Annotated in this window: 42 protein-coding genes (2 of these 42 only partly in view); 38 read left to right on the forward strand and 4 right to left on the reverse strand. The window is 23.7% G+C overall.

The genetic code is table 4. The features are described from left to right. From AAHM84_RS01235 to AAHM84_RS01255, 5 genes are all read left to right on the forward strand, one after another. A protein-coding gene (locus AAHM84_RS01235) for an aldo/keto reductase (protein WP_342259098.1) crosses the window boundary here: on the forward strand, window positions 1–373 show its final stretch. Its footprint begins 452 nt before the window's first position; 373 of the gene's 825 nt are visible here — the last part of the coding sequence; its start codon lies off the left edge, out of view; it ends in the stop codon at window positions 371–373. A 189-nt stretch (window positions 374–562) separates the two neighbouring features. Further along, on the forward strand, window positions 563–1,105 hold the full coding sequence (locus tag AAHM84_RS01240) for a hypothetical protein (protein ID WP_342259099.1): 543 nt from the start codon (window positions 563–565) through the stop codon (window positions 1,103–1,105). 287 nt (window positions 1,106–1,392) lie between these two features. Beyond that, window positions 1,393–3,225 (forward strand): lipoprotein, encoded by a 1,833-nt coding sequence (locus tag AAHM84_RS01245; RefSeq protein ID WP_342259100.1) that lies wholly within the window; start codon window positions 1,393–1,395, stop codon window positions 3,223–3,225. 426 nt (window positions 3,226–3,651) lie between these two features. After that, complete coding sequence (locus tag AAHM84_RS01250) at window positions 3,652–5,496, forward strand: lipoprotein (protein ID WP_342259101.1); 1,845 nt, start codon at window positions 3,652–3,654, stop codon at window positions 5,494–5,496. Window positions 5,497–5,922: 426 nt separating this feature from the next. Beyond that, window positions 5,923–7,761: a lipoprotein gene (locus AAHM84_RS01255; protein ID WP_342259102.1), complete on the forward strand. Its 1,839-nt coding sequence runs from the start codon at window positions 5,923–5,925 to the stop codon at window positions 7,759–7,761. A 282-nt stretch (window positions 7,762–8,043) separates the two neighbouring features. Here AAHM84_RS01255 and AAHM84_RS01260 read toward each other — a convergent pair whose 3' ends face one another. Continuing rightward, window positions 8,044–9,414: a hypothetical protein gene (locus AAHM84_RS01260; RefSeq protein ID WP_342259103.1), complete on the reverse strand. Its 1,371-nt coding sequence runs from the start codon at window positions 9,412–9,414 to the stop codon at window positions 8,044–8,046. Window positions 9,415–9,871: 457 nt separating this feature from the next. On the opposite strand from AAHM84_RS01260, the gene AAHM84_RS01265 reads away from it, so the two are divergent. The 10 genes from AAHM84_RS01265 to AAHM84_RS01310 all read left to right on the forward strand — a co-directional run bounded on the left by AAHM84_RS01265 (window position 9,872) and on the right by AAHM84_RS01310 (window position 28,190). Continuing rightward, a complete protein-coding gene (locus tag AAHM84_RS01265) occupies window positions 9,872–10,777 on the forward strand; it encodes an IS3 family transposase (RefSeq protein ID WP_342259360.1) in 906 nt (301 codons plus the stop codon). Window positions 10,778–12,700: 1,923 nt separating this feature from the next. Next, a complete protein-coding gene (locus AAHM84_RS01270) occupies window positions 12,701–14,533 on the forward strand; it encodes a lipoprotein (RefSeq protein ID WP_342259104.1) in 1,833 nt (610 codons plus the stop codon). Window positions 14,534–16,445: 1,912 nt separating this feature from the next. Then, complete coding sequence (locus AAHM84_RS01275) at window positions 16,446–18,149, forward strand: lipoprotein (RefSeq protein ID WP_342259105.1); 1,704 nt, start codon at window positions 16,446–16,448, stop codon at window positions 18,147–18,149. A gap of 96 nt (window positions 18,150–18,245) precedes the next feature. Then, window positions 18,246–20,084, forward strand: a complete 1,839-nt coding sequence (locus AAHM84_RS01280) for a hypothetical protein (RefSeq protein ID WP_342259106.1) — start codon at window positions 18,246–18,248, stop codon at window positions 20,082–20,084. A 15-nt stretch (window positions 20,085–20,099) separates the two neighbouring features. Beyond that, window positions 20,100–21,035 carry an ABC transporter ATP-binding protein gene (locus tag AAHM84_RS01285; protein WP_342259107.1) on the forward strand — a complete coding sequence of 312 codons (936 nt, stop codon included), beginning with the start codon at window positions 20,100–20,102 and terminating at the stop codon, window positions 21,033–21,035. Between the two features lie 819 nt (window positions 21,036–21,854). Further along, window positions 21,855–22,841, forward strand: coding sequence for a hypothetical protein (locus tag AAHM84_RS01290; RefSeq protein WP_342259108.1), 987 nt, complete (start codon window positions 21,855–21,857; stop codon window positions 22,839–22,841). A gap of 303 nt (window positions 22,842–23,144) precedes the next feature. Next, window positions 23,145–23,867, forward strand: coding sequence for a hypothetical protein (locus tag AAHM84_RS01295; protein ID WP_342259109.1), 723 nt, complete (start codon window positions 23,145–23,147; stop codon window positions 23,865–23,867). Between the two features lie 80 nt (window positions 23,868–23,947). Further along, window positions 23,948–26,437 carry a glucose PTS transporter subunit IIA gene (locus AAHM84_RS01300; protein WP_342259110.1) on the forward strand — a complete coding sequence of 830 codons (2,490 nt, stop codon included), beginning with the start codon at window positions 23,948–23,950 and terminating at the stop codon, window positions 26,435–26,437. Window positions 26,438–26,439: 2 nt separating this feature from the next. Continuing rightward, entirely contained in the window at window positions 26,440–27,846 is a 1,407-nt protein-coding gene (locus tag AAHM84_RS01305; RefSeq protein WP_342259111.1) for a glycoside hydrolase family 1 protein, read from the forward strand. 107 nt (window positions 27,847–27,953) lie between these two features. After that, entirely contained in the window at window positions 27,954–28,190 is a 237-nt protein-coding gene (locus tag AAHM84_RS01310) for a S1 RNA-binding domain-containing protein (protein WP_053946295.1), read from the forward strand. Between the two features lie 190 nt (window positions 28,191–28,380). Here AAHM84_RS01310 and AAHM84_RS01315 read toward each other — a convergent pair whose 3' ends face one another. Then, on the reverse strand, window positions 28,381–29,376 hold the full coding sequence (locus AAHM84_RS01315; RefSeq protein WP_342259112.1) for an alpha/beta hydrolase: 996 nt from the start codon (window positions 29,374–29,376) through the stop codon (window positions 28,381–28,383). A 459-nt stretch (window positions 29,377–29,835) separates the two neighbouring features. On the opposite strand from AAHM84_RS01315, the gene AAHM84_RS01320 reads away from it, so the two are divergent. From AAHM84_RS01320 to AAHM84_RS01375, 12 genes are all read left to right on the forward strand, one after another. Further along, window positions 29,836–30,327, forward strand: coding sequence for a hypothetical protein (locus AAHM84_RS01320; RefSeq protein ID WP_342259113.1), 492 nt, complete (start codon window positions 29,836–29,838; stop codon window positions 30,325–30,327). A gap of 15 nt (window positions 30,328–30,342) precedes the next feature. Continuing rightward, window positions 30,343–30,789 (forward strand): dual specificity protein phosphatase, encoded by a 447-nt coding sequence (locus tag AAHM84_RS01325; protein WP_342259114.1) that lies wholly within the window; start codon window positions 30,343–30,345, stop codon window positions 30,787–30,789. A gap of 185 nt (window positions 30,790–30,974) precedes the next feature. Further along, entirely contained in the window at window positions 30,975–32,153 is a 1,179-nt protein-coding gene (locus tag AAHM84_RS01330) for an AEC family transporter (RefSeq protein WP_342259115.1), read from the forward strand. An 11-nt stretch (window positions 32,154–32,164) separates the two neighbouring features. After that, window positions 32,165–33,163, forward strand: coding sequence for an NAD(P)-dependent oxidoreductase (locus tag AAHM84_RS01335; RefSeq protein ID WP_342259116.1), 999 nt, complete (start codon window positions 32,165–32,167; stop codon window positions 33,161–33,163). Between the two features lie 1,515 nt (window positions 33,164–34,678). Further along, window positions 34,679–35,215, forward strand: coding sequence for a hypothetical protein (locus AAHM84_RS01340; RefSeq protein ID WP_342259117.1), 537 nt, complete (start codon window positions 34,679–34,681; stop codon window positions 35,213–35,215). Between the two features lie 203 nt (window positions 35,216–35,418). Next, window positions 35,419–35,766 carry a hypothetical protein gene (locus AAHM84_RS01345; protein WP_342259118.1) on the forward strand — a complete coding sequence of 116 codons (348 nt, stop codon included), beginning with the start codon at window positions 35,419–35,421 and terminating at the stop codon, window positions 35,764–35,766. A gap of 62 nt (window positions 35,767–35,828) precedes the next feature. Further along, window positions 35,829–36,185 (forward strand): hypothetical protein, encoded by a 357-nt coding sequence (locus AAHM84_RS01350; RefSeq protein ID WP_342259119.1) that lies wholly within the window; start codon window positions 35,829–35,831, stop codon window positions 36,183–36,185. Window positions 36,186–36,209: 24 nt separating this feature from the next. Next, on the forward strand, window positions 36,210–36,800 hold the full coding sequence (yihA, locus tag AAHM84_RS01355) for a ribosome biogenesis GTP-binding protein YihA/YsxC (RefSeq protein ID WP_342259120.1): 591 nt from the start codon (window positions 36,210–36,212) through the stop codon (window positions 36,798–36,800). Window positions 36,801–37,208: 408 nt separating this feature from the next. Beyond that, window positions 37,209–38,972: a lipoprotein gene (locus AAHM84_RS01360; protein ID WP_342259121.1), complete on the forward strand. Its 1,764-nt coding sequence runs from the start codon at window positions 37,209–37,211 to the stop codon at window positions 38,970–38,972. 576 nt (window positions 38,973–39,548) lie between these two features. After that, on the forward strand, window positions 39,549–41,405 hold the full coding sequence (locus AAHM84_RS01365) for a hypothetical protein (RefSeq protein WP_342259122.1): 1,857 nt from the start codon (window positions 39,549–39,551) through the stop codon (window positions 41,403–41,405). Window positions 41,406–41,428: 23 nt separating this feature from the next. Next, window positions 41,429–41,974, forward strand: coding sequence for an ABC transporter ATP-binding protein (locus AAHM84_RS01370; RefSeq protein ID WP_342259123.1), 546 nt, complete (start codon window positions 41,429–41,431; stop codon window positions 41,972–41,974). A gap of 75 nt (window positions 41,975–42,049) precedes the next feature. Beyond that, the gene (locus tag AAHM84_RS01375) at window positions 42,050–42,358 is read left to right on the forward strand and encodes a hypothetical protein (RefSeq protein WP_342259124.1); all 309 of its coding nucleotides are present in this window, start codon (window positions 42,050–42,052) and stop codon (window positions 42,356–42,358) included. A 313-nt stretch (window positions 42,359–42,671) separates the two neighbouring features. On the opposite strand, the gene AAHM84_RS01380 is transcribed toward AAHM84_RS01375, so the two are convergent. Further along, window positions 42,672–44,000: a hypothetical protein gene (locus AAHM84_RS01380; protein WP_342259125.1), complete on the reverse strand. Its 1,329-nt coding sequence runs from the start codon at window positions 43,998–44,000 to the stop codon at window positions 42,672–42,674. A 196-nt stretch (window positions 44,001–44,196) separates the two neighbouring features. Between AAHM84_RS01380 and AAHM84_RS01385 the strand changes: the two genes are divergently transcribed. Genes AAHM84_RS01385 through pnuC form a run of 3 tightly spaced genes read left to right on the forward strand, consistent with a single transcriptional unit; the run spans window position 44,197 to window position 46,980 of the window. After that, window positions 44,197–45,198 (forward strand): ADP-ribosylglycohydrolase family protein, encoded by a 1,002-nt coding sequence (locus AAHM84_RS01385; RefSeq protein ID WP_342259126.1) that lies wholly within the window; start codon window positions 44,197–44,199, stop codon window positions 45,196–45,198. A 2-nt stretch (window positions 45,199–45,200) separates the two neighbouring features. Further along, window positions 45,201–46,115: a PfkB family carbohydrate kinase gene (locus tag AAHM84_RS01390; protein ID WP_342259127.1), complete on the forward strand. Its 915-nt coding sequence runs from the start codon at window positions 45,201–45,203 to the stop codon at window positions 46,113–46,115. Further along, entirely contained in the window at window positions 46,102–46,980 is an 879-nt protein-coding gene (pnuC, locus tag AAHM84_RS01395) for a nicotinamide riboside transporter PnuC (RefSeq protein ID WP_342259128.1), read from the forward strand. Before AAHM84_RS01390 ends, pnuC begins: the two co-directional genes overlap by 14 nt. A gap of 49 nt (window positions 46,981–47,029) precedes the next feature. Here the strand turns inward: pnuC and AAHM84_RS01400 are convergent, their stop codons facing one another. Further along, window positions 47,030–47,677 (reverse strand): nitroreductase family protein, encoded by a 648-nt coding sequence (locus AAHM84_RS01400; protein ID WP_342259129.1) that lies wholly within the window; start codon window positions 47,675–47,677, stop codon window positions 47,030–47,032. A gap of 236 nt (window positions 47,678–47,913) precedes the next feature. Between AAHM84_RS01400 and AAHM84_RS01405 the strand changes: the two genes are divergently transcribed. The 8 genes from AAHM84_RS01405 to AAHM84_RS01440 all read left to right on the forward strand — a co-directional run. Further along, window positions 47,914–48,777, forward strand: coding sequence for an HAD family hydrolase (locus AAHM84_RS01405; protein WP_342259130.1), 864 nt, complete (start codon window positions 47,914–47,916; stop codon window positions 48,775–48,777). 34 nt (window positions 48,778–48,811) lie between these two features. Then, the gene (locus AAHM84_RS01410) at window positions 48,812–49,723 is read left to right on the forward strand and encodes a type I phosphomannose isomerase catalytic subunit (protein ID WP_342259131.1); all 912 of its coding nucleotides are present in this window, start codon (window positions 48,812–48,814) and stop codon (window positions 49,721–49,723) included. A gap of 122 nt (window positions 49,724–49,845) precedes the next feature. Continuing rightward, window positions 49,846–52,332, forward strand: coding sequence for a fructose-specific PTS transporter subunit EIIC (locus AAHM84_RS01415; protein WP_342259132.1), 2,487 nt, complete (start codon window positions 49,846–49,848; stop codon window positions 52,330–52,332). 133 nt (window positions 52,333–52,465) lie between these two features. Continuing rightward, entirely contained in the window at window positions 52,466–53,251 is a 786-nt protein-coding gene (locus tag AAHM84_RS01420; RefSeq protein ID WP_342259133.1) for a hypothetical protein, read from the forward strand. A gap of 84 nt (window positions 53,252–53,335) precedes the next feature. After that, complete coding sequence (locus tag AAHM84_RS01425) at window positions 53,336–55,834, forward strand: glucose PTS transporter subunit IIA (protein WP_342259134.1); 2,499 nt, start codon at window positions 53,336–53,338, stop codon at window positions 55,832–55,834. Next, entirely contained in the window at window positions 55,812–57,212 is a 1,401-nt protein-coding gene (locus AAHM84_RS01430) for a glycoside hydrolase family 1 protein (protein WP_342259135.1), read from the forward strand. The genes AAHM84_RS01425 and AAHM84_RS01430 overlap by 23 nt, the downstream gene beginning before the upstream one ends. Window positions 57,213–57,353: 141 nt before the next feature. Continuing rightward, entirely contained in the window at window positions 57,354–57,653 is a 300-nt protein-coding gene (locus AAHM84_RS01435; RefSeq protein WP_339033383.1) for a hypothetical protein, read from the forward strand. Beyond that, window positions 57,653–57,671, forward strand: partial view of a PTS sugar transporter subunit IIC gene (locus AAHM84_RS01440; protein ID WP_342259136.1) — the 5' portion only. 1,376 nt of this gene lie beyond the right edge of the window; the window shows 19 of its 1,395 coding nt (coding positions 1–19); the start codon lies at window positions 57,653–57,655; its stop codon lies beyond the right edge, outside the window. The genes AAHM84_RS01435 and AAHM84_RS01440 overlap by 1 nt, the downstream gene beginning before the upstream one ends.

Consider the following 57,671-nt stretch of genomic DNA (forward strand, 5'->3'; position numbering starts at 1 on the left):
AGAAAATTGTAGAATTAAGCCAGTAATTAATCAAATTGAATTACATCCAGCTTTGCAAAATTTGGAAGTTGTTAAATTTTGTCAAGAAAATAATATTTTAGTTGAATCTTGAGGAACAATGATTAGAGGAAAATGTTTTGAAGTGGAAAAATTGAAAACTCTAGCTAAAAAATATAATAAGTCAGAAGCTCAAGTATGTTTAAGATGAGGATTACAATTAGGATATATAATAATACCAAAATCTTCAAAACCAAGTAGGGTAATTGATAATATTCAAATAGACGATTTTGAATTAACTAGTGAGGATATGAAATTAATAGCAACAATAAAAGAGGAAAGAGTGGGACCTAATCCAGATAATTTTGACTTTTAAAAATAGAGATTCTAAATTAAATTATTAAATAATATTTATATTAACTCTTTGCTTTTTTGTTTATGTTAAAGTCCAAAATAATTAGTTAGAATTATAAATTTGGACTTTTAAATTAAAAAAATATTATTATTTAATTTTTATTTAATTAAATGTTAAAATATTTTGCAAATAAAAGAGAGGAAATTATCTATGAGAATTATTCCCTATGAGCTTTACAAATATGCACCAGATATTGCATTATCAGCATTGAGAAAAGAATTTGGAATGCATGACTATTATTTGAATATTAATCCCAATAATAAGGCGATGCAGCCATTTTTAGACTTAGGAAGAAATTATTTCAATTTATTAATTTTTGAATGAAAGCAAGAAATGGATAAAAGAGGACTTTATGTTAATTCTTTTCACTCATTTTATTCTTATAAAAACTCATTTAAATCTTTAAAAACTGACTATTTTTTGATATTAGAATGCATTATTCAATGAGAGTTGAAGGGGTTTTCACCTTATAATACAAGTTTAAGTTGATATAAAATATCACAAATCTTATTAGAAAATAATTTATTAGAGATAGTTAAATTTAGTATAAAAGATTATGAAAATTTATTAAAATGATATAAGGATAGTTTCATGGTCTTAAATGAAGCAAATAGATGAAAACCTAAAAACTTAAATATGAATAAAGTTTTAGACTATTTTAGAAGTTATTTTAAAGAAAATTTGATAACCTAAGTTTCTCAGTATACCAGTTTGCAAATATTGCAAACTGGTATACTGAGGTTATCGTATTCTTCAGTATTTTTATAGTAATACAGTTAGTTATAAAATATAGGTGTCTGAAAAAATGGATGTATACCAAAAGAAATGATCCAAATTCTTAGGAAATAATGTTACTTAGCCCCCCAATACGACTTTAATTATGTAAGTATTGATTATATTTTTCAAAAAAACTCTTGAATTTTTTTATTTTTTTGTAAAATTAATTTTATATCGTAAAAATAATTTTAAAGGAAAAAAATATGAAAAAATTATTAAGCTTATTGGGAGCTGTTAGTTTAATTGCAACTTCAAGTGCAAGCGTTGTTGCATGTGGCGATAGTGAGACAGTAAAAGTAGAAAATTACGAATTAATTAAGGCTCTTGAAAAGGATGCTAATGAAATTTTTGTAAAGCATTTACAAAATAATATTTATGACAAAATGATTGGCTTAACTATTAATGAAAAGGAGAATAAGTTTTTAAATAAAAGCACTATTAAAATATTTAAGGGCAGATCTGCAAGTGAAATTGGAGAAAAAACCTTAGCTCTTTTAGTTGATGATATTAATAGAATATTAAATATTAGTCAATTAGAATCTGAATTAAATAAATTGAAACTTGTTAATGAGTATAGTATTCTTTTAAATGATGTAAATACTTTATACAAGGGGATTGTTTTTGATTGAAGTACTTTAGATATTAATACAAATGAAAGTGAATCATTATATTTAGGCAATGTTTTATTAGACTTTAAAATACAAGTTCAATACAAAGGTGAAAAAGATATTGAATTATTACAAATTAATGATTCTTTTAAATATACTCTAACAAATGATGCAACACTAAAAGACTCATCTGATAAATTTTATAAAAATATCACAAAGGATTATTTTTCATCACAAGATTCAGATGCTAAAAAATATTCAAATTTAGTTTGAAATGATATTAAGGGTCAAAAAAATAAAATAGATGGCTATGGAAATATTGATAAAGAAATTGACAATTACTGAAATAGAACTGCAAGAACAAATGGATTTAAAGACTCTATTGCTAAATTTATTAAAACTAATTATTTTAGTAAATTGCCAACATTGCCTTTATCTTTTGAAACAGATAATTTTTATAAGGGTTCAGAATTAAGTAAAACATCTTTATTTCATTCTATTAATACACCAAAAGCATTTAATAATAGCGAATCAATTAAGTTTGATTATAAAACTGAAGAAGGTCAATTAATGTTGGAAAGTATTTTTAGAAAAAATCCTGATATTAATCCAACAAGTTTTATATTGAAAAATAATTATTTTACTGAAAATAATCTTAATGTTTGAAAAAGTGATTATGAAATATCAAAAGAAAATTTCATTAAAAATCTAAATTTAAATTCAAATGATGAGTTTAAACAAACTGAGCAATATAAAAACTCATTTTCAATGAATTATGTTAACTTAACTGGACTTTCAATTAAATTTCCTGATCAAGAATATGTTCATAATTTACCTGACTTTAAAATAGCTACTAATTATATAATTGATTCAAATCAAAGTTCAGAAGCAATTTTAGATGATATGACTGAATTTTCTATAAATTCAATTAAAGCATTTCATGAAGTTTTTGGTGTTGATTATAGTTATAACTATTTGGAAAATAATAATTCCAAAGAAGATATTTTAATGGCAATTAAGAAATCTGATTTTACAAATGCAATTAAGTTTAATCAAGCTACTTCTGGCGGTTTAGAGTTAATGAGTCCAGCTCTCTCATTAACTGCAACTGGTTTATCTTCATATAGAGATAAACTATTACAATTGTCAAATTTACCATCAAATTCAACATATTTATTTGATTCTAGAGAACCGAGCACTAGTAGGGTTTCTGTAGCAGGTTATGGAGGATCTAAATATTATAGAAATTATAGCAGTCAAAATGGAATATATTCAACAATACATGACTTGAATTTTAAGCCTAGTATTAAAGATTATAATGAAAAAATATTTTATTGAAAGTTAGGTTACATAAATATTTACTTTGATTTAGATCAAATAATTGATGGAGGAAGATTTGGACTAAAATACTTTATTGTATTTTCATAAATAATATTTGTATGTTTAATTATAAATATAATCTCCAAATTTAACTAGAGAAAAAGGTACCCTAATTTTACCAGTAGTTTTACTACTGGTTTTTTTAATGAAAGGAGAAAATGATAAAACAAAATACAGTAAAGAATTAAAGGTAGAGGTTACAAAAAAGTTTAATCCAGCTCATACACCAAAAAATTAGTAGAAGAGTACAATTAGTTTATTTATGAAATGTAGATAATATTAGCCCTTTCATAAAATCTCAATTTATTGATTATAAAGGAGGAAAAAGTATCTTGTTAATATGTAGGTACATAATCGCTTATTACTCATATATTACAATACTTATATGTGTCAAAAATTTGAAAATTAGCTAGTTTTAAAGTATAATAAGTTTAGTTTTGAATTGTCAAAACATAGGTACATAAGGGGAAAAATATGAAAAAATTATTAAGCCTATTAGGTGCAGTTAGTTTAATTGCAACTTCAAGTGCAAGTGTTGTTGCTTGTGGAGGTCCAATTAATCCAACAAAACCTCCAACAGTAGATTATGACAAATTAGTTAAGGATCTTGAAAAAGATGTTAATGAAATTTTTGCAAAGCATTTACAAAATAATGTTTATGAAAAAATGATTGGTTTAACTATTAACGAAAAGGAGAATAAGTTTTTAAATAAAACTACTATTAAAACATTTAAGGGTAGATCTGCAAGTGAAATTGGAGAAAAAAACTTAGCTTTTTTAGTTGATGATATTAATAGAATATTAGATATTAGTCAATTAGAATCTGAATTAAATAAATTAAAACTTGTTAATGAGTATAGTATTCTTTTAAATGATGTAAATACTTTATACAAGGGGATTGTTTTTGATTGAAGTACTTTAGATATTAATACAAATGAAAGTGAATCATTATATTTAGGAAATGTTTTATTAGACTTTAAAATACAAGTTCAATACAAAGGTGAAAAAGATATTGAATTATTACAAATTAATGATTCTTTTAAATATACTCTAACAAATGATGCAACACTAAAAGACTCATCTGATAAATTTTATAAAAATATCACAAAGGATTATTTTTCATCACAAGATTCAGATGCTAAAAAATATTCAAATTTACTTTGAAATGATATTAAGGGTCAAAAAAATAAAATAGATGGCTATGGAAATATTGATAAAGAAATTGACAATTACTGAAATAGAACTGCAAGAACAAATGGATTTAAAGACTCTATTGCTAAATTTATTAAAACTAATTATTTTAGTAAATTGCCAACATTGCCTTTATCTTTTGAAACAAATAATTTTTATAAGGGTTCAGAATTAAGTAAAACATCTTTATTTCATTCTATTAATACACCAAAAGCATTTAATAATAGCGAATCAATTAAGTTTGATTATAAAACTGAAGAAGGTCAATTAATGTTGGAAAGTATTTTTAGAAAAAATCCTGATATTAATCCAACAAGTTTTATATTGAAAAATAATTATTTTACTGAAAATAATCTTAATGTTTGAAAAAGTGATTATGAAATATCAAAAGAAAATTTCATTAAAAATCTAAATTTAAATTCAAATGATGAGTTTAAACAAACTGAGCAATATAAAAACTCATTTTCAATGAATTATGTTAACTTAACTGGACTTTCAATTAAATTTCCTGATCAAGAATATGTTCATAATTTACCTGACTTTAAAATAGCTACTAATTATATAATTGATTCAAATCAAAGTTCAGAAGCAATTTTAGATGATATGACTGAATTTTCTATAAATTCAATTAAAGCATTTCATGAAGTTTTTGGTGTTGATTATAGTTATAACTATTTGGAAAATAATAATTCCAAAGAAGATATTTTAATGGCAATTAAGAAATCTGATTTTACAAATGCAATTAAGTTTAATCAAGCTACTTCTGGCGGTTTAGAGTTAATGAGTCCAGCTCTCTCATTAACTGCAACTGGTTTATCTTCATATAGAGATAAACTATTACAATTGTCAAATTTACCATCAAATTCAACATATTTATTTGATTCTAGAGAACCGAGCACTAGTAGGGATTCTGTAGCAGGTTATGGAGGATCTAAATATTATAGAAATTATAGCAGTCAAAATGGAATATATTCAACAATACATGACTTGAATTTTAAGCCTAGTATTAAAGATTATAATGAAAAAATATTTTATTGAAAGTTAGGTTACATAAATATTTACTTTGATTTAGATCAAATAATTGATGGAGGAAGATTTGGACTAAAATACTTTATTGTATTTTCATAAATAATATTTGTATGTTTAATTATAAATATAATCTCCAAATTTAACTAGAGAAAAAGGTACCCTAATTTTACCAGTAGTTTTACTACTGGTTTTTTTAATGAAAGGAGAAAATGATAAAACAAAATACAGTAAAGAATTAAAGGTAGAGGTTACAAAAAAGTTTAATCCAGCTCATACACCAAAAAATTAGTAGAAGAGTACAATTAGTTTATTTATGAAATGTAGATAATATTAGCCCTTTCATAAAATCTCAATTTATTGATTATAAAGGAGGAAAAAGTATCTTGTTAATATGTAGGTACATAATCGCTTATTACTCATATATTACAATACTTATATGTGTCAAAAATTTGAAAATTAGCTAGTTTTAAAGTATAATAAGTTTAGTTTTGAATTGTCAAAACATAGGTACATAAGGGGAAAAATATGAAAAAATTATTAAGCCTATTAGGCGCAGTTAGTTTAATTGCAACTTCAAGTGCAAGTGTTGTTGCTTGTGGAGGTCCAATTAATCCAACAAAACCTCCAACAGTAGATTATGACAAATTAGTTAAGGATCTTGAAAAAGATGTTAATGAAATTTTTGCAAAGCATTTACAAAATAATGTTTATGAAAAAATGATTGGTTTAACTATTAACGAAAAGGAGAATAAGTTTTTAAATAAAACTACTATTAAAACATTTAAGGGTAGATCTGCAAGTGAAATTGGAGAAAAAAACTTAGCTTTTTTAGTTGATGATATTAATAGAATATTAGATATTAGTCAATTAGAATCTGAATTAAATAAATTAAAACTTGTTAATGAGTATAGTATTCTTTTAAATGATGTAAATACTTTATACAAGGGGATTGTTTTTGATTGAAGTACTTTAGATATTAATACAAATGAAAGTGAATCATTATATTTAGGAAATGTTTTATTAGACTTTAAAATACAAGTTCAATACAAAGGTGAAAAAGATATTGAATTATTACAAATTAATGATTCTTTTAAATATACTCTAACAAATGATGCAACACTAAAAGACTCATCTGATAAATTTTATAAAAATATCACAAAGGATTATTTTTCATCACAAGATTCAGATGCTAAAAAATATTCAAATTTACTTTGAAATGATATTAAGGGTCAAAAAAATAAAATAGATGGCTATGGAAATATTGATAAAGAAATTGACAATTACTGAAATAGAACTGCAAGAACAAATGGATTTAAAGACTCTATTGCTAAATTTATTAAAACTAATTATTTTAGTAAATTGCCAACATTGCCTTTATCTTTTGAAACAGATAATTTTTATAAGGGTTCAGAATTAAGTAAAACATCTTTATTTCATTCTATTAATACACCAAAAGCATTTAATAATAGCGAATCAATTAAGTTTGATTATAAAACTGAAGAAGGTCAATTAATGTTGGAAAGTATTTTTAGAAAAAATCCTGATATGAATCCAACAAGCTTTATATTGAAAAATAATTATTTTACTGAAAATAATCTTAATGTTTGAAAAAGTGATTATGAAATATCAAAAGAAAATTTCATTAAAAATCTAAATTTAAATTCAAATAATGAGTTTAAACAAACTGAGCAATATAAAAACTCATTTTCAATGAATTATGTTAACTTAACTGGACTTTCAATTAAATTTCCTGATCAAGAATATGTTCATAATTTACCTGACTTTAAAATAGCTACTAATTATATAATTGATTCAAATCAAAGTTCAGAAGCAATTTTAGATGATATGACTGAATTTTCTATAAATTCAATTAAATCATTTCATGAAGTTTTTGGTGTTGATTATAGTTATAACTATTTGGAAAATAATAATTCCAAAGATGATATTTTAATGGCAATTAAGAAATCTGATTTTACAAATGCAATTAAGTTTAATCAAGCTACTTCTGGCGGTTTAGAGTTAATGAGTCCAGCTCTCTCATTAACTGCAAATGGTTTATCTTCATATAGAAATAAACTATTAGAAAACTCAAATTTACCATCAAATTCAACATATTTATTTGATTCTAGAAGTACTGATGTTGCTAATGCTTATGTATCAGGATATGTAGTAAGTAAATACTATAGAAATTATAGTAGTCAAAATGGAATATATTCAACAATATATTACTTGAATCAAAGTAACAATAATTATAATGAAAAAATATTTTATTGAAATTTAGGTTACTTAAATATTCATTTTGATTTGGATCAAATAATTGATGGAACAAGAAACGGGCTGAAATACTTTATTGTATTTTCATAGATAACATTTGTTTGTTTAATTATAAATATAACTTTCAATTTTAAACAGTACTTATTAATTATTAGAATTTTTATAAAAAATATTATAATCAAAATTTAATAGTTTGCAGATATCTGCAAACTATTTTTTATTAATATAATTCTCTAAGTATACATAATGTTAAAAAACATAAAATGTATACAAGGTTCAATGTAATGCTTTATGTATAGGATTAAAATAAAAAAATTCTAATATAATTTATATTGAATATAATTCTCTAAGTAAGAATGCGATAACCTAAGTTTACCAGTTTGCAATATTTGCAAACTGTTTTTTTCTATTTATATTATATTTAAAATCATGATTTAAATTTCACATTTCCACAAAATTTGCAAACTTATTATGAAAATCCTCCATTGAAGTGAATTCATTACTATATTGTTTATAAAATTTATTTTTCACTCATCCATTAAGTGATTCGGTTGGAGCATTATGCTTAAAACCCGCTTCAGACATAGAATGAGTTAAAAAATTACTGTTCCTATTAATGAAACTAAATATCATTTTATTGGCAAATGCTGTGCCTCTATCCGTTTGTATTAAAAAAATAGATATTGAGAGGTTCTTAACATAACTTTTAATTTTATTAAAAACCTTAAAAGCATTATTACTATTTTCTGTTCTATCGAAGGAATAAGAAATTATATTATTATTAGATCAATTGTATCCAAAAATGACAACTTGATTTTCTAATACTCCTTTAATTCTTATTTTCATATGGCTTCCATCAACTTCAATAACATTCTCTTTTTTAAAATTATTCATAATTGAATCTTTTCTAATGTAATTATTGCTTTTATTGATACCTAAGTTAGTTCTCTTTTTTCTTTGAAAAGTAGGCATTTTAAATATATTTTCTCTTTGAATTTTCCTTATTTCTCTAATTGAAATATTTAGATTATAAGTTTCAAGAATTCATTTATTAATTATATTAGCCCCTGAGACAAAGCCTTTAAAGGTTTTAAAGTATTGCTCAATATAAAAATTAACATTTTTTAAAACTTTTCTTTGAAAAATTGGAAAACCAGGTAATGATAATCTCTCTTTGAAAATTTTTATTGGTGACATTAGAACAAATCTTCTTTTAAATTTTGAATAACCTTGTTTAGATACATAAAAGAAATTAATTAATTTATTAGTTCCCATTCCATATAACGCTTCAAATTTGTATATTATGCAAAAAGAATAATGCTTATAAATTTTTGTCTTTGTTATCTGAATTAAGTCCTTCTTGCTCATTTTCATCATGTTGATGATCATCTCCGTTGTGCAAGAAGGAATGGACTTTTCCAAAATTTCATATCTTGCATTTGAAAGTAGTACTAATTCATTTGACTCCTTTAATTGTTTTTTTAATTTAGCTATTTCTTTTTCATAAACTTTTATACTTTTATCTTTAAAATCCTTTTTCAATTTATTTGCCATTATATTAAGCTCCTTACAAAAGTTAGTATTATTATAGTTTAAATTTGAGTATTTTCTATTTCATAAATAAACTAATTGTACTCCAGAAGTTAAATTGTATTCTTCTACTAATTTTTTTGGTGTATGACCTTGATTAAACTTTTTTGTAACCTCTATTTTTAATTCTTTACTGTATTTTGTTTTTTTCATTTTTTCATTTCATTAAAAAAACCAGTAGTAAAACTACTGGTAAACTTAGGTTACCTTTTTCTGTATACATAATGTTAAAAAAACATAAAATGTATACAATGAGAATTTTTTATATGTCAAATGTTACAGGAAATAAATCAAATATATTAAGTATTAAACAAAAGTAAGAGTTAGTAAATAGACACTATAATGAAAATAGAACTTTTAGAGAGCTATCAATTGAATATGCTGTACCTTATTCAACAGCAAGAAATCTTTGCATAAATTATAAAATATACGGAGCTGGAGCTTTAATTTCGAAAACAGGAAAGCATAACAAGCATTCCAGTGTTAGGCCAAACTCTTTAGACCCAAAAGATAAGGAGCTAGCAATTCTTAAAAAGAAGATTAAATGATTAGAAATGGAAAATAAAGTTATAAAAAAGTTCAATGAAATGATCGAAAATCAAAAGAAAAAATAAATTATATTTATAAAATCATAGAAGAATTTAAATACAGATATAGTATTTCAGATTTATGTAAGCTTTTAAAAAATACTAGATCTAGTTATTATAGGTGAGTTAACAATGGTAAAAAGGATTATATTATAAAAATAGACATTTATATTGCAAAAGAAATAAAGATTCTATTTTTTAAATATAAAGGTATTTATGGTAGTCCTAGAATAACAATATGTTTAAAAAGTAAGGGGATAAACATAAGCCAAAATAAAGTAGAAAGAATAATGAGAATATATAAGATGTATTTAGTAATTAGAGTTAAAAAGATGATTAGAAAACCTAAGGAAAGGAAAAGTATTACTCATGGACCCAATATTGTTAATAGAAAATGAGAAATCTATGAGAAGAATGAATGCTGAGTGACTGACATTACTTATTTACCATTAAATAATAAATTTGCTTATCTTAGCGTTTTAAAAAATGTTAAAACAGGATTTATAGTTGGTTATAAATTGCCTAACATAAATGATATAAAAATTTATAGAGATACTCTTATTAATTCAACAAAATATAGAAATGACATAAGCAAACCGCTTATAATTCACTCTGATAATGGTTCCCAATATACATCATTTTTTGCAAAAAATTATTCAAAAAAGAATAATATAATTATTTCTTTATCAAGACCTGGAAATTCAATAGATAATGCAACGTGTGAAACATTCTTTTCTTCATTAAAAGAGGAATGAAAAAAAGAGTTAAAAGTAAACTCTTTTGAAAAGTTGGAAAGCTCTATTAGTAAATATATTCACTTCTATAATTATGAAAGAATACGAGTTAAAACTTCTAATCCTCCATCTTATGAATACTTTAATAATTGAAACAAAATAAAAGTAATTGCATTAAATGCAATTACTTTATAAAAAAACATTTTGTATACTTGACAAAGTATATTCAATATAATTTATATAGAAGAGAATTTTTTATATGGCAAATTTTAAAGCTTATAAATCTAATATGGTATATTTGGATACTAAAATAGAAGTAGCAAAGGATTGAGCAATTAATCAATAAAGTTGAAGTGAATTGGCAAGAAAACATAATGTTTCATATTCTACTGTAGCAAAATGAACTTTAGATATGAATAATACGGAGTTGAATGTCTAAAGGATTTTTATTCAAGAATGATGACAAAACGCAAGAACTAAAAAGTGATATCAAGTTAAAAAATAAACCATTTAGAAAAGAGAATATGGAACTCAAAAAGAGAAATAAATTTTTAGAAATAGAGAATGAGATATTAAAAAAATTCAATAAATTCCTAGAGCTTTAAGAAAAAAAACAGCAACTAAAGTATAACTATAATGAAAAAATAAATTTGACTGAGCAGTTAATTTTTTATGGAAGGCACTTAAAAGAGCACAATCAAATTATTACAGTTGAATAAAAAGAATAAGTTCTTATTTAATTATAAGTTTGATGAAGTTTTGACTTATTTTATTCTAGAGGTCTCTAATTATTATAATCATATTTATGGTTATTCTAGAATCAATATGACTTTAAAGTGTTTCTATAATATTGATGTTTCAAATACATTAGTTTATAAATATATGAGACTTCTGCGTTTAAAATCAAAAATTATATCAAAGAAAAGTATAAAGTCAAAAGAGATTAAAGTCAGAAATTCTAAATGTCCTAATATTGTTAATAGGTAATGAAAAGTTTTGATAGAGTTGAATTATTTGTAACTGATATTACATATTTATCTTATGTTTATAATAAGTTTGCCTAATTAAGTATTATGAAAGATGCTAATACTAATTTTACAGTTGGATATGATATATCTATGAGAAATGATAATAAAATTTATTTTAAAGCACTTAAAATGGATGAAGGCTATATTCTAAAAAACAAAAACCTAATAATTAACTCAGATAAAGGTTTTCAATATACGCTAATTTTTAGTCACATGTATTGTAAAAAATAAAATTTTTATATCTTTAAGCAGACATGGAAATTAACTAGATAATGCTGCTTCTAAAATTTTTTTCTTTTCTTTAAAAGCAGAGTGATATCAAAAGAACTTGAATTCTTTTTAGGAAGTATACAATAATGTTTTGGAGTATATTCAATTTCATAATTTTGAAGGAGCAATGGTAAAGTAATAAAAGATAGCATGATAAACATGAAGTTCCAATAGAATGAAAAAAACTATTCTATACTTGACATAATATGTTTAGTTAAAAAATCAAGTTATTTTTTTGATACAATTGGGCTAATATAGATATAGTCTCTTATTTTTTTGATAGAAAAAATGAAGTAATAGCTTTTTTAAATTTTTTAATATAATTAAAAATTATGTTAAAAACTTATTGATATCAAATTTATTAAAACAACAGATGAAGAGACATTTTTTGTTAATAAAATTAGATTTAACTTTATTAATAAGAATTATATTTTTTTAAATCATTCTGTATAAGATATAAATCTCAAACATAGTGTTTCAACTCTATCACTTAATAGTTGAGTAAAAATAAATTTTATAAAGAACATATAGTAATTGCTTTACTTTACTTGAAGACTTTAATAATAAGATCGCAAGTTTTTTAGAAATGTGAAATTTAAATCAAAATTTTGAATGTAATATAAATAGAAAAAAAATTTACAAATATTGGAAGTTCGTAAAATTAGGTTATCCTATACTGAGTAGTTTTAAAATATAGGTGTTTGATAAAAGGAACATTACAATACTTATATGTGTCAAAAATTTGAAAATTAGCTAGTTTTAAAGTATAATAAGTGTAGTTTTGAATTGTCAAAACAAAGGTACATAAGGGGAAAAAAATATGAAAAAATTATTAAGCTTATTAGGAGCAGTTAGTTTAATTGCAACTTCAAGTGCAAGTGTTGTTGCTTGTGGTGGTCCAACTGATCCAACAAAACCTCCAACAATAGATTATGACAAATTAGTTAAGGATCTTGAAAAAGATGTTAATGAAATTTTTGCAAAGCATTTACAAAATAATGTTTATGAAAAAATGATTGGTTTAACTATTAATGAAAAAGATTATAAGTTTTTAAATAAAAGCACTATTAAAATATTTAAGGGTAAAACTTCAAGTGAAATTGGAGAAAAAAACTTAGCTCTTTTAGTTGAAGATATTAATAAAATATTAGATATTAGTCAATTAGAATCTGAATTAAATAAATTAAAACTTGTTAATGAGTACAGTATTCTTTTAAATGAAGTAAATACTTTATACAAGGGAATTGTTTTTGATTGAAGTAGTTTAGAAATTGATACAAATGAAAGTGAATCATTATATTTAGGAAACGTTTTATTAGACTTTAAAATACAAGTTCAATACAAAGGTGAAAAAGATATTGAATTATTACAAATTAATGATTCTTTTAAATATACTCTAACAAATGATGCAACATTAAAAGATTCATCTGATAAATTTTATAAAAATATCACAAAGGATTATTTTTCATCAAAAGATTCAGATGCCATAAAATACTCAAATTTACTTTGAAATGATATTAAGGGTGAAAAAAGTAAAATAGATGGCTATGGAAATATTGATAAAGAAATGAGCAATTACTGAAATAATACTGCAAAAACAAATGGATTTAAAGAATCTATTGCTAAATTTATTAAAACAAATTATTTTAGTAAATTACCAACATTGCCTTTATCTTTTGGAACAGATAATTTTTATAAAAGTTCAGAATTAAGTAGAACATCTTTATTTCATTCTATTAATACACCAAAAGCATTTAATAGTAGTGAATCAATTAAGTTTGATTATAAAACTGAAGAAGGTCAATTTATGCTAGAAAGTATTTTTAGAAAAAATCCTGACATTTATCCAACAAGTTATGTATTAAAAAATAATTATTTTACTGAAGATAATCTTAATGTTTGAAAAAAAGATTATGAAATTTCAAAAGAAAATTTTATTAAAAATCTAAATTTAAATTCAAATGGTGAGTTTAAAAAAACTGAACAATATAAAAACTCATTTTCATTGAATTATGTTAACTTAACTGGACTTTCAATTAAATTTCCTGATCAAGAATATGTTCATAATTTACCTGACTTTAAAATAGCTACTAATTATATAATTGATTCAAATCAAAGTTCAGAAGCAATTTTAGATGATATGACTGAATTTTCTATAAATTCAATTAAATCATTTCATGAAGTTTTTGGTGTTGATTATAGTTATAACTATTTGGAAAATAATAATTCCAAAGAAGATATTTTAATGGCTCTTAAAAGATCTGATTTTACAAATGCACTTAATTTTTTGACAGCCGGTGTTGGTGGATCAGAAATAATTAATCCAGCTCTGTCATTAAGAAATACTTTAGTTTCTTATCAAAATGAGCTTTTAGATTTATCAAATTTGCCATCAAGTTCAACATATTTATTTGATTTTAGAGGTTTATCTGATAGTGGGTCAAATCCTTCAAGCATTGGTAGAACTAAATATTATAAAAATTACAATAGTCAGAGGGGAATCTTCCTATCAATATATAATCTTAGCGAATCATATCAAAATGAAAAAGTAGTTTATTGAAATTTAGGTTACTTAAATATGCACTTTGATTTAGATCAAATAATTGAAGGAGTAAGAACTTTATCGCAAAAGGACTTTATTGTATTTTCATAAAAAATAATATAATATAAATTTAAAAGTTTGCAGATATGTGCAAACTTTTTATCTATTTATTCCATATTTGAGTACATTATTTAAATCTTATTTTTAAAAATTTTGAAGCTAGGTAAGTTTGAAAGGTATTATTTTTTGGTATTAATATAATTCTTAGTGTAGCCTTTTCTCGGACATATTTTAAAATACTTTATATATTAATATAAAATATTTGTGAACTAAAAGATATTTTATTTTGACTAAGTATTCAATCAATTAAAAAATTTAATTTGTTATTAGCATAGTATTCAAAAGCAGTAGGAATTGATAAATCAAGATTGTAAATTGAATAAAAATTTATGACGAAAATGTAAGAAGTGGATTTAAGAACTCCTCTAAAGCCAATAATGAGGAGTTTATAAAATTAAAGATAAATCTTAAAAAGTCAAAAAGAGAAAGCGAAGATTTAAAATTAAGAGATGAAATGCTTAAAGAGTTAAGAGAAATGATTGATATAAAGAAGTAAATAAGTAAGAGTAAATACATTTAAATCAAAAGCAGCTTATAACTTTACAATTAAATATTCAAATATTGCAGTTAGAAGACTTTTTAGACTAATTGATTTAGCAAATACCACCATTTACTATGAGTGAATAACAAAAGGTAAACAAAACTAAGAATTTTAATTGTTATTTGGTTTTGCGAATTAATGATGTTTACAAAAATGAAGTTAATATCTATGTATTTAGAAAATTATTGAAGTATTTGGATTTAAATTGTAGTCATAAAAAACTCTGCGAATAATGAAGTTTCTAAAGTTAAAACCTAATAACTATAAAATGCAAAAGAGTAAATCGGTTATTCCAGAGAAAATGGTAAGTATCCTAGATTATTTAAATATCAAAAGGATTTGAAAAATTATGGACATATTTTCTCTGTAGATATTACAGAGAAAATAATAGCAGGATGCAAACTATATACTTGCGCTTTTTATCATGTAAACACTAAAAAAGTTTATGACTTGGTAACTAAAAATATTAAAGGTATGAAACTAGTATTAGTGTCATTTTTTAATAGGTTTAATGAATTTAGAACATTTAAACCAAAATCAATTATTTATTCTGATAACGGCTCGGAGTTTAAATATTATTAATATGGCTTAACAATAATGCCATTTGGTTTAAGTATGCATACAATAGGTAGATAAACAGACAATGGATATATTGAATTTTTTTGAATTACTCTTAAAAGAGAAACAATCAAGGAGGGTTATAAATACAATATTGTAAATGAATATATTTATAATTTGAAAATGTATCAATATTCTTATAATAATAGACTTATTTATAAAATATAGGTGTCCGAAAAAAAGGAACAGTACAATTTGATTTTAGGAATATAGCTCATTCTATTCTTAACGATTATCATCTTAATACGGAATATAAGAGTTATTATGAATATAGTAGAGGACTAACATTAAAAAAATGGTAATCCAATTTTGCAAAATTATTAAGTAATGCATTGAAATTTGAGATATTTTAATTTTTGTATTGACTTAGATCAAATAATTGTTGCAGTTAGAGATGTATATGATAAAGTGTTTATTGTATTTTCATAATAATTAAAATATTGTCTCTTATAAAGCAAAGTTAATATTTTTAGTCACACAAATTTGTATGATTTTTTTATATATAATTGATAGATTTATTAACAGTAGAAAAGGTAATCTTAGGTTTTTAATTATCTATAAGAAAATTCTTTAATATCCATTAATACTCATTATTTTTTCCAAACACTTATATGATACAAATAAAATTTTCTAATAATAATACATTGTTTTTTTTTTTTTTTTTCAATTAATATAAAAATATAACAACTAAAAAGTTATGTACTTATTTGTTTTTTCTTAAAAGGGTATAATTAAGGAGAAAACATGAAAAAAATATTAAGTCTATTAAGCGCAATCACTATGGTGGCATCAACAAGTGCCACTGTAATATCTTGTGGAAATAAAAAAGATGATTATAATAAACCAGAAGAGGATTCAATTGATTCTTTAATTAAACAATTTAAAGAAGAGGTTAATGAGATTGTTAATACTCATATTAAAGAAAAAAGTAAAAATTTCTTTATAGTAGATGAACAAGACAAAAACTCTTTGAAATTCTTTAAAAGAACGAAGTTCTCAAGTTTTATGGGAGATTTAAAAAATAAAAAAGCAGATGATTCAATAAGACAAGATGTTATTGATGATTTTTATAGTATTTTAGAAGTTAATGAATTGAAATCAAAAATTAATAATTTGCAAAATTTAGAAAAATATTCAGTAATTTTAGGAGATGTTAATTCAGTTTTTAAAGAAATAGTTGTATCTTCAAATGAAAACATTGATTTATCTACTAAATATTCAGCAAGTAGTATTACTGATGTAATTTGATTTGGAACAACAAAATTTAATTATTCAATAGCAGTTAATTTTAAAAATAAATTAGGTCAAATTGAAGAATATAAAATATCAGAAGTACCTGCAATTATTACTGTAACAGATAACATTGACATTGGAAAAAACATTAAAAATATGTACTCAAATGTTAATGAGCAATTTATAAAAGATGAAGTAAGTAGAATTTACTCAAATCAATTAACTTTAAATAGTAAAACTTATTTGGAAAATACAGATAGTGAAATTTTAAGTTATTTAAATAGTCAAAAGGGTATTGAAAAGTTTGTACGTTTTATTAAAGCTAAATTTGATCTTAACTTAGAATTAACAAAAAATAACTCATTTAATAATGTATACACTTACCAAACTTATAGAAGTAGTGGATTTAAATATGATGAAGCTAAAGGAAATGAATTTATTGAAGCTTTCTTTAGAAATAATAGTGATAGTAGTTCATCATATTTGAATGAGACTCAAACTATTTCTGATAGTCAATATAAAACTGCAGTAAAAAATAAATTAAATAGTATTTCAAATAATTTAGATCAAACTAGTGAAGTGACTGATTTAATTAATTCTTCTGTAAAGATGTTACAAATTAATTTAACCAATTTGGCTTATAAAATTGATGAAGATATCTATGTAGAAATTCCTGATTTAAATTTAGATTTTGGTTATTTTAAAAATAACTCAATAACTTCAAGAGAAGAGTTAGAAAGTGACATAATGAATAATATTAATGTTGCAAGAAATGCTTTTAACCAAGTATTTCAAACAACATATACACCAAATAGTAATTATAAACCAGTATTATTTTATTTTAAAGCAAACTCAAAGGTCTTTAAAGCATGAGATGATTTAGGGATATATGGATCAAGAAATAATATTAATGAATATACAAATTTAACTAAGCAATCATTAATTGATTATAGAAATCAGCTTTTAAATAGTTCAAAGCAAAGTAACTTTAAATTTAATGTCTCATGAAGTGCAGATGATAGTGGTGACATGCCTTATGTTGCAAAATATCTAAACAATACAAATAAGTATGAGATTGCTCTTTCAAAAGATGGAAGTTATTCAAAAAAATTTAGATTAAGCATCAATCTTGAATTTGATTATTTTAAAATAGAAGTAAATTACAATCAATTTGCCAGTGGACAAAGAATTATTAGTACATCAAATACTGAATAATTCGCTTAAAAAATTTAAATTTAAAAAGTTGAAAATTTAAATTTTAAATGAGCTTTTAAAAAACAAAAGTATCCTTAAAAAGGAATGGAGATAGTTATGAATGATGTTAAAAAAAATATAAGCTTTTTTACTATTTTTAAATATCAATTCAAAAGCATAATTAGAGAAAAAACTTTTTTGGTAATGTATTTAATTTCAATAAGTTTATCTTTACTAGTTGCAATAGTATTAGCGGCCTTTCCAACATCAGATATGAAAGTTATTATTTTCAACTATTATGTACTCATTCATACATGTGCAATTGTAATTCTTATCTCAATGAGACTATTAAATTATTTCTTTTATATTAAAAAAAGCGATAAAACAATAAATATAGTCTCAACTCAACATTTAAAAAGATCAAAGCTTTTTATTGTTACTAATATAGTAATTTGAGTTTATTGTTTTTTATTATTTGCAATAAACTATTTAATAATTGCTTCATTGAATTTAGGCAGTCCAGTAGTATTTAAAATTTCAACAGTGTACACAATTTATTTATTTCTAATAGTAATTTTATTGTCAAATTTTATACTATTTTTATTGTCTTTACTTTCACCTCAAGCCACAATAATTATTATTACTTTAATAATGGCTTTTAGTTTTATTGCCTCTTTACCTTACCAATTTTTAAAAACTTCTGAAAAAACAAAGAACTTTTCTTTTTCTGGAAGTGAAGGTAATGTAATTTTAAGAGCTGATAGTGTTTATAATTCATTTGATTTAGTTTCAAATGTTGAAAAATCAAGAATTGCATATCCTAATTTGAGTAAGTATATTCTAGATTACTTTTTAGAAAATAAATATAGAATAAGTACAATCGGTTCACAAGAAAATATAAAGAGTAGAAAAGATATTTGAAATGATCTGGGAATTATTGATGATAAACCACTAACTATAAGATTTGATGCAAAGATTTCATCAGTTCCTTTTGATTCTGAAATTTCAGATTGAAAATATGGAGATGAAATTAGATTGGAGACATATTTAAAATATAAATTTATTAGTGTTGAGGAATTAGAAAATAAAATTAATAATGAGCAAGAAAATAAAGTTGATGAAAATGGTTATAATAAGTTAAATATTTTAAAAGAGTTATATGAATTTAATCAAAATATAACAAGTTATTTTCCAAATTTTCAGCAGAACTTTTATTATCTCTTTGATGACTTTATAGAAATAAATTCTTGTGATAATATTGGTACTTGTTGAGAATCAGTTGATGAACAGGGCAATAGAAAAGCTGAAAAAAATGGTTATATAGAGTTACTTAATGGAACTAATCCCAACTTAGATAAAAGGGGATTTAAAACTTCCTATTTAAAAGATATTTACCAAAATAATTTTATTAATTTAAATGGACTAAAAATACAACAAGAAGATGGAATTAGAATAGTTACAACAGATATGGATAGCAATCCTGATAAAACAAATAGAATATTTTCTTCACTTTATAATCCTTTAATGATTACAGTTAGAATTTTAGAGGACTATTTTATTAATTACACTTCAAATTATGTAATTGCAACTAATTACACAGTTGATGAAAATTCTAAAGAGTGAAGTGAGTACATTAAGTCAAGAACTCTTTACAATACTTTTTTTCACTTTAATGTTTTATCTAATTTATTTGTTAATTACACTTATTACTCAGGTCTAAGTTATAATGATATTTGATTCGATCCAGATGTAAAATCAAATATCTCATTAGATCAACAAAAGAATTTATTATTACCTTATAGTACTTATAACTTAGTAGTTAAAGATGGTTTAATCGATAAACTTTCATTTGATAAGGGATTTGAACCATATTGATATTTACTAGCCCAGTTTGCAATTACTATAATATTATTCCTAATTGCATTCTATAAATTTAATGGTGCAGACTTACAATAAAGAGGTTAGATATAAATGGAAAATTTCATTACATTTAATAAATATTTAAAAAAATTTAAAACTAATAAGGTAGGTCCAATTAGTTTTAATATTCATAAATCAAAAATTACTGCAATACTTGGATCAAGTGGTAGTGGTAAAACTGTGATTTTAAATTCTCTATTAGGAATAATCAAAAAATATAAGGGAAAGATAGTTATTAATGATATTAATAGAAAATCACATAGTTATCATAAGTCAAATCGTGTAATAGGGTACTATACTCAAATGGATTTTTCATTACATGATATATCAGCTTTTAATTTTCTAAAAGATACTGGATTAGTGATGGGAATTAAAAAGTCAAAGATTAATGAAAAAGTAAAGTACTGAATGCAGTATTTTGATATTTGAGATCATAGAAAAAAAAGAGTTAGAGATTTTTCATGAGGAATGAAAAATCGTATGAATTTAATTTTATGTTTTATAAAAGATCCAGAAATTATTATTATGGATGAACCTGGTGCAAATTTGGACTCATATTGAAGAAATAAGGTTAAAAATTTATTAATAGATTATAAAAAACAAGGTAAAACTGTAATTATTACTGTTCACAATATTGACGAAATTTCAGATATAATTGATAATTATGTAATTTTGGAAACAGGAACAAAAATATTTGAAGGGTCAAAAAAAAATTTAGGTATTTATTCAAAATATAAAATTTTTATAAAAGATATTTTTGATGTTCAATCTTTTAGAAATTATTTATTACAAGAAAATATATTATCATTTAAGTTTGATCCTGATGAAAATTCACTAGTAATTGCAGCAGAGACTTATCGTCAAATTAACTATTTATTTTTATATTTAATTAAAAATAATTTACCATTAGTAAATCTTATAAAACTGCCAATAAATATGGAATCAATTCATAAAGCTCTGGAAAGTCAAAATAAAATAAAATTATAAAATATTTAGAAACTATTAAATATAAATTAAAAATACTTATAAATTTTATCTCCATTTAAAATAGAAAGTGGAGATTTTTTATTTGACTAAGTTAATATCTTAAAAAAGTAATAAACAGAAATACTTTTTTAGAACTAAATTATTTTAATATACGATAATAATTCATAAAATTATTTTTTAAATTAAAATCTTAATACCTAGAAAAGGTAACCTAAGTTTACCAGTAGTTTTACTACTGGTTTTTTTAATGAAAGTAAAAATTTAAAAAAACAAAATACAGTAAAGAATTGAAAGAAGATTTTCCAGTAAAATAATATTTAGTTTTAATAATAGTATTAGTTTAACTCATTATTGGATGAGACAAAACTCAAATATAATTTTCCAATTGAATCATTTAAGAGTTGAGTGAAAAAAAGTCTTACAAACAATATAGTAAAAGTTTTACTTGATTGGAATAATTTTATAGTAAACTCACAAGTTTTGCAGAAGTGTAAAATTTAAATAATACATTCAAATATGATATAAATAGATAAAAACAGTTTATAAGTATTGTGTAATTAGATATCCTATTCTGTATCAATATTTTAATAATATTCCACTTAGTTATAAAATATAGATTTACAAAAAAATTATAATGAACTCTGTATATATTGAAAACAATTAATATATATTATGCAATATTAAGTTATAAAAAAAATTTTACACTTTACATTAAACTCTAGATAATTTTACTAATATATTTTATTTATTATAAAATATATTTATATTAAATAAAATATGGGTGTGGGTGGGAATTTGAAAGAAAGGATAGACAACAGAATGAAAAAATTATTAAATAGTTTAACTATACTTGGTTTAAGTTTAGCTTCTGTAAGTGAAGTTAGTGCATTTACTGTACAAAAGAATGATAATTTATTAGAAGTAAATGATAAGTTTATATTAAAATTATCTACTTCAAATTTTGAAGTAGATAATAAAAATGAGCTTTTACCAAATAAAAGTTATGATAGAAGAAAAGAAATGCAAGAAAGTTTAATTAATTGACAACAATTTAAAAAAGAAAATAATATTACAGATCTAAATATTGAAGAACTAGATGCAAAATTTGGAGCATTAGATAGTTCTGGTAAAAATATTGATAAAACTTTTTACAAAAAACTTCTAATATCAAATAATGTAGAAGTTCAAAAATTGGATTTTCATATCTATGATAAGATTGATAAACAATATAAAATTGAATTTATTGGAGATTTTAAAATTGATAATATCGAATATAAAAATATATCTCTTTCTGGATATGAAAAAAATCAATATTTTACTTCTTGACAAATTCTAAGTGATTTCTTTATTATTACTGAGTATCAAATTTTTGATTTACTAAAGTTTCAGGATAATAAAATATTGACTTTAGATTTAGATTTAATTTTAAATGATTCACAAACAATATCTGTAAAAACTTTAAATCAATACAAAGATTATTTTAGCAAAAATCCAAAAGATAAGGATAAAATAATAAAACCATTTTGATCTTTAAAAAATATTAAAACTGGAGAAGAGTATACTATTAATGCATGAGGTTATAAAGATGATGAAAGAACATTTATAGAAGATAGTCATGAAACATTGATATCAGTTAGCTTAAAAAAAGATAAACCAGGTACTGGAACTAATTATCTTGCATTAACTTGAGTTACATTTTTTCAAAGCCCTGGAAATTTAAGCGGTAGTAAAATTATTAAAAAATATGAACCTAATACTTTTAAAGGAGAATTTGAAGTTTCTTTAAATGTAACATTAAAAAGGTAAATTGCTATTTAAGTTGCTTTTATTTAATATATTTTAGTGCATTTTTTAGGGATATATATAATAAAAACAAGAAGTATCTACAGCAATTAGTATATAAACACATTGATGTACTAAAAAGTTATGCTTAATTTTGTTATTTACTTTCAAAAAGATATAGTTTAAGCTGAATTTAGTTAATAAAAAATTTAAACTGAGTATATTTCTTACAATATGCTCTAAAATGAAATTCATTAAAATTTAAAGTTACTAGTTATTTCTTTATATTTATAATATTATTAAATAATAATATTTAGAAAGGCAAATATGATTTTTGATAAATTAACTAAAATATCACAAAATAATGATAATAAAAATGATACATTAATTGCAAAGAAATTAATAGAAATGTATATTAATGATAATTTTTTATCTATAAAGGAATTTGCTGATACTATTCATGTATCTGAAAGTTTGCTAACTGTATTTTCCAAAAAACTTAACTTAAAGGGTTATAGAGAATTAATCTCATTATTAAAATTTGAATTATTAGATCAAATAAATCCAAGTGTAGATTTTTACAAAGAAGATGAAAAGAATAGGCTAAGTATTTTATATCAAATCAAGGAAAGTGTTTTTGAAATATTTAGTAGTATTAAAGAAAATAAAGTATATATATTGAGTTCTAATCAATTAAAATATTATTCTAATTTGATTGTAGAGTTATTTAATTTAAATAATATTAGTACTATTAATATAATTAATGATTATTTATTTTATACATATCTTGAAAAAATAAGACCTGATGACAGCATATTTATTTTTTTTGCAGGTCAAGGTAATGAAATATTAATCAGAATTTATGAAAAACTTATAAAAATAAATAAAAATGTATTTATATTTTGCTCAAACTCACAAAAATATAAGCTTAATACCTACAAAAATAGAATTATTTTAGATTTAAAGGAATTTCCAAATAATTATATTTATAGAAATATCTCAATGAGTTATATATTAGCATTTTTTTATGAAGCTATTAATTTACTTTAATTAATTTAATTTAAAAGAAAAGAGACTTAAGGGTCTTTTTTTAATTTTATTTTTAGAGATAATACTACTTGGAGGATAATATGGAAAAAATAAAATTTTATGCACCATGTGATGGAAAAATTTTCAAAATTGAAGATTTAAAAGATGGTGTTTTTAGTGAAAAAATGCTTGGAGATGGTATTTATATAGAACCAGAATCAAATACGTTTTATTCACCATTTGAAGAAGCAAGTATAAATATGATTTTTAATACAAAGCATGCAATGTTTATACAATGTAAAAATGGTCCAAACGTTTTAATTCATATAGGATTAGATACAGTAAATTTAAAAGGAAAACCTTTTAAAATTTTTACAGATATTAATAAGCAAGTTTCTTTAAAAGATAAACTTGTTGAAGTTAATTTTGATATGATAAAGAAAAATAAACTTTCTCTTGCTACTCCGATAGTTATTGAAGATAATCTTGAAGAGAATTGAAAATTTGTTTTAAATGAGAATTTAAAAAGTGTTAAAAAAGGTGACGAGATTGGTTATTTTTATTTAGATAATCAAAAAGATATCTTAAAAAATATAGATGCACTGATATCTATAAATAAGTATGATAAAGTAGCAGAAGATATTTATAAATTTGTAGGAACTTCTGCAAATTATTCTAAATTTTATAACTGTATGACACGTTTTAGATTAATTATTAAAAATAAATCAAAAGTTGATTTAGAAAGTATAGAGAAACTAAGTTTAGTAAAAGGGACTCATTGAAATGGTGAAGAACTTCAAATAATTATTGGTGGAGAGGTGCAAAAAGTATTTACAGCCTTTACTATATTAAATGACAATCTCTTAAAAGAGACAAATTCAGTTAATGTAAAGAGACCCTTCAAAGAAAGAGTTATGGCTGCCTTAGCAGGGGTTATGGTTCCTAATTTACCAATTTTTATTGGTGTGGGAATGCTAATGGCTGTTCAAAGTATTTTAATTCAAGCTGGAGTTTTAGTTAAACCTGGACCATCTGGTTCATTAGAAGAAATTGATCACTTTAGTCAGTATTTTTACATTATTACAGATGTTGCCTTTAAATTTCTAGGATTATTTGTTGGATACAACACAATTAGATATTTAGGTGGAAATTCTCAAATGGGCTTACTAATTTGTTTAGTAATCGCAAATCCATTTCTATTTCAAAATGCAACTCCTATTTGGACTTGATTCAAAATAGGAGATGTATCAATAGGGATCAAAGCATATGCAAATACAATATTGCCATGTGTAGCTGCAATGATTGGATATTATTGATTAGATAAATGAATTAAAACTTGAATGCCATCAATGGTAGATATAATTTTTAGACACACACTTGCTTTTATTGTAATAGTAAGCGCAACATTCTTTTTTGTAGGACCAACATTAGGTCTTGTTGAATATGGAATTGGCTATGTTGTAAATCAAATTGGATTACTTCCCTTAGGAATTGGGGTTGCTATCTTTTCATTTGTTTGGCAACCAGCAGTTGTTCTTGGAATTCACATTGCTATTGCAATGCCAATTTCTGTACAAGTTCAACAACAAATTCCACAATTATTAAGTCCAGGTTTAATGTATGGTGTTTATGGACAAGTAGGAGCTTTAATTGGTTTAATTATTAGAACCAAAGATGCTAAATTAAGAGCTATGGGAATTGCTAATATACCAGCAGGATTAATAGGGGTTTCAGAACCTATATTATATGGAATAAACTTGCCAAAACAAAAACCATTTATGGCCGGAAATATTGGAGCTGCTATTGGGGGAATGATATCTGGTATTATTGGTGTCAAAATGTATGTTCCAGGAGGTTATGGAATATTTTCAATAACAGGTTATATTCCTGGTGGAGCTGTCAATGTAGCTATGTTTTCAATGTGTTTACTAATAACTCTTGCTTCAAGTGCTTTAGTAACATTATTGATCTATAAAGAAAGACCTGATGAATTAAAAGAAATTCAAAAGATAAATAAATTATTAGTTTATGCTTATTGTCAAAGAAATAATCTAACTAAAAAAGAAGCTAATGCTCAATTAGATGTCTTTTTATTAAGAACAAATAATTTCTTTTCAAAAGAAGAGTTAAAAAACATTAAAGAGTTAGAAAAGGAAATAATCATTTTAAATAAAAAAGAAGCTGTTTATGAAAAATATAGTGAGAAGTACGAACTACAAAAAAATAAATATCTTCTAAAGCTAAAACAATTACGTAAAAATGAAAAAATTGAAAAAATAAAAACTCTATATAATACATTTGAAAATTTTGAAAAAAACAATAAACAAGAGCAAATGTTAAAAGAAATTAACTTATTTAAAGAAAATGTTAAAGAAAAATCAAAATGATTTAATAGTAAGCAAGATGAGTTTATGGATTTAGTCTCTCAAAATACTATAAAATTTTCAAATGATTTAGAATTTTCCAGTTTAGTTAAACTGAATAATCAATATTTTAATGCAATACATTCTTTAGATATAAATTATGGATTGACTCAAATTAACAATGATTATTTAAGAAAAAAAGATATCAAAATAAAGGTGGTTAATTAATTATGAAATTAAAGAAAAATAATTTTCCTAAGGATTTTCTATGAGGAGCTTCTATTTCAGCATTTCAATCTGAAGGAGCTTATAATGAAGATAATAAGGGGATGTCTGTTCAAGATATAAAAAAATATGGAGATGATGTCAGTGACTTTAAAGTTGCATCAGATTTTTATCATAAATATAAAGAAGATATTACTTTATTTAAAGAAATGGGCTTAAAATCTTTTAGATTTTCAATTGCTTGGTCAAGAATAATACCAACAGGAGATGGAGAAATTAATGAAAAGGGATTGCAATTTTATGAAAATTTAATTGATGAACTAATTAAAAATAATATTGAACCAATTCCAACTTTATATCACTTTGATTTACCTCTCTCTTTACAAGAACAAGGTGGGTGAAATAATAGGGAATTAGTAGTAAGCGCCTATTTAAAGTACGCTGAGACACTGTTTAAGCGATTTGCTAAGAAAATAAAATACTGAATTACATTTAATGAACAAAATGTAATGATCATGATTGGAAGTAAAGTTTCTATTTTAAATGGTTCACAAAGTGCAGTAAATGAAAAAGAATTGTATCAGCAATCTCATAATATGTTTATTGCTCAAGCTAAAGCAGTTGAATTATTAAGAAAATACTCTACACAAGCAAAAATAGGGCCTGCCCTGAACAATGTTTGTATATATCCCGATTCTAAGAAGCCAGAGGACTATTTAAGTGCTCAAAACGCTAGTATAATGAGAAATTGATACTATTTAGATGCCATTGTTAGAGGAAATTATAATCCAATTGCTAAAAAGTATTTTTTAGATAATAATCTTATGCCAGAAATATTAGAAAATGATCTCGATATTCTTAAAAAAGGTAAACCTGATTTTTTATCAATAAATTACTATACATCAGGAACAGTAAAAGAGAATCAAGAAGATACTAATAAGCCCATTAAAGTAGATCAGCAAACCATGTTTGATATTAATGGTTTATTTAGCTATTCAAAAAATGAATATCTAGGAAAAACAGAATTTGGATGAGCAATGGATCCAGTTGGTTTAAGAATTACATTAAGAGAGGTATATGAAAGATATCAATTACCATTAATGATCTCTGAAAATGGACTTGGATTATCAGAAAAACTTGAAAATGAGACTGTTAATGATCAAATGAGAATTGATTATTATCATCAACACATTGAACAATTGCAATTGGCAATTTCAGAAGGTGTTGAAGTTATTGCATATAACCCCTGAAGTGCAATTGATTTAGTATCTTCTCATCAGGGGTTTAAAAAGCGTTATGGTTTTATCTATGTAGATAGAACAGAAAATGACTTAAAAGAACTAAAAAGATATAAGAAAAAATCATTTTACTGATATAAGGATTTAATATCAAAAAATGGTGATATTTTTTAATAAAATAGCTATTTTTGCACACTAAAGTATTTATTTTTAAATTTCTTTTAATTTATCTACCTTTATTTGTAAAAATAGTTTATAGTTATTGTAAAGGAGAACGAAACATGGGTACAATTGTAAATATTACTATTACTAAAATTGTCGATTTCGGAGCATTTTGTGATGCTGAAATTGATGGTAAAATCTACAAGGGTCTTATTCATATTTCAGAAATTGCTGACGCTTACGTAACAAACGTAGCTGACTATGTAACAGTAGGTCAACAAATGGATGGATATGTTATTTCAGTTGATGAAAGCAAAGACCAAGCTAAGTTATCATTAAAAAGAGTATCAAAATAATATAATTTAGCTTTTATTTAAATAGGGTTTTGGTTTTAGTAATAATATTACAATTGTCTTGCTTTATGTTAAATTTCTAAATAATTTATTAATGATGTCATTTTAATTAATATGGCTAAAAAAAACTTCTGCAAAGAAGTTTTTTTTCTATATATAATCAATTTATAAAAAAAAATTTTATAAAAACCCTTTAATTATTTATAAAACCAATAGTTGTATCAATATAATCTTGTAAGTTTTTATGCATTGAACTTGAATGATTTGCATTTTCATATAACTTAATTTGACTTAATTTGACTTTTTCAAGTAAGTTTTTTAAGGAATATAGAACAACTGAATTATCATATAAAATGAAATCATCTTTTTTACCATGAATAAATAAAATTTTTAGATCATTTATATTATTATCTTCTTTTAGTAAATTAACATCTTTAATATTCATTTTAGCATATTTTCTAAAATTACGATTTATTCCTAATGACATTAATCATCAAGGGATTATCATATATTTTTGTAAAAAGAATCTAATTTGTGGAACAGCTTGAGTAAATGGACAATCAGCAATTAATCAATCTATTTTATTTTTTTCATAGTATTTTTTTGCAAAAAATATTGCACTAGTAGCACCCATACTTGTGCCAAAAACTCCAATTTCTTCAACTTCAAATGAGTTTTTTATTCAAGTAATTACTTCATTTAGTACTTTTGCATTTGTAAGTCCAAAATCAGAATACTTACCATAAGTTGAACCATGGGCGAAGGCATCAAAGCAAATAATATTATAACCTTTTTCATAGAGATGAAAAACTCCTCTTAAACCCATATACTTATTTCTTTTAAAACCGTGTAGTCCAATAACTCATTTTTTTGAGTCTTTATTTTTAACAATTAGAGCACTGATTTGCTCACTAGTTGGTCCAATATTAAATTCTCTAATTTGTTCTTTTTTAATATTAAAATTATTAATTTTTTTAACTTCTAAATCATAAAGTAAGTGCTCATAGGTGTTAAATTCAACACTTTTGTATTTTCCTTCTCTTGTATACTTAAACAAGTATGGTACAAAAATAATAGAACATAAAATTGATAAAATTAATACAATAGGAAAAAGAAGGATCATTAATGTAAAATTTAATCAATTATAGTGATATTTTTTTATTTTTTTTAAACTTTTTTTATAATCCATTTATATCATTCCTTTTATATTATTTTAAAGAAATTTCTGTAAAAAACTATAAATTTATTATAAAAAAATTATACTTATCTATTTTTTTTTATATTTAACAAAATTGTTTTAAATTTGCTCTTACTTATTTCTTTTTTTATTATGAAGATATAAAATCAATTTGCCTTACGTAGAATAGGTAGGGTTAAATGACTATTATTTAAACTTCTTGAATTTTATATTTACTTAGATTTGAATTAATATATATTTTTAAAATAAAAAAGAGATCACAAATTAAAATTGATATTTTTTAAAAAGACAATATAAATTGCAATCTTATTAAAAAAGAACAAAGAAAGATTATATTTTTAACAAGTATTTTATATATCACCTAACTATATATAAAATAAATTTAATTATAAATAAAATAACTAGTCAAATGCTAGTTATTTTATTTATAATTTTATTGAGGTACAATTTATGGAAAAAACAGATTTTTTGAAGAAATTAAATATGGAAATGAATAAGGGTAATTGTAGTGAAATAGAGTTTTATGAGCCAAAAGATTTAGATGAATTAAAAGAGATATATAAGGTCTCATTTAGAAACAATGATTATAAAGTTATTAATCTATATATAATTTTTGATAATAGGAACTGATTAATAAAAGCAAGTAATCAAAACTCACTAAGCTTTTATCTTGATTTAAGCAATAAATCAGAAGAAGAAAGTCAAAAACTATTTGATTTATATTTAAAAAATCCTAGCATTTTAGGTTTAAATGAAATTATTCCAAGTATTCAATTGGGTCCAATCTTATTGTTAGAAAGTGTTATTGATGACGAATCACATATTTGTGTAAGAATTATTAAAAATAAAAATATTGAAGCTCAAAGTGTAACTAATTTTGATTGTTTATTTATAGATTCAGCTTCAGAATTTTTCTCAAAATTCTTACCAGCATGAATTTAAGAAGGGGTAAAAATAATGAGTAAAAAAATAGTTGAAAATTTATATCTTGGAGATATGAACAGTATTCCAAATGATTCACAATTAATTTTAAGTTGTGCTCAAGAAATTTTTCTTGATCAAAATCCAAAAGAGGGAGAAAATAAATTAATCGATCAAAAAAGTAATAGAATTTTTTATAATTTCGAAGATTATTCTTACTTTGAAGATATTGATGAGTCATTAATTTTGGATGCAATAAAACAAATTGAAGATAATATAGAAAATAAGAAAATTTATATTCACTGTGTTTGAGGAGTTAATAGAAGTGCAAGTATTGTTTTTATGTACTTAGTAAGAAATAAGATAATAGAAGCTAATTCTTATTTTGATGCTCAAAAGAAATATTGAAAAATTTATCCTAATCATTCACCAAATCCTGGTTGAAAAAAATTTTTAGAACTCAATTTCCCATATAAATTTTAAATTTTTTAAATATTTGAAAATGAATCTTTTTACCATAGTAAAAAGATTTTTTAATTTATAAAAATAATTAATAACTAAAATAAAATTATTTGTTAAGCATAAAATAATAATTAAGGACAAAAAAATAGTTAAAAATTTTGCTAATTTATAGTAAAAGTAAAAAATTTTTTAGAAAGGTAAAATTTATGTATTTGTCAACAAATATTGGAGAAACCATTGTCAAGGTACTTGGCGATTGAGGATTTTGAGGAGCTATTTTGTCAACTTTAGCAGTAATTTTTTTGGGTTATATATTAACTAAAAAAAATATCCTTAATAAGGAATGAGATAAAGTATTTGTAAAAGTTGTTATGCTAATCGGATTACCTGCGCTTGCCCTGGATGGATTCTTAATAGATATCAAAGTACAAGATCTTATTAATCAACTTGGAGTTTTAATTATTGGTTTTTTATTTTATTCCATTATGCTATTCACTTCAAGATACTTTTTTTTAAAAACCAATAAAGATATTCAAGATACTTTAGCAATGTGTGTTGCTTTAGCTTCAACAACTTTCTTTGGTTTACCAATAGTAGGAGCAATTTTTGATAAGGCAGGAACTCTATCAGGAAACTTATTCAATGTACCATATAGAATATTTTTATATAGTTTAGCACTAATGATTATGAGTCGAAAAAACCTTGCAGTTACGCTTACAAGAGAACAAAAAAAAGAGCTTAAACTAGAACTTGCTAAACTACCTGTTGAGGAAAAGAAAATAAATAAAAAAGAAAGAAACATTCAAATAAAAAAAAGTTTAAAAACAATTTTTATAAATCCTATTTTAATTGCCACTTTTGTAGGTTTATTTATTTGAGTTACACAATTAATTCCGGGAATTGATTTATTAAAAAAAGGTGAAGTGAATTATTCTATTTTGAGAATAGATATTTTATTTCCACCAATTAGTAAAACATTAAAACTAGTTGCTGGAATTTGCACACCCTTAGCATATTTAGCTATTGGAATGAGTTTAGCTTCAAGTGATATAAAAGCCGCAGCTAAGTCAAAACTAGTATGGTATTCAACATTTATAAAAGTAATAGTATCACCATTAATTATTTTACTAATGGCGGTTGGTTATGCAGCAATTGGAAAAGCAATTACTGGTAATAGTGTTCTTACAGAAGCAAATCTAGGAGCGCTTGTTGTAATGACTGCAGCACCACCAGCTTCTGTGGTTATATCATATGCAATTTCATATGATAAAGAAAAAATTCTTGCTAGTAACTTATCAGTTTTAGCAACATTAATGTCTGTTATAATGATGCCATTTTGAATTATTATAGTTAAAGTTATTGCAGCAACTAATTTGTTTAGTTAGGAGAAAAAAATATGTCTAAAAAAGTTGTATGTTATGGTGTTAGAGAGTCTGAAAGAGCAATATTTAAAGAAGTTGCTAATAAGTTCACTTATGAGCTAATTTTAGAAGAAAAATTATTAACTCACGAGAATATTAAAACAGCAAAGGGAGCATATGCAGTTATTTTAAGAGCAAATTGTATTGCTGATAAAATAAATTTAGATAAGTTTAAAGAATATGGAATTCAATATGTTCTTACAAGAACAGTTGGATATAATCATATTGATTTAAATTATGCCAAGGAATTAGGTTTTAGAATGGCAAGAGTTCCATTTTACTCACCAAATGCCGTAAGTGAACTTGCTGTTTCACTGGCTATTGGAATGATGAGAAACATTTTTTATATGCAAAAGAGAAGTGAAGAAAAAAATTTTATTGTGGACAACTTTATGTATGCAAAAGAAATTAGAAATTCTACAATTGGAATAATAGGAACTGGAAGAATTGGAATGGAAACTGCAAAAGCATTTAAAGGTATGGGAGCAAAAATACTAGGTTATGATGTTTTTCCTAATAAGTTAAATGAAGATATTTTAACTTATGTTGATTTTGAAACTATAGCAAAAGAAAGTGACACAATAATAGTCCATTGTCCCTTAATTGAAGGAGAAAATAATGAATTTATTAATAAGAATTTCTTTAATAAAATGAAAAACGGTTCTTTCTTTTTGAATATGTCAAGAGGAGAATTAATTAATAATGAGGATTTATTGGAAGCAGTTAAAACAAATAAACTTAAGGGTGTAGCATTAGATACACTTTCAAATGAATCTCAGATTTTTTTTAAGGATTTTAAAAATTCTAAACTTCCATTTGAAGTATATGAACAATTACTATCTTTTTCGCCAAGAGTTATAATAACCCCTCATATAGGTAGTTATACAGATGAGGCTATAAAAAACATGATAGAGATCTCATTAGAAAATTTACAAGAGTTTGAATTAAGCAATAGTTGCAAAAACTCAATTTAAAGGAATAATAAAAAAACTGAGAAAAGCTTTTTTAAGCCGTTATTTAACGGCTTTTTTTATTTTTTATGTCAATAGCTTTGTACTATTTCCTAAAAATAAGATTTTGCATTTTTATATATTAGCTAATTTGAATATTTTCAAGCATCACAGCTCTTATTTTTTTAGGTATTTTCTTATTTTTTTGTCCTCATATAGTCCCTTAAATGTACTATTTTGTTGAACTTCAACAAGAGGCAGTCATTCAGAATAAGTATTTGTATATAGTACCTTACTCATAGTAATTACAAAATAATATCTTCCTTATTTTTGTAGATAACAGGAGTATCTGAGAATGGGGCAGATAATATTTATGCAGTCATTTATTCAGATATTTTATTCATTATTAAATTGTTGATCGTATCTATTTTTTTCTTTTTATTTATTTTTAAGTATTTCCTCTGCATTTTAGAAACATCCATATATTATTTTGGGAAATTTCTATTAGTTATTCAATAGGAAAATATCATAAGTTATTAACACAATTTTTTTTATTTTTTTTATTTTTTTTATTGCAAAATAAAATAAAAGGAATAAAATAATTATGTCAAAAGAAATACTATCAATGGAGATAAAAAAATATTTTGACTTATATCGAATATAATAAAATGGCGTTTTCGATTGATATTTTATATATTGTTTAATTATGTAAGTACTTTAACAGGTGATAACTAAATTAAAAAAAACCTCTATTTTTAAAATAGAGGTTTAAGTGAAACATTTTAAGTTAATTAAAATTTTCATAAAAAAAAGGGAATATATTTATATTATCTTATTTGTCATATTTTAATTGATGTATATATACATTCAAATAAATGACTTAATTAAAAATGATAATAATTATATTTCCCTGCAGTTATTATAAACTTGGGAGGGCCTACAACAACTATAATATTTTTGCTGTTAATAAAAATTAGCAAATTAACAGCTAATATAAATATATCAAAAAAAATAATATTTACAAACTTTTTTTAAATATAAAAATATTAAAAAATCATAAAAAGTCTTTTATGTTATCCATTTATTATTGATTATTTATTTAAATAATCAATAATAAAGATTGTAAAGTGTTTTAAATACTTACAAATATTAAAATATAATTTAACAAAAGAATTATTTAAAAAGTACTGATTTTATTAAATAATAAAATCTCCAAGCTTTCTTGTTTGTTTTAATTTAAATTGAAACAAAAGGGTGTAAGGGTGGGATCAGGAAGCTACAAGTTAATGCTACTTGTAAAAAATGCTTTGAAAAAAGCAAATAAGTACCTAGAACAATTCAAGTTGTTAAATTTAAAATTATTTTACCCTTAAATAGTTTTAGTTCAGATTTAGGTCTGGACTTTTTTTATTGCCTTTTTTTCATAATAAGATAAAAGAAATTAAAATTAAATATTATTAGCTCCATTTTGAGCTATTTAAAAGTGAAAATTTAAAATTATACTTGTTATAATATAAATAAAAAAAAGGGGTTAAAACTATGACAAGTAAAAATATAGCAATTATTTTTATAGTTTTAATGTGATTATTAATGGTATTTTTAACAGGAATCTTGGCATTAATTTTTAAAGATAAATATAAAAATTTTAAAAGTGAAAATTTTAAAAAAAAGCAAGAATTAGATGAATTAAGACAAAAATTTGAACTCAAAGAAGTAGCCATTAAGTTTAAATTACCAAAGAATGAGAAATGCTATTATTATGCAAATAATTTACAGTTTCATAAAATTAAGTTAAAAAATAAAAAAGCAAAAGAGAACTATAGTAAAGAGTTAAAGGAATCAAATATTAGCTCTTCAATTTATATAACAAATGAGAGAATAATGATTGAATTAAAAAGGCAGTATTTTGAATATAATTTGCTAGATGTAATATTTTGTAATTATTTACTAATCTATGTTAAAAAAAACTGAAATAAATTTATTGAATTAGAAGTGGATGATGATAGATATATTTTCTTATTAGAGGATTTTAATTTATTGCTTACAATTAATGAATTAACAAAAGGAGATAAATAATTATGATTTACTCAAATGTTTGAAGCGGGAGTGTTATAAGTGGCTATATTTTTTCCATACTTACTTCAATTACCTTAGTAGTTTTTTTTGCTTTCTATTTTAATAGAATTAGAAAAATGAGCTCTCTATGATCAGAAAGTAGATATTTTAATAAAAAGTTATCAATTTTTTTTATATATTATTTTTTTATAGGCTTTATATCAATGTTTATTTTATTAACAGGTTTCTTTATTATAAATTTAATCTTTAAAGATATGAAATATCTAGGTTTTGCTTTCACAATTTGTTACTTAATTTATACTCTTCAAATACTTATCTATATACTAATATTAAATAATAAACAAAACTCTATAGTAGCATTTGAACATGACAATCAGTTATTTTTATTCAATGAAATTATTAGTTTACAAAGCATTATTGAAATAAAATATAACCTTAAAAGAACGCTAATATTCATTACTTATAAGGACGAAAATGATTTTGAAGATATTATTAAATTAAATTATAGTTTAGAATTATATGATTTTTTAATAAAAATAAAATATAAATAAATCATATTTAGTCAATAAAATGTTTTATAATATTAAATATAATTAAGATAAGGGGTAAAAGTATGCTAAAAAAAATCTTAAGTAATGAAGAAAAGAAAATATTTTCAGAAAAATCAAAAAAAGCAATGAAAAGCAAAAATTATCAAAAATATATGGAATTTGAGATTGCTTATTTAGAGTCATTAAAAGAAAATAAAGGTAAAAGTAAATTACGTAATAAATATCTAAATGAGCAAAATAAGTTTTTAGAAGAAACAATTGAAACTCAAGAAGATTTAGTAGGGAAACTTAGATTGTTATACGAATCAGAAATGTCAAATAAAAGTGATACTAACTTACAAGCACGAGATGAAATGTTTGAAGAAACAGAAGACTTTGAAAAAATGTTAAAAGAAATTGATAAAATTTTATCTTTATAATTGAAAAGTGGAGAACATAACATTATGATAAAGCAAGCAAAATTTATTACATCAGCTGCAAATAAGAGTGGTTGATTACAAGATAATATCAAGGAAGTGTGCTTTATTGGTAGAAGTAATGTTGGTAAATCAACTTTTATAAATGCACTTACAAATCAAAACAAACTAGCTAAAACTTCATCAACACCTGGTAAAACAAGATTGTTAAATTTCTTTGATATCAATAATGGGGAATTTAGAATTGTGGATGCTCCAGGTTATGGTTATGCTAGAGTAAATCGTGATCAAAAATTAGCTTTTGGTAAAATGATGGATGAATATTTAACTAATAGAGAAGAGTTAAAATTTATTTGTCAATTAGTTGATTTACGTCATAAACCAACCATTGATGATATTGAAATGTATAATTTTTTTAAACATCATGAGATAAAGGTATTTATAGTTGCTACTAAAAGAGATAAATGTAAAAAAAATGATATTGTAAAAAACGAAAAAATAGTGAAGCAAACTTTGAACTTAGCTACAGAAGATAAATTTTTAGCAATATCTTCAACTGAAAAAAATAACCTAGATAAGGTTTATGAAATTTTTATGGAAATGTTTGAAATGAATTAGATAAGAATTAAATATTAACTTAATTAATATTTAATAATGAAATGAAAAATTTAAAAAAACTAACAAGACAAAAACAAAAATTAAGTGAAATCAATTTGTAGAACAGACAAATCTATGAACCAAAAAGATTTTTATTTAATATTTGTTATTAACTTTAATAAAAATCAGCATTTTAGAAGTTGCATATATAAAGAGTTTAAAATTTTTAATAGTACAAATAAATCTTAAAAAATGGATGTAAACCAAATGAGATGATCCAAAATTTTAAAAAATAATGTTACTTAACCTCCCCAATACCTTATTTACATAGCAATTATATTTATTTCAAAAAAGCCTTTGCTTTTTTTTTTTTTTTTTAAGTAATATAACAATATCTTAAATTTATTTAAGAAAAAAAGGGTAAAACATATGAAAAAATTATTAGGTATTTTAAGTGCATTGGGACTTGTTGCAACATCAAGTTTAGGTGTTGTAGCATGTGGAACTAATGAAAATGTTGTTGATCAATCTCTTGATGAAGTTATTAAAGAATTTCAAAAAGAAATTAATGATATAGTTAATAATCATATTTCAGAGAATAATAAAAATTTCTTTATTGTAGATTCTGATAACAATAGAAAAATGAAATTTTTTACAAAACAGAAATTTGAAAGTTATATGGGTGAACTAAAACTAAATAAGGCAGATGATTCTATTAGAAATGATATTATTGAAGATTTTAATAATATGTTTAAGGTAGATGAATTAAAGGAAAAAATAAATAATTTACAAAAACTTGAAAAGTACTCTATCATATTAAACAACATCGGATCAGTTTTTAAGGATATAACTTTAAGTTCGAATGATAAAATTTACTTAGAGAGTAGAGAACCTTCAACTTCTAAAGGAGTTTGATTTGGTATAACTAAATTTGAATTTTCAATATCAGTTAATTTTAAAAATAAAAGTAGTCAATTAGAGGAGTATAAAATTAGTGATGTATCTCGTACAATTTCATTGACTGATAATGAAAAAGTAGGTGGAGACATTCAAGAATTTTATAATGAAATTGGTCAAACTTTTATAAAAAGTGAAATTAGTAGAATTAGTTCTAATAAGCTTATATTAAAAGATAAAACCTACTTAGAAAATGTTGATAATGAGATATTAACTTTATTAAATAATGACTCATTTTCAAGAGAATTTATTCAGCTAGTTCAAAAAGAATTTGAAATTAATGTTTCAATTTCCTCTAAAGACTCTTTTGAGAACTTAAAAACAGATATTTCTTATAGAGAAAATGCAATAGATTTAGATGATAAATCTATTGATAAAATTACTGAATATTATAATTTATTTTTTAGAGAATCTGGCAGTCTTTCAAAAATAATTGATGAGACATATGAAGTTTCAAATAAATATATTAATGAAAAAATTATGAATTCATTAAATAATTTAGAGGCAAAGTTAGGTGAACAAGATGAGATGCAACAATTCATTAATGCTACTTTAAAATATTTAAATGTAAATTTAACTAAATTAAAATATGAAGTTGAAGAAAATAGTTATGTAGATATTCCTGATTTAAACTTAAATTTTGGACTTTTTAAGGATTCTAAAGATAAAGACAGAGTCTCATTAGATAAAGATATAATAAAAAATGTAAATCTTGCAAAGGAGGAGTTTTCAAGGACATATCAAACTAAATTGGATGATAAGTATCTTATTAAAGAGTTTCCAGAGGCTATTATTTCGTTTAAAGATAAATCACAAATAATACGTAGATGAATATACGATGATTATCCTCCAACAATGCAATTTAAAAAAGGTACGAATAATATAAATGATTATACAAATTTAAATTACAGTCATCTAATAGACTATAAAAATCAATTTCTTAATAGATCAAAGCAAAAAAATTTTAAATTTGATGTTTCATGAGAAGTTCCAAATGGATATGATTCAGAAATTGCGAACGATAGAATTGCTAGGGATATGGGTGGAAAAAACATTTATCAAAAACATTTAGCGATACGTACGAAAAGTGAAGAGGGATTTACTTTAACTTGAAAAACTACAAAATTTAATTTAGTACTTGGATTGGATTATTTAAATTTCAATTTTAAATATTTTTTAGAATCAATTAGTAGTAAAACTTTTAGTACAATTCTTTTATTTACTCATAATGATTAATATTGAAAATAAATACTTGCTTATAAAAATTTAATAATATAGAGTATTCTATTATTTTTATTTTAGTCTTATAAGTTTAAATATAAGAGAGAAAATAAATTTTACATGACATTATCATAAAATTATTTTCTCAATAATTTTATGATAATGTGTTTAATTTCCATTAGTTTATTACAACTTACATAACTAGCTTTAATAATAAACTTCTGATATCAAATATAAACTTTAAAAAATAATTAAGCAACCAATTAATATAAAAAATATATCAAGTAATTTAGGAACTAAATTCTGAATATTATTAAGATGAAGGAGGCGATAAATACTTAATAAAAGAGAACTGCGGTATTGCTTAAATTTGATAATTTAATTAAGAAATTAATTAAGATATCAAAAATAATATTTTATGCTTTAGTTTTTCTTTATTAAACCATTAGGTTTTGTATTTAACAAATAAAAATTTGGGTAAAATATATTTTAAAATTAAATATTATAAAATATTTTATGTCAAATTTTTTAAGACATAAAATATTTTAATTAATTTTGAATTTTTAAAATCTAAATTAGAGAGGACGAAAAATGAAAGATATTAAAAACAGCATTAATTTTTTTACAATATTTAAATTTCAACTTAAAAGCATTTTCAGGGAAAAGACTTTTATGATAATGTATTTAATCTCTATTAGTTTATCAACACTTTTAGGTTTAATAATGATGATATTTAAAATTTCTGAAATGAAAGTAATAATATTTAATTATTATGTTTTAATACATACATGTGCTATTGTTATTTTAATTTCTATGAGATTATTAAATTACTTTTTTTATATCAAAAAAACAGATAAAACAATTAATATTATTTCAACACAACATTTAAAAAGAACAAAGTTATTTATTGTAACTAATATTGTTATTTGATTTTATTGTTTTATATTGTTTACTTTTAATTATTTGATTATAATAATTACAAATTTTGGTAATGGAGTTGTTTTTAAAATATCAACAATCTATACATTATATTTATTTTTAATTATCATATTATTATCTAATTTCATATTATTTTTATTGTCTGTACTTTCTCCCCAAGCAACAATAATTATAGTAACCTTAATAATGTCATTTAGTTTTATTTCATCGTTACCTTATCAGTTTTTAAAAACATCAGAAAAATCAAAAAATCTAACTTTTTCAGTAGAAGCAGGAAATGTACTTTTAAAATTGGATAGTATTTATGATGCTTTTGATTTAGTTTCTTATGTTAATAAATCTCAGATTGCTTACCCCAATTTAAGTAAGTATATTACTGATAATTTTTTGAAACAACAGTACAGAATAAGTACTATAAGTACAGAAGAAAATATAAATAATAGAAAAAACCTTTGAAATGATTTAGGTATCATTAGTGATAAACCTGTAAAAATTCGTTTTGATGCAAAAATATCTTCAGTTCCTTTTGATTCTGAAATATCAGATTGAAAGTTTGATGATGAAATAAGATTGGAGACTTATTTAAAGTATAAATTTATTAGTACAAAACAGTTAGAAGATATTATTGAAAAATCAGATCCTAATCTCATTGATGAGAAAGGATATAATAAATTTAAAATTCTAAGTGAATTGTTAGAGTTTAATAATTTTATTAATTCTTATACAAATAGTTTTCAAGAAAAATTTTACTATTTATTTGATGACTATATTCAACTTGAAGCATGTGATAAAAGCAACATTGGAGAGTGTTGAAGCTCAATTGATGAACAAGGAAATACAAAAAATGAAAAAAATGGTTATATTGAGTTAATTAAAAGTATTGATAGAAGAAATGAAACAAAACCTACAAAAAGAGGATTTAAAATGTCTTATTTAAAGGAAATCTATCAGAATCATTTTATGAATGTAAATGGTTTAAAAATACAGCACTCCTATGGTGAAAACATTATTGAATCAGATATGGATCAAAATTATAACTCTACTCAAAATTTTTATTCCTCTATTTATAATCCCTTGATGTTTACTACTAGAATATTAGAAGATTATTTTATAAATTATAGCTCAAATTATGTTATAGCTACAAATTATAAAATCAATGAGTCCAGTAAAGAATGAACTGATTATCTTAGTTCTAGAAAAGTTTATAATACATTATTTTATTTTAATTTTTTGTCAAATGTATTTGTAAATTATACATATTATTCAGGATTAAGTTATAAAGATATCTGATTTGATCCAAATTTAAAGTCTAATATTTTATTAGACTCACAAAAAAATTTGCTATTACCTTATAAAACTTATGATTTAAAAGTTAAAAATGGTTTAATTGAACCAAATTCTTATGATAGTGGTATTAAAACCTATTGATATTTATTACTTCAAATAGCTATTAGTTTATTTCTATATCTTATAGCTTTTTATAAATTTAATTCCTCAGATTTACAATAGTGAAAGAAAAGAGTGAAAATAATATGGAAAAATTAATTGTTTTTGATAATTTTTTAAAAAAATTTAAATCTAATAAAATTGGACCAATAAGTTTTCAGATAGAAAAGGGAAAAATATGTGGTCTTTTAGGAAGTAGTGGTAGTGGAAAGACTGTTATTTTAAATTCCTTATTGGGTATTATTAAAAAATATAGGGGAACTATATTAATTGATAAAATAAAAAGAAAATCATGGAAATATCATAAATCAAATAGAAAAATAGGTTATTATACTCAAATGGATTTCGCTTTACATGACATATCAGCATATAATTTTTTGAAAGATAGCTGTATGATAATGGGAGTTAAAAAGAAAAAAATAAAGGAAAAGGTTAAATATTGAATGCAATATTTTGATGTTTGAGAGCATCGAAATAAAAAGATTAAAGATTTTTCATGGGGAATGAAAAATAGAATAAATCTAATACTTTGTTTTATTAAAGATCCTGAAATAATAATTATGGATGAACCAGGAGCAAATTTGGATTCTTATTGAAGAAATAAAGTAAAAAATTTATTGATTGAATTTTAAAAAGAAGGAAAAACAATTATAATTACTGTTCATAATATTGATGAAATTTCAGATATTATAGATGAATATATTATTTTGGAAAGTGGTAAAAAAATTTTTGAAGGTTCAAAAGAGCAGTTGAATATATACCCGAAGTATAAAATATATATTAAAGATTTATTTGATGTTCAAGAATTTAGAAATTATTTGTTACAAGAAAATATAATTTCTTTTAAATATGATCAAAATGAAAATTCTTTAGTAATTGCTGCTCAAACATATCGTCAAATTAATTATTTATTTTTATATTTAATTAAAAAGAATCTACCCTTGATAAATTTAGTAAAGTTACCTATAAACATGGAGTCTATTCATAAAGCACTTGAGAGTCGCAAGAGCAATTAAATAAGGAAGTTCGAAATTCATAATTTATATTATTCTTAATTTTATATATACTATAATCGACATTAAAATTAAAATAAGCATAAAAAGGTAACCTAAGTTTACCAGTAGTTTTACTACTGGTTTTTTTAATGAAAGAAAAAAATGAAAAAAACAAAATACAGTAAAGAATTAAAAGTAGAGGTTACAAAAAAGTTTAACCAAGGTCATACACCAAAAAAATTAGTAGAAGAATACAATTTAAATTCTGGAGTACAATTAGTTTATTTATGAAATGTAGATAATAAGCGATTATGTCCCAAAATACAAGATTTATCTAATAAATATATCTTGTATTTTTTCTTTTTCTATCAAAAAAATATCAGTTAGTTGCTTTTCAAGGAGAGTCAATTTTGGGCACTTTAGTAGTTTCAAATTCTTCATTAGATAGTGTTTTAGCATTTCCATGTAAGCGTTCATCTTCAACTTGAATGAGATTGTAAATATCATTTCCAATTAGTGCATAATATTTTTTATTTATAGTTTCCATAACCATTACTTTTAACTTTGGTTTAAAGTAAATTGGAGTAAAGCCTTTACAAATAAATCACTTAGTTTTTTTAAAACTAATACTATGACCATTATCAATAATTCTTTCACTTCGATAAGAGAAAACAATATATTCATCTTGATCAAATTTTCTAGTTACTGATTCTAATTGGTCTAAAGGTATTGAAAAATCTTGGTTGTATTCCTGAATAAGATGGGGTAAATAATTATTTAACTGCTCAATATTTTTTAAATCTAAGAGTCTAATTATTTGAGGTCATCTTCTTTGCAGTGTTCCAAAAGTTCTTTCGACTAATGCTTTTTCTTGGGGGATTGATGTTGTTTTTGTATTTACTCCTAAAGAGTGAAAAATAAATTGTAATTGTGTATTTGAAACACTATCACCAAAATGGTCACGATTATTTTTACTACTAAAAACATTGTGATTATCACTAACATTTAGTTTTGGTAAACCATAATGTTTAAAGGCTTTTTTATAGATATTATAATAACTTTCAGTAGTTTCTTGTTCGCTGAAATAGCCTGCCAAAATTCTTTTACTAGCTTTATCAATTACAATATGTAAATGACATTTTAAGTTTTTAATTCACTGATGATTTGAAGCATCAGTTTCGTAGATTTCTCCAAACTTTACAATTTTCTTTTGCGTAGGATGGGGTTTGCTTGTTATAATTGATTTTGAAAGATAATCTCTTGTTAAATTTTCTTGGTTTGTGGCCTTTAAATTTTTACGAATATCTTTTTTTGTTTTTCTGTTAAGAGTATCAATTAAAATATTTTCTTCTATTAAAATGTGTCTAATTGCGGAGTAACTTATTTTCTTTTTTCAAGTTAGTTCTCAATAATGTTTAATACTAAAGTCATAATATTTCGTTTGAAATAATTGTTGAATTTTATTTATAGGTATTTTATTGGTATTTTTATGAATAAAAGCTTTTGCTCCAATTTCTTGATATTCTTTAAGTTTTCTTCTTGTGTGTCTAACACTATAACCTAATTTATAGACTGTATTTTTAATAGACTCTTTTCTTAAAGATAATTGTTTAATTAATCTTAGTTGTTCTTGTTTCATGGTATTTAATAGTAGTCCTTTCATAAAACCTCCATTTATTGATTATAAAGTAGGACAAAGTCGCTTGTTAATATGTAGGGACATAATCGCTTATTACTCATATTCTTATTCATATTTTTTTAAGTTCAAAGTCAATTTATTTTAAAACAGTATTATAATTAAAATTATTAGAGTCTTAGTGCACAACAATCTAATTTAATAATAGGCTTTAGGAGAGAATATGAAAAATAAAATAGAAGGCGTAATTTATGGTATGGCTATTGGGGATGCCATGGGGATGCCTGCTGAGTTATGAGGAAGAAATAAAGTTAGAAAATTCTTTAAAGGCTATATTAGTGAATTTTTAGAAGGACCTCAAGAAAATGATATTGCAAAAAATTATAAAAAAGGTCAGTTTACCGATGATACTGCACAAGCATTAGTCATTTTAGATTCATTATTTGAAAATAATTTTATTCCAGATAAAAAAATAATTGCAAAGAACTTATTAATTTGAGCAGAACAAAATAATGCTTTTGAACAAAATATTTTAGGTCCAACTTCAAAAGAAGCTTTAAAAATGATTAAAAATAATTTAGACCCAATTGAAATAACAAAAAAAGCATTAAGTAATGGATCAGCAATGAGGATAGCACCAATTGGATTATTATTTAAAAAAAATCAACATCAACAATTAGTAGATTATGTTTTTAAAGTTTCACAAGTTACTCATACAAGTGATATTACTATCTCAGGAGCTTCAATAATTGCTATGTGTGTTAATTCAGCACTTTACAAAAAAAACTTTGAAGAGATATTAGAGGATTTATATATCGTTGATAAATTAGCTTTGCAAGTAGGAAGTGAAACATATAGTCCTTCAATGACTAAAAGAATAAAATTAGCAATTGAAATTGCAGATCGTTTTAAAGGTAAAGATATTGAATTTATTGATGAGCTATATGATGTTATTGGAGCAGGGGTAAATATTAGTGAATCAGTTCCTACAGCAATTGCAATTGCATATTATGCTAAAAATGTAAACAAAGCTGCATTTCTTGCAGCAAATTTAGCAGGAGATACAGATACTATTGGAGCAATGGCTTGCGCAATTTGTGGAGCATATACTGGTATTGAAGAAATTGATAAAAATTTTGTTAAAATAATTAAAGAAAGTAATGAAATAGATTTTGATTTTTATATTAAAAAAATTGAAACTTATTTAAAAGAAAAAGGTATTTAACAATGAAAACTTTAATTATTGGTTCTGCAATTGTTGATATAATGATGAAAGTTGAAAATTTGCCGCAAAGGTCAGGCGATGTTGTTGCTAAACAAAGAGAAATAAGTGTTGGTGGTTGTGCTTATAATGTGGCAAATACTTTTAAATTATTAAATCAAGATTGTTGTTTATTTGTTCCAATTGGGCAAGGAGTTTTTGGATCAATTATTGAAAAGCAACTTATTAAAGATAATTATGAAATACTTTTAAAAAAAGATTACAAAGACAATGGATATTGCATTGCCTTAATAGAACCAGATGGTGAAAGAACTTTTATAACTTATTCAGGTTTGGAAGATGATTTTGAAAAAGAGTGATTTAATAATATTAATTTTAATGAATATGAAAATATTTATTTTGAAGGTTACAAAGCATATAGTAGTGGTGGAGAAAAAATAGTTAATCAATTAACTAAGTTAAGTAAAAAAAATATTTATTTTTGTCCAGGACCAATGGTAACGTCAATAAATAAAAAACTAATGAAAAAAATTATGAATTTAAATCCAATCTTGCATTTAAATGAAAAAGAAATTACTGACTATACAAATATAAAAAATGTAGATGAAGCTATAAAAAGTTTGTATTTACAAAATAGAAATTTAATTTATGTTACTTTAGGTTCTAGTGGAGTAATTTGTTATGATGGAAAAACTTTAGTTCGAGTGGATGGATTTAAAGTAAAAAAAGTTATAGATACACTTGGCGCTGGTGATGCTCATATTGCAACCATTATGTTAAGTTTATCAAATGGTAAAACATTGGAAAACTCTTTAAAGTTAGCAAACCTAGTGGCAAGTAAAATAGTGGAAGTACATGGAGCTAAAATTGAAGATCAAAAAGTAATTAATTACTTAAGGGAGCAATATGAAAAATACTAGAGATGAAATAGATGAAGCAAATATTAATATTGAAAATCCAATTTCAAAAAAGCAAAATAGCTTTATGAAATTTTTAAAATCTGAATTAACAGGTTGAAATCCATTTGAGATTTTGCTTTTATTCATCTCCACAACTTTAATTTTAACTTTAGGAATAGTTGCAAAAGATAAAGCAATTGCAATCATTGCAGGTATAACTGGTACAATTGGTGTTATTCTTGGAGCAAAAGGAAAGATTAGTGCTTTTATTGTAGCAACTATTAACTCTGTTTTATATATTATTATTCTTATTCAAGGTTCATTATTTAGTTCAATAATTCTTCATGCTGCATTTTATATACCAATGAATATAATTGGTTTTGGTCTTTGGTTTAGAAAAAGAGATAATAAGGGAGATGTTATGTCAAGATTTTTATCATGACCTGCAATGATACTTGTTTACTCAACTTTAATTATAGTTTGAGTTACTTATTCCTTATTAATGATTAAGTTTAGTGACGCAAATAGTATATGATTTGATTCATTTATTTTAATTGGAACTATAATGGCAATTATTTTAATGATTTTTCGATATGTTGATCAATGAACATTATGATTATTAACAAATTTAGTAAGTCTAATTATGTGAACTTTTATTTTAATTAACATTGAAAATAGTTTATTTGAAAAATCTACAGTCATTATTTTTATAATTCAATATGCCTCAAGTTTAATTAATTCTATTTATGGATTTTGAAATTGAATTAAATTAAACAAAAATAGTAAAAGATATCAAGTAAAAATACTTAATAAAGATGATTATGAAAAATTATCTAAGAGTCAAAAAATAATTTATAGTTTTGATAAATTTTTTACAAAAAAATAAAAAAACCAACATTGAAATGTTGGTTAAATAATTATTAAATAATAGACTTTTATTTAACTATTTTATAAGCTTTTTCAGCAGGTCTTCTTGTTTTTGAAAATGAGTGATGAAATTCTTGAGTGGTGTCTACTTTACCAATAAACATTCCAACTAAAACTTTTTCATTTTCTAAATTTATTAAATTATGTTTTGCAAGAATTTTTCCCACCATATTTGAATCTAAACCTTCACTTGGACAAACATCAATTTCCATTTCTTGTGCAGTATTAAGTACAGTTCCTAAAGAAATATATGCTTGTCTTGCAGCTCATTCATTAATAGACATATCTAATGAAGTAAGTACTGCATTAACTCCGCCAATCATTGTTTCTCTAATGCCTTCAAAACCATCTGGAATATTTCTTTCAGTTTGTTCTTTAAAATGAACATTTTTTAAATATTCTTCTTTGTAAGCTACTCAAATAATAATTGCAGAAGCTTGTGTAACTCCAACTTGGTTTCATCAACCAGCCAATATTTCTTCTCTTATTTCTTTATTTTCAATTAAAAGAACTTTAAAAGGCTCCATTCCAAAAGAACTTGGTGCTCATCTAATAGATTCTAATAATTCAGTTTTTTGTTCATCAGATAATTTGAACTCCTTTTGGTATCTTTTAGCTGAAATACGATTATTTAATAATTGTAAACTTTTTGTCATTTTTCTTTTTCCTTTCTTTTAAGAAACACTAAAAAATTTAAGTACTCAGAAGTATGGATATTAAATTTTTATTTTAGTAATTAAACCATTTATTTCTTAAATATTTTTTTATAAATAAAGTAATATGAATATTTTTGTATTTATATTACTTTATTAGTATAAACCTAATATAAGTTTATAAATATATATTTTTTAGAAAAAATCAAGTTAAAATAATATTGTAGTGGAGGAATACAATGAGAAAGATAAAAAAAATAGCAGCCACTGATATGGATGGGACAATCATTTTTGAATTAGATACTATCAGTGAAGCAAATAAGGAACACTTATTAAATTTTCAAAAAAATTCAAATAATAGTTTAACTATTGTTACAGGAAGAAACTATTTTTTAACAGATTTTGCTGTAAAAGAATTAAATATTAATCTACCAGTAATCTGTTCCAATGGAGCTTCAGTAATTGATCCTCAAACACTAGAATATGTTGCAAAAAGGCATTTTAAAAAATCAGAAATTAAAGAATTATTAGAAAAATTTTTAAATACAACTATTGATATTTGTGTTCCCAATGATTTTAGAACTCATTTTATTCAAAATGAAGAGTGAATTGAGTCATTAATTGAAAATAAGATGAACTTGGATTTTTCACATTTTCCTGATGAAAAAGTTTTATATAATTATGAAAGTTTAGAGCAATTAATTGAAAGGGGTTTGGATTTAGACGAAAGCTTTCCAGTTTTAGTTGCAAATGTTAAAAATAATAAACAATTAGAATATGTTAGAAGTGTTGTAAATAATAATAATGTACTAGCTTTGGAATTTCCAAGAGGAGATAAATGCAGAGTTGAGATTTTTAAAAAGGGTGTAACAAAAAGTTGAGGGTTGAATAGATTATTAGAAAAATATAATTTAACAAAAGAAGATATTCATTTATTTGGCGATGAGCACAATGACTTTCCAATGTTTGAAGATTTTCCTAATTGTTATGCTGTGGGAAACGCAATTGAAGGTATTAAGGCATTATCTAAAGAAGTAATTGATACTGTTCAAAATGCTGGTGTAGGAAAAAAATTAAATAAGATTATTGAAGAATTTAAATAATAACTATTTTTATAATAATTGAAGAGGTATGAAAATGAAAAACAAAATTATAAAAGTTAAACCATTCTTTTCTAAAAGAATTTGGGGTGGAGAAAAGTTAAGAGAGTATGGTTTTGAAATCCCAAGCAATGATATTGGTGAAGCTTGATTGATATCGGCTCATGAAAATGGAATGTCCTTATTAGAAGACAAAACCACTTTTAAATCTTTTTTTGAAAGCAATAGGGATAAATTTGGACTAATTAAAGATCAACAATTTCCATTGTTAGTAAAAATAATAACAGCTAATGATTATTTATCAGTTCAAGTTCACCCAAATGATGAATATGCCAAAATCCATCATAACTCTTTGGGAAAACCAGAATGCTGATATATAATGGATTGTCCAAAAGACGCTAAATTAATTTATGGCCATAATGCAACTAACTTAAGCTCATTTGAAAATTTAATGAATAATGGAGAATGAAAAAAATTATTAAAGGAAGTAGAAGTTCAACAAGGAGATTTTCTTTATGTTGAACCAGGAAAAATTCATGCAATTACTCCTGGAGTTGTAGTTTATGAATTACAAAGGTCTAGTGATATAACTTATAGGTTATATGATTATGATCGAGTTGATGAGAGGGGAATAGCAAGAGAATTACACATGAAAGAGAGTCTTGATAATCTTTCAATTCCTGATTCAAAAGATATTATTATTAAAAAGCAAAATAATCTTAAGTTTAGTTGTAATTTTTTCTCATTTGAAAAAATCAAAGTTGATATTGATAAAAATTTTATTTGAACAAAACCAGATAATGTAAAGTGATTTCAATTTACTATTTTAAAAGGAAATTGTAAAATTAACTCTATAAAATTTACAATGGGGGAATCAGCTATTTGTATTGATAATTTAGAACAATTAGAAATAATTGGAAAATGTGAAATCATTATAACTTGAACGTAGATAACTCTAAAAAGTTTATATTTTTATAAAACCTTTTTGGTTTTTTTTTCTTTTATAAATAAACGATTGACTTTTTATATTAAATGGAAAATAATCTATATGAAAGGAAAAAAATGGAGAATATGGAGAACATATATAAAGAAAAAAATATTTTTTTAAATATTGACCTCAATTCAAAAGATGAAGTTTTTAAATATATTTGTTATAAAGCAAATCAATTAGGTATCTTTGAAGATACAGAAAAACTTTTAAAAGCTTTTTATGAACGAGAGTCACAAGGTACAACAGGTTTTGAAGATGGTTTTGCAATACCTCATGCTAAAGTCAAAGGTATTACATCAGCTTCAATAATTTGTGTTAGAACATTAAATGGAGTTGAATGGGAGTCTTTAGATGCTGAACCCTCTAATGTTATAATTGCACTTATTATTCCAGAAAATGCTTCAAAAGAACATTTAGATATTTTAAGTCAAACTGCAAAAAAATTAATGGATGGAAAATTAAGACAGAAATTAAAAGATGCAAAAGACGCAAAAGAGTTTGCTAAATTAATTCAAGTTAAATATGCCATTTCAAAAAATAACTTAGAAGATAGCAAAAAAACAGGTAAAAATATTGTAGCTATTACAGCTTGTGTCGTTGGCGTTGCTCATACTTATATGGCAGAAGATAAATTGCTTTTGGAATTAACAAAAGCAGGACACAATATAAGAGTTGAGACACAAGGAAGTAAAGGAGTGGGAACACCCCTAACTGCAAAAGAAATTGAAAATGCTGATGTTGTAATTATTGCAGCAGATACAAAAGTTGATTTAGATCGCTTCAATGGTAAACTTGTTTATCAAACTCATGTAGCAAGAGCTATTAAAGAACCTTTAAAATTAGTTGATGAAGCTTTACTAAAAGCTACAATTCAAGTTAATAGTGAATTTAAAACAGAAGGTGGTATTAGTAAAACAAAACAAGGTGTATTACAACATATTTTAGCAGGAATATCATATATGATTCCTGTAATTATAATGGGGGGAATTTGTTTAGCATTTTCAATCGGAATTGCTAAAGCAATATGAGGACCTGCAGCAGGAACTGGTGGACCAATTGGTGAAAATGGTGAACCACTTTATCCTTGAAATCCCTTAGCTGTAATGGATAAAATTGGTGGAGCTGCTTTTGTTCTAATGATTCCAATTTTAGCAGGATTTATTGCTAATTCAATTGCAGGAAGAGCTGCTTTGGCACCTGCAATGTTAGGAGCATTTATAGGAAATGATGCTTCTAAATTTATGCCATTACCAGGAATGACAGAAGTTTCAACACCAACAGGATTTATTGGAGCTATCATTGCTGGATTATTAGTAGGGTATTATGTAAAATGAGTTAATACATGAAAGGTTCATAAATCACTTAAAGCTGTTATGCCCATATTCTTTATTCCTTTAACAGCAGGGATAGGGATATCAATTCTATTTATTTATATTTTAGGTGGACCAATTGGTTGATTAATGAATCAACTTTCTTCTGCTATTGAAGCAGGATATAAAAGTGAAAACTTCGGTATTGGATTAGGTATTGGATTAGGTATTTTATTAGGGGCAATGGCATCATTTGATATGGGAGGACCAATCAATAAAATTGCCTTTGTAACTTGTTCTGCACTAGTAACTTTAGAAAAACCTATTGCAGAGCCAATGGGAGCAATGGCAGCAGCCATTCCAGTTGCACCATTGGCAATGGGATTAAGTACTATTTTATTTAAAAGATTTTTTACAAATGAAGAAAGAGGAATGGGTATCTCAGCTATGATAATGGGTACAATTGGAATTTCAGAAGGAGCAATTCCATTTGCCATTAGAGACCCAAAAAGAGCTATTGTGGCAAACGTTCTAGGTGGAATGGTTGCAGGAGCAATAGCAGGAGGATTTCAAGTTACAGACCTTGCAGCACATGGGGGACCAATTGTGGCAATATTAGGAGCTGTTCCATATGGATGATTTACAATAATATTCTTTATTGCAATTTTATCAGGAGTTGCAGTAACAACTTTAGTTTATGGAACATTATTAATTATAAATAAAGGAACTATAGGTTCTTTAAAAGAACATCATGTTCTAAAATTAGAACAAATTATTGAAACTAAAAAAGAAAAACAAGAAGAGATTAAAGATAAAATATTGACTTTAAAAGTATTATTAAAGTCAGCAAAAACTCAGGATGAGTCAAATAATATGCAAAAAGAGATTGAGGATTTAAAAAAAGAAAAAGCACAAATTAATCTTGATGCAAAAGAACAAATTAAAGCTGCCAAAAGTGCTTTTGATCAAGTCAAAGATGGTGAAAAATTATTTATTAAAGAAAATTTAAGTTCAACTAAAGAGTTTATTCAAAAATCAAAAGAGGCTAGAAAAAAATATTTACAAGAAATATCTAATAAAAAAAATAATGAGATAGCCAACTTAGAAAAATTTGATAAGAGAAATTATATTGTAAATTATTCAAATCAAGTTGAGAATATTAAAGATGATTATCAAAAACAAATTGTTAATTATCAAATTAAATTAAAAGAGAAGTTTATAATTGATTACAATAAAATTCTAAATAGCAAAATATAGTAATAAAAGAGTGTTTAAATATTTTTATTCAAAATTATTTAGATATTCTTTTTTTTTTTTTTTTCTATACTATTAAAAATATAAATAAAGATTTATTAATAAGATTTCATTAATTAGTAGGGATAAAAGTTATATGAGAATTAGAGAAAAACTTAAAAATGTCATAAAAACTAATGATAAAACTTTAGATTATCAAATTGCTAACTTTATACTAAAAAGTGCTTATAATAATGTTTTTTTTAAATCAAAGGAAGTTTCTTCTAAACTAAATATATCAAAATCAACTTTAACACTTTTTTCAAAAAAACTTGGTTATGAAGGATATGGAGAACTTTTACATAAACTAATTGCTGAGATGGAGTTTTATGGATTAACAGAACAAAGTAATAATCAAGAAAATAAATTAAATTTAATTGATTGAATTGATACATCTAATTTTGTTGATAGTTTAGAAATTCAAAAAAAATTAGATTTTTTTGTAGAAGAAATTCATAATTCAAATAGATTAGCAATAATAAATAGTCAAGAAAGTGACTTTAAACTACTTAGTCTTTTTTCACAAATAATTAATTATAATAAACAAACTTTTTATTTTAATAATAGAAAATTTGAAAGAAGTTTATTAATGAAATTAAATTCAAAAGATACAATTATTTTCTTCATTACAGGACTAGACATTGATGAAATTATTAATTATATTAGTATTGCAAAAGATAATAATATAAATTTTTTAATTATTACAAGTGAATCACATCTTTCAAAAGTAACAAAATGTCAAGATGATTCAAATAAAATTATTATTATAAAGTCATTAACTGGGTTTACTAGAGAAACAAGAATATTAATTAGATTAAGCCAAATTAATATAATACTGACCAACTTAATATTTAAGTTGACTAAACAAGTTCATAATAAATAAACAAGTTTAATAAATACAATATTTTTCTTTTTTTTCTTAAAATTATTATTAGTTAGAAAAAATTTCTAATAAGAAAGGAATCATATGGAAAAGATAAAGATTTATGCTCCAGTTGATGGAGTTGTAAAAGCAATTGAGAATATTTCAGATCCTGTGTTTGCAAGTAAATCATTAGGTGATGGAGTTTATCTTGAACCTAGCTCAGATATTTTATATTCGCCATTAAAAAATGGAAAGATAGAATTGATTACAGATACGAAACATGCAATATATTTTTCAACAAATAATTATAATGTTTTAATGCATATTGGTCTGGAGACAGTTGGACTTTCAGGGAAGCCATTTTCATTATTAAAAAAACAAGGTGAACAAGTTTCTCTTGGTGATGAAATTGTTAAAGTGGATTGAAAAACAATTGAAAAAGCTAATCTAGAAAAAGTTACTCCAGTTGTAGTAGATTTAAATTCTGTATCAAAATATAAATTAACAATTAAAAATGAAGGAAAAAAAGTAAAAAAGGGAGAGTTAATTTATGAGATAGAAATTGATGAAGAGAAAATAATTAAAGATAAAAAAATTCATATTGAGAAAAGAGAAGGTAAATATAAAACTCTTGCCTTACAATATTTAACTGCAATTGGTGGTAAAAATAATCAAAGTCTTGTTCATAATTGTATGACAAGATTACGTTTTAAAATTATTAATAAAGATCTTGTTAATGAAAAAGCTTTAAAAGAAATAGAATTAACAAAAGGAATTAATTGAAATGGTGAAGAACTTCAAATAATTATTGGTGGAGAAGTTTATAAAGTTAAAGATGAATGTCAAAAAATAATAGAAAATAAATCAACAAATGATGAAAAAGTAAGAGCAACTAAGGTTCCAAGAAAACAAAAAATTATGGGAGCAATTACAGCTATTGTTTTCCCAACTATTCCAATCTTAATTGGAACAGGAGTAATTAGTGGACTGCAAGCTATTCTTGCAATATCAGGTGTAATTTCAAATCCGGCTCCTGGTCAATCAGTAATGGAGTTAGATTTATTTAGTGCCTTGATGTTTATTATGTCAAAAGTTGGAATTGAATTGGTTGGAATCGTATTTTTATGTAGTACTGTGAAATACTTTAATGGAGATCCGTGGCTTGCTATATGGTTAGGTGCTGCATTAACAAGTAGATATTTATTTGGAAGTGGTTGAACTTTATTTACAGTATTTGGAAATCCAATTGTTATCAAAACCTATGAAGGTACAGTACTACCAATGATATGTGCTGGTTTATTATTAGTATTTCTAAATAACTGAATTAAAAAATGAATGCCAACTTCAGTTGATATTGTATTTAGACCAGCATTAGTGTTTTTATCAACATTTTTAATAATGCTATTTACAGTAGGGCCTTTCTTTAGAATTATTGAACAGTTTATTGCAAAGTTTGTAATTCTATTAGGAAAAATTCCATTTGGAGTTGGTATGGCCATATTTGCAATGATATGACAACCACTTGTATTAACAGGAACTCACGTTGCTGTAGTTACTGTTATTACATTGCCAATGAATGATGGAGATCCATCAGCAATGTATGCTTGTTTACAAATAGCTATTATGGGACAAATTGGAGCTGTTCTAGCTTTAAGTTTTATTACTAAAAATCAAAAAACAAAACAAGCAATCTTTGCTTCATTACCTGGAGCTATGTTTGGAGTGACTGAACCAATTATTTATGGTATTAATTTACCAAAAATAAAACCATTTATTTTTGGTTGTGTTGGTTCACTAGTTGGTGGTTTTATGGCAGGTATATTAGGTGTGGCTCAATATAGAAGAACTGGAACTGGTATTATGTCTTGAATGGGATTAGATATCGGATGAGGAATGGTATTTGGTATTTTAGCTGGATTTGTTTCATTATTCACAGCTCTAGTTTTAACATTAATGCTATACCAGGATCGTAAATCTGAGTACATCGCTTATAGAGAAAATAATAAACTTTTATTAAAATCAATTAAATTAAACTTTGATTTTGATGAGGTAAAATTAAAATCTCTAAAAGAGCAACTAGCAAAAGAGACTTTAATTGTTAAAGAATTTAATAAAAATTATAAAAACTATGAAAATAACTTAATTGATTTACAAAAGAAACAAATTAAAAAACAGAATATAATTAACAAGTTTGAAATGAAAAAAGAAAAACTTTATAATAAAGTCTTGAAGTTGGAAGATAGAGACTTAGAAAAATATAATTATTTTGCAGAGAAATATAATAATTTAAAATTATCTGAGACTTTTAATGAACTATTAAAAGAAATTAAAGAACTTGAATTGAAATTAGTTAATTGTGAAAAAGAAGTTAAAGAATTTAATATAAAAAAATATAAAGACATTTCAGATTTTATTGATAATTTAAATATTAATAAAAATCAAATATTAGACGATTATAAAAAAAATTATTTAAATGCTTTTAACTCTATTGATATTGCCTATGAATTAACAGAAGTTAATAATATGGAATGAACAAAAAAAGAAATTCTTAATTTGAAAACAAGAGAGGAAATAAAATATGTCAAACAAAATACCAAGTAGTTTTTTATGAGGTGGGTCAACTAGTGCCTATCAATTTGAGGGAGGTTTTGATCAAGAAGGTAAAGGAAATTCTATTCAAGATACACGAACAAATATTCCACAAGGAACAACTGATTTTAAAGTAGCCTCTGATCATTATAATCATTGAAAAGAAGACGTGGCCTTAATGGCTGAAATGGGATTTAAGTCATATAGATTTTCAATTGCTTGAACAAGAATATTACCTCAAGGTGATGGGAAAGTTAATAAAGCAGGAATTGAATTTTATAATAATTTAATCAATGAGCTAATTAAAAATAAAATAACTCCAATAATAACTATGTTTCATTTTGATTTACCACATAGTTTAAATATTGATGGAGGTTGATTAAATAAAAGAACAATTAATGCTTTTGAACAATATGCAAAAGTATTATTTGAATCATATGGTGATAGAGTAAAACACTGATTAACAATAAATGAACAAAATGTTATGATTTTATTTGGTGAAATTGTTGGAATAAATTTGCCAAAAGAAGGTAATAAACTTAAAAATATATATCAAGTAAATCATCATATGATGTTAGCACAAGCAAAAGCAATTAATTTATGTCATGAAATTGTTAAAAATGGTAAGATTGGTCCAGCTCCAAATATCTCTAGTGTTTATGCAAACTCAAATAAACCCATTGACCAATTTGCAGCACTTAATATGAGAGTTATGAGAAATTGATTTTATTTAGATACTTGTGTTTTTGGCAGATATAATTCTTTGGTTATAAATTATTTAAAAGCAAATAACTCAATGTTTGAATGTAGTGATGATGAAATGAAGATAATTAAAAAAGCAAAACCAGATTTTATAGCTTTTAATTATTATGCTTCTTCTACTGCCAAAATGACTGAAAGTGATGAAATATTTGATGAATTACCCGATCAACAAAAAGTAAAAAGTGTTAAGGGTATGTATGAACAAGTTAAAAATGATAATTTATTAAAAACTCAATTTGGATGAGAAATAGATCCATTGGGCTTTAGAAATACAATTAGAGAACTTTGAGATCGATATCAATTACCCTTAATAGTTAGTGAAAATGGTATTGGAGGATATGACTCTTTAACAAATGATGGTAAAGTACATGATGATTATCGAATAGAGTATTATAAAGTTCACTTAAAAGAACTTAAAGCCGCTATACTAGAAGATAAAATTGATATCTTTGGTTATAATCCCTGAAGTGCCATTGATTTAGTATCAACTCATGAAGGAGTTAAAAAGAGATATGGATTTGTTTATGTTAACAGAGATGAATTTGATTTAAAAGATTTAAAGAGATATAGAAAAGATAGTTTTTATTGATATCAAAATTTAATTAAAACCAATGGTGAAGAACTTTAATAGAAATTTATTTTAAAACTAATATGAATAGTCATAATATGACTTTAGTATTAGTTTTTTATTTTTATTATTGGAAATATTTTCATAAATATAAGAATATTATCAAAATTTTTTCCTTTAAAATATCATTGGAGGTATTATATGAAAAAAGGTTTATTAGTTTGCAGTGGTGGTATTTCAACTACAATGATTGCAAAAAAATTAAATGAATGTGCTAATGGTTATATTGAATTTGAAGCCAAAGGCATAATGACTGATACAAGTTGATTAGACTATTTAGAAGATTACTCAATATTGCTTGTATCACCACAAATCAAGCATATGTATTCAAAACTTGAAGAAGATGTTGATGGAAAAATCAAAATGATTCAAATTGATGCTCAGTATTTTAATCTTAATTCTATTGCACAATTTTGAGAAAAAAATAAGGAGAGTATATAATGGGCTCAAAAGGTAAAG

It is taken from the genome of Spiroplasma endosymbiont of Dioctria linearis (assembly GCF_964030865.1).
GTDB lineage: Bacteria > Bacillota_I > Bacilli_A > Mycoplasmatales > Mycoplasmataceae > Spiroplasma_A.